The sequence below is a fragment of the Pseudofrankia sp. EUN1h genome (assembly GCF_001854645.1).
GTDB classification, from domain to species: Bacteria; Actinomycetota; Actinomycetes; order Frankiales; family Frankiaceae; genus Pseudofrankia; species Pseudofrankia saprophytica.
On the sequence record NZ_MBLN01000056.1, the window covers coordinates 1 to 57,540 of the forward strand.

Annotated in this window: 52 protein-coding genes, 2 tRNA genes and 1 other RNA gene; 31 read left to right on the forward strand and 24 right to left on the reverse strand. The window is 71.7% G+C overall.

All coding sequences use genetic code 11. The features are described from left to right. The coding region (locus tag BCD49_RS44155; RefSeq protein ID WP_206744931.1) for a hypothetical protein at positions 1-674 on the forward strand (674 nt) is incomplete at its 5' end. Between the two features lie 65 nt (positions 675-739). Here the strand turns inward: BCD49_RS44155 and BCD49_RS19545 are convergent. Further along, positions 740-1,438 carry a GNAT family N-acetyltransferase gene (locus BCD49_RS19545; protein ID WP_335341698.1) on the reverse strand — a complete coding sequence of 233 codons (699 nt, stop codon included), beginning with the start codon at positions 1,436-1,438 and terminating at the stop codon, positions 740-742. A gap of 217 nt (positions 1,439-1,655) precedes the next feature. Here BCD49_RS19545 and BCD49_RS19550 point away from each other — a divergent pair, with 217 nt between their 5' ends. After that, positions 1,656-2,276 (forward strand): NADPH-dependent F420 reductase, encoded by a 621-nt coding sequence (locus tag BCD49_RS19550; protein ID WP_007518360.1) that lies wholly within the window; start codon positions 1,656-1,658, stop codon positions 2,274-2,276. Here BCD49_RS19550 and BCD49_RS19555 read toward each other — a convergent pair. Continuing rightward, the gene (locus BCD49_RS19555; protein ID WP_035924321.1) at positions 2,263-2,913 is read right to left on the reverse strand and encodes a TetR/AcrR family transcriptional regulator; all 651 of its coding nucleotides are present in this window, start codon (positions 2,911-2,913) and stop codon (positions 2,263-2,265) included. The two genes, BCD49_RS19550 and BCD49_RS19555, sit on opposite strands and share 14 nt — an antisense overlap. Before the next feature lie 125 nt (positions 2,914-3,038). Between BCD49_RS19555 and BCD49_RS19560 the strand changes: the two genes are divergently transcribed. The 4 genes from BCD49_RS19560 (at position 3,039) to BCD49_RS19575 (ending at position 8,109) form a co-directional block, all read left to right on the forward strand. Beyond that, positions 3,039-3,773, forward strand: coding sequence for an SDR family NAD(P)-dependent oxidoreductase (locus tag BCD49_RS19560; protein ID WP_007518356.1), 735 nt, complete (start codon positions 3,039-3,041; stop codon positions 3,771-3,773). 431 nt (positions 3,774-4,204) lie between these two features. Beyond that, positions 4,205-4,837 carry a PadR family transcriptional regulator gene (locus BCD49_RS19565; RefSeq protein WP_007518346.1) on the forward strand — a complete coding sequence of 211 codons (633 nt, stop codon included), beginning with the start codon at positions 4,205-4,207 and terminating at the stop codon, positions 4,835-4,837. A gap of 3 nt (positions 4,838-4,840) precedes the next feature. Then, entirely contained in the window at positions 4,841-5,752 is a 912-nt protein-coding gene (locus tag BCD49_RS19570) for an ABC transporter ATP-binding protein (protein WP_007518344.1), read from the forward strand. Next, positions 5,752-8,109 carry an ABC transporter permease gene (locus BCD49_RS19575; RefSeq protein ID WP_071041760.1) on the forward strand — a complete coding sequence of 786 codons (2,358 nt, stop codon included), beginning with the start codon at positions 5,752-5,754 and terminating at the stop codon, positions 8,107-8,109. Before BCD49_RS19570 ends, BCD49_RS19575 begins: the two co-directional genes overlap by 1 nt. A gap of 105 nt (positions 8,110-8,214) precedes the next feature. On the opposite strand, the gene BCD49_RS19580 is transcribed toward BCD49_RS19575, so the two are convergent. The 3 genes from BCD49_RS19580 to BCD49_RS19590 form a co-directional block, all read right to left on the reverse strand. Continuing rightward, positions 8,215-8,739, reverse strand: coding sequence for a CD225/dispanin family protein (locus BCD49_RS19580; RefSeq protein WP_007518341.1), 525 nt, complete (start codon positions 8,737-8,739; stop codon positions 8,215-8,217). Positions 8,740-8,875: 136 nt separating this feature from the next. Continuing rightward, entirely contained in the window at positions 8,876-9,301 is a 426-nt protein-coding gene (locus BCD49_RS19585; protein ID WP_007518340.1) for a CD225/dispanin family protein, read from the reverse strand. Positions 9,302-9,496: 195 nt separating this feature from the next. After that, complete coding sequence (locus tag BCD49_RS19590) at positions 9,497-10,015, reverse strand: CD225/dispanin family protein (protein WP_007518338.1); 519 nt, start codon at positions 10,013-10,015, stop codon at positions 9,497-9,499. Positions 10,016-11,017: 1,002 nt separating this feature from the next. On the opposite strand from BCD49_RS19590, the gene BCD49_RS19595 reads away from it, so the two are divergent. The 3 genes from BCD49_RS19595 (at position 11,018) to BCD49_RS19605 (ending at position 13,771) form a co-directional block, all read left to right on the forward strand. After that, a complete protein-coding gene (locus tag BCD49_RS19595) occupies positions 11,018-12,400 on the forward strand; it encodes a glycoside hydrolase family 26 protein (RefSeq protein ID WP_232793920.1) in 1,383 nt (460 codons plus the stop codon). Positions 12,401-12,549: 149 nt separating this feature from the next. Then, complete coding sequence (locus BCD49_RS19600; protein ID WP_007519185.1) at positions 12,550-13,230, forward strand: TIGR03085 family metal-binding protein; 681 nt, start codon at positions 12,550-12,552, stop codon at positions 13,228-13,230. Between the two features lie 55 nt (positions 13,231-13,285). Then, positions 13,286-13,771: an NUDIX hydrolase gene (locus tag BCD49_RS19605; RefSeq protein ID WP_007519187.1), complete on the forward strand. Its 486-nt coding sequence runs from the start codon at positions 13,286-13,288 to the stop codon at positions 13,769-13,771. Here BCD49_RS19605 and BCD49_RS19610 read toward each other — a convergent pair. Further along, the gene (locus BCD49_RS19610; RefSeq protein ID WP_007519189.1) at positions 13,693-14,628 is read right to left on the reverse strand and encodes a hemerythrin domain-containing protein; all 936 of its coding nucleotides are present in this window, start codon (positions 14,626-14,628) and stop codon (positions 13,693-13,695) included. The genes BCD49_RS19605 and BCD49_RS19610 overlap by 79 nt on opposite strands. Positions 14,629-14,936: 308 nt before the next feature. Here BCD49_RS19610 and BCD49_RS44160 point away from each other — a divergent pair, with 308 nt between their 5' ends. The 3 genes from BCD49_RS44160 to BCD49_RS19625 all read left to right on the forward strand — a co-directional run bounded on the left by BCD49_RS44160 (position 14,937) and on the right by BCD49_RS19625 (position 18,525). Then, positions 14,937-15,542, forward strand: a complete 606-nt coding sequence (locus BCD49_RS44160) for a hypothetical protein (RefSeq protein WP_063630135.1) — start codon at positions 14,937-14,939, stop codon at positions 15,540-15,542. A gap of 180 nt (positions 15,543-15,722) precedes the next feature. Beyond that, positions 15,723-16,778 carry a hypothetical protein gene (locus BCD49_RS46150; RefSeq protein WP_335341699.1) on the forward strand — a complete coding sequence of 352 codons (1,056 nt, stop codon included), beginning with the start codon at positions 15,723-15,725 and terminating at the stop codon, positions 16,776-16,778. Positions 16,779-17,448: 670 nt separating this feature from the next. After that, entirely contained in the window at positions 17,449-18,525 is a 1,077-nt protein-coding gene (locus tag BCD49_RS19625; protein WP_007519195.1) for a C40 family peptidase, read from the forward strand. Between the two features lie 738 nt (positions 18,526-19,263). Here BCD49_RS19625 and BCD49_RS19630 read toward each other — a convergent pair. From BCD49_RS19630 to BCD49_RS19640, 3 genes are all read right to left on the reverse strand, one after another. Beyond that, positions 19,264-19,902, reverse strand: a complete 639-nt coding sequence (locus tag BCD49_RS19630; RefSeq protein ID WP_007519197.1) for a PHB depolymerase family esterase — start codon at positions 19,900-19,902, stop codon at positions 19,264-19,266. A 176-nt stretch (positions 19,903-20,078) separates the two neighbouring features. Then, positions 20,079-20,804, reverse strand: coding sequence for a type 1 glutamine amidotransferase (locus tag BCD49_RS19635; protein WP_027140256.1), 726 nt, complete (start codon positions 20,802-20,804; stop codon positions 20,079-20,081). Positions 20,805-21,175: 371 nt separating this feature from the next. Next, on the reverse strand, positions 21,176-22,480 hold the full coding sequence (locus tag BCD49_RS19640; RefSeq protein WP_027140257.1) for a Mur ligase family protein: 1,305 nt from the start codon (positions 22,478-22,480) through the stop codon (positions 21,176-21,178). 381 nt (positions 22,481-22,861) lie between these two features. On the opposite strand from BCD49_RS19640, the gene BCD49_RS19645 reads away from it, so the two are divergent. The 4 genes from BCD49_RS19645 to BCD49_RS19660 all read left to right on the forward strand — a co-directional run bounded on the left by BCD49_RS19645 (position 22,862) and on the right by BCD49_RS19660 (position 25,382). Then, the gene (locus tag BCD49_RS19645; RefSeq protein ID WP_007519203.1) at positions 22,862-23,350 is read left to right on the forward strand and encodes a tRNA adenosine deaminase-associated protein; all 489 of its coding nucleotides are present in this window, start codon (positions 22,862-22,864) and stop codon (positions 23,348-23,350) included. Continuing rightward, positions 23,347-23,847: a tRNA adenosine(34) deaminase TadA gene (gene tadA / locus BCD49_RS19650; RefSeq protein WP_027140258.1), complete on the forward strand. Its 501-nt coding sequence runs from the start codon at positions 23,347-23,349 to the stop codon at positions 23,845-23,847. Before BCD49_RS19645 ends, tadA begins: the two co-directional genes overlap by 4 nt. An 82-nt stretch (positions 23,848-23,929) precedes the next feature. Further along, positions 23,930-24,016 (forward strand) — tRNA-Ser (locus BCD49_RS19655). A gap of 724 nt (positions 24,017-24,740) precedes the next feature. After that, complete coding sequence (locus tag BCD49_RS19660; protein ID WP_071041761.1) at positions 24,741-25,382, forward strand: NAD(P)-dependent oxidoreductase; 642 nt, start codon at positions 24,741-24,743, stop codon at positions 25,380-25,382. Between the two features lie 309 nt (positions 25,383-25,691). Here BCD49_RS19660 and BCD49_RS19665 read toward each other — a convergent pair whose 3' ends face one another. The 3 genes from BCD49_RS19665 to ffs form a co-directional block, all read right to left on the reverse strand. Beyond that, entirely contained in the window at positions 25,692-27,077 is a 1,386-nt protein-coding gene (locus BCD49_RS19665; protein WP_007519209.1) for a pyridoxal phosphate-dependent decarboxylase family protein, read from the reverse strand. Between the two features lie 766 nt (positions 27,078-27,843). Further along, a complete protein-coding gene (locus BCD49_RS19670) occupies positions 27,844-30,171 on the reverse strand; it encodes a DNA polymerase III subunit gamma and tau (RefSeq protein ID WP_071041762.1) in 2,328 nt (775 codons plus the stop codon). Between the two features lie 632 nt (positions 30,172-30,803). Further along, positions 30,804-30,900: signal recognition particle sRNA small type (gene ffs / locus BCD49_RS19680), an RNA gene on the reverse strand. Positions 30,901-31,027: 127 nt separating this feature from the next. Here ffs and BCD49_RS19685 point away from each other — a divergent pair. Continuing rightward, positions 31,028-31,112, forward strand: a tRNA-Ser gene (locus tag BCD49_RS19685). A gap of 147 nt (positions 31,113-31,259) precedes the next feature. On the opposite strand, the gene BCD49_RS19690 is transcribed toward BCD49_RS19685, so the two are convergent. Next, on the reverse strand, positions 31,260-31,742 hold the full coding sequence (locus BCD49_RS19690; RefSeq protein WP_158072953.1) for a hypothetical protein: 483 nt from the start codon (positions 31,740-31,742) through the stop codon (positions 31,260-31,262). On the opposite strand from BCD49_RS19690, the gene BCD49_RS19695 reads away from it, so the two are divergent. Together BCD49_RS19695 and recR are read left to right on the forward strand one after the other, a co-directional pair. Then, positions 31,741-32,154, forward strand: coding sequence for a YbaB/EbfC family nucleoid-associated protein (locus tag BCD49_RS19695; protein WP_007513174.1), 414 nt, complete (start codon positions 31,741-31,743; stop codon positions 32,152-32,154). The genes BCD49_RS19690 and BCD49_RS19695 overlap by 2 nt on opposite strands. Positions 32,155-32,235: 81 nt before the next feature. Next, a complete protein-coding gene (recR, locus tag BCD49_RS19700; protein ID WP_007513172.1) occupies positions 32,236-32,835 on the forward strand; it encodes a recombination mediator RecR in 600 nt (199 codons plus the stop codon). A gap of 34 nt (positions 32,836-32,869) precedes the next feature. Here recR and BCD49_RS19705 read toward each other — a convergent pair whose 3' ends face one another. Further along, a complete protein-coding gene (locus BCD49_RS19705) occupies positions 32,870-33,535 on the reverse strand; it encodes a hypothetical protein (protein WP_007513170.1) in 666 nt (221 codons plus the stop codon). A 323-nt stretch (positions 33,536-33,858) separates the two neighbouring features. Between BCD49_RS19705 and BCD49_RS19710 the strand changes: the two genes are divergently transcribed. Next, on the forward strand, positions 33,859-34,320 hold the full coding sequence (locus tag BCD49_RS19710; protein WP_007513168.1) for a hypothetical protein: 462 nt from the start codon (positions 33,859-33,861) through the stop codon (positions 34,318-34,320). A gap of 36 nt (positions 34,321-34,356) precedes the next feature. Here BCD49_RS19710 and BCD49_RS19715 read toward each other — a convergent pair whose 3' ends face one another. Together BCD49_RS19715 and BCD49_RS19720 are read right to left on the reverse strand one after the other, a co-directional pair. Continuing rightward, a complete protein-coding gene (locus BCD49_RS19715) occupies positions 34,357-35,379 on the reverse strand; it encodes a zinc-binding alcohol dehydrogenase family protein (protein ID WP_027140262.1) in 1,023 nt (340 codons plus the stop codon). Between the two features lie 374 nt (positions 35,380-35,753). Beyond that, entirely contained in the window at positions 35,754-36,338 is a 585-nt protein-coding gene (locus BCD49_RS19720) for a TerD family protein (RefSeq protein ID WP_007513165.1), read from the reverse strand. A 382-nt stretch (positions 36,339-36,720) separates the two neighbouring features. Here BCD49_RS19720 and BCD49_RS19725 point away from each other — a divergent pair, with 382 nt between their 5' ends. The 6 genes from BCD49_RS19725 to BCD49_RS19750 all read left to right on the forward strand — a co-directional run bounded on the left by BCD49_RS19725 (position 36,721) and on the right by BCD49_RS19750 (position 43,285). Further along, a complete protein-coding gene (locus BCD49_RS19725; RefSeq protein WP_007513163.1) occupies positions 36,721-37,872 on the forward strand; it encodes an ABC transporter ATP-binding protein in 1,152 nt (383 codons plus the stop codon). Continuing rightward, entirely contained in the window at positions 37,869-38,615 is a 747-nt protein-coding gene (locus BCD49_RS19730; protein ID WP_007513162.1) for an ABC transporter permease, read from the forward strand. The genes BCD49_RS19725 and BCD49_RS19730 overlap by 4 nt, the downstream gene beginning before the upstream one ends. Before the next feature lie 30 nt (positions 38,616-38,645). Further along, positions 38,646-40,040: a sensor histidine kinase gene (locus BCD49_RS19735; protein ID WP_007513160.1), complete on the forward strand. Its 1,395-nt coding sequence runs from the start codon at positions 38,646-38,648 to the stop codon at positions 40,038-40,040. Beyond that, positions 40,037-40,642: a response regulator transcription factor gene (locus BCD49_RS19740; RefSeq protein ID WP_007513158.1), complete on the forward strand. Its 606-nt coding sequence runs from the start codon at positions 40,037-40,039 to the stop codon at positions 40,640-40,642. The genes BCD49_RS19735 and BCD49_RS19740 overlap by 4 nt, the downstream gene beginning before the upstream one ends. A 128-nt stretch (positions 40,643-40,770) precedes the next feature. Then, on the forward strand, positions 40,771-42,039 hold the full coding sequence (locus tag BCD49_RS19745) for an aspartate kinase (protein WP_007513156.1): 1,269 nt from the start codon (positions 40,771-40,773) through the stop codon (positions 42,037-42,039). A gap of 172 nt (positions 42,040-42,211) precedes the next feature. Next, positions 42,212-43,285, forward strand: a complete 1,074-nt coding sequence (locus BCD49_RS19750; RefSeq protein ID WP_007513154.1) for an aspartate-semialdehyde dehydrogenase — start codon at positions 42,212-42,214, stop codon at positions 43,283-43,285. 280 nt (positions 43,286-43,565) lie between these two features. Here BCD49_RS19750 and BCD49_RS19755 read toward each other — a convergent pair whose 3' ends face one another. The 4 genes from BCD49_RS19755 to BCD49_RS19770 all read right to left on the reverse strand — a co-directional run bounded on the left by BCD49_RS19755 (position 43,566) and on the right by BCD49_RS19770 (position 48,207). Beyond that, positions 43,566-43,769: a cold-shock protein gene (locus BCD49_RS19755; RefSeq protein WP_071041763.1), complete on the reverse strand. Its 204-nt coding sequence runs from the start codon at positions 43,767-43,769 to the stop codon at positions 43,566-43,568. Positions 43,770-44,217: 448 nt separating this feature from the next. Further along, on the reverse strand, positions 44,218-45,459 hold the full coding sequence (locus BCD49_RS19760; RefSeq protein WP_007513150.1) for a trans-sulfuration enzyme family protein: 1,242 nt from the start codon (positions 45,457-45,459) through the stop codon (positions 44,218-44,220). Between the two features lie 84 nt (positions 45,460-45,543). Beyond that, the gene (locus tag BCD49_RS19765) at positions 45,544-47,211 is read right to left on the reverse strand and encodes a CYTH and CHAD domain-containing protein (protein ID WP_007513148.1); all 1,668 of its coding nucleotides are present in this window, start codon (positions 47,209-47,211) and stop codon (positions 45,544-45,546) included. A 108-nt stretch (positions 47,212-47,319) separates the two neighbouring features. After that, on the reverse strand, positions 47,320-48,207 hold the full coding sequence (locus BCD49_RS19770; RefSeq protein ID WP_083401568.1) for a CPBP family intramembrane glutamic endopeptidase: 888 nt from the start codon (positions 48,205-48,207) through the stop codon (positions 47,320-47,322). A 217-nt stretch (positions 48,208-48,424) separates the two neighbouring features. Here BCD49_RS19770 and BCD49_RS19775 point away from each other — a divergent pair, with 217 nt between their 5' ends. From BCD49_RS19775 to BCD49_RS19785, 3 genes are all read left to right on the forward strand, one after another. Next, on the forward strand, positions 48,425-48,940 hold the full coding sequence (locus tag BCD49_RS19775) for a BlaI/MecI/CopY family transcriptional regulator (RefSeq protein WP_007513145.1): 516 nt from the start codon (positions 48,425-48,427) through the stop codon (positions 48,938-48,940). Continuing rightward, a complete protein-coding gene (locus tag BCD49_RS19780) occupies positions 48,937-50,211 on the forward strand; it encodes a M56 family metallopeptidase (protein WP_071041764.1) in 1,275 nt (424 codons plus the stop codon). The genes BCD49_RS19775 and BCD49_RS19780 overlap by 4 nt, the downstream gene beginning before the upstream one ends. A 324-nt stretch (positions 50,212-50,535) precedes the next feature. Further along, complete coding sequence (locus tag BCD49_RS19785; protein WP_027140263.1) at positions 50,536-51,327, forward strand: type 1 glutamine amidotransferase; 792 nt, start codon at positions 50,536-50,538, stop codon at positions 51,325-51,327. Here the strand turns inward: BCD49_RS19785 and BCD49_RS19790 are convergent. Then, a complete protein-coding gene (locus tag BCD49_RS19790) occupies positions 51,314-52,825 on the reverse strand; it encodes an MFS transporter (protein WP_007513139.1) in 1,512 nt (503 codons plus the stop codon). The genes BCD49_RS19785 and BCD49_RS19790 overlap by 14 nt on opposite strands. Before the next feature lie 236 nt (positions 52,826-53,061). On the opposite strand from BCD49_RS19790, the gene BCD49_RS19795 reads away from it, so the two are divergent. Further along, a complete protein-coding gene (locus BCD49_RS19795) occupies positions 53,062-54,138 on the forward strand; it encodes a hypothetical protein (RefSeq protein ID WP_007513137.1) in 1,077 nt (358 codons plus the stop codon). Between the two features lie 89 nt (positions 54,139-54,227). Here the strand turns inward: BCD49_RS19795 and BCD49_RS19800 are convergent, their stop codons facing one another. Next, entirely contained in the window at positions 54,228-54,779 is a 552-nt protein-coding gene (locus BCD49_RS19800; RefSeq protein ID WP_007513135.1) for a methylated-DNA--[protein]-cysteine S-methyltransferase, read from the reverse strand. A gap of 90 nt (positions 54,780-54,869) precedes the next feature. Beyond that, positions 54,870-55,478: a DUF2599 domain-containing protein gene (locus tag BCD49_RS19805; RefSeq protein ID WP_232793923.1), complete on the reverse strand. Its 609-nt coding sequence runs from the start codon at positions 55,476-55,478 to the stop codon at positions 54,870-54,872. Positions 55,479-55,885: 407 nt separating this feature from the next. On the opposite strand from BCD49_RS19805, the gene BCD49_RS44165 reads away from it, so the two are divergent. Continuing rightward, on the forward strand, positions 55,886-56,038 hold the full coding sequence (locus BCD49_RS44165; RefSeq protein WP_007513131.1) for a hypothetical protein: 153 nt from the start codon (positions 55,886-55,888) through the stop codon (positions 56,036-56,038). 198 nt (positions 56,039-56,236) lie between these two features. Here the strand turns inward: BCD49_RS44165 and BCD49_RS19810 are convergent, their stop codons facing one another. Beyond that, positions 56,237-56,812, reverse strand: coding sequence for an HhH-GPD-type base excision DNA repair protein (locus BCD49_RS19810; protein ID WP_027140266.1), 576 nt, complete (start codon positions 56,810-56,812; stop codon positions 56,237-56,239). Between the last annotated feature and the right edge of the window lie 728 nt (positions 56,813-57,540).

Sequence of the window (57,540 nt, forward strand, 5' to 3'; positions counted from 1 at the left end):
GACACAGCCAAAGCCCGCGCGACGATGGCGAAGCCACGCGCGGGCGGAGGCAACTCAGCCGACACAGCCAAAGCCCGCGCGACGATGGCGAAGCCTCGCGCGGGCGGAGGCAGCTCAGCGGATACAGCGGGGGCTTTCGTCGTGACGCTGCCGAGCTCAACCGTTTCGGCTCCGCCGACGGCGTGTGGCTGCGCGACCACCTGCCGGCCGGCCCCGTCCGCCGGTTTCGCCGCCAGTCGTGGGACTCGGCCGCCGGCGGGCCGACCATCGGCGCCGTCCCGGCGCCTGGTGCCGCGGACTCGGGCGAGGTGCGCCTGGGCGGCAAGTTCAACGCGGGCCAGAAGCTCTATGCCGCCGGCGTCGCCGGCTCGATCGTCGTCTTCCTCGGCACCGGCCTGCTGATGTGGTTCGGCGCCGACCTTCACGTGCCGGACCGCTACCGCACCGGCGCGACGTTCGTCCACGACGTATTCGCCTACGGAATCTTCTTCGCGATCTGCGGCCACCTCTGGATGGCCTCGCGCGACCCGTTCTCCCGAGCCGGGATGCGCACCGGCTACGTCCCCACCTGGTGGGCAAGCGCCGAGCATCCCCACTGGGACACGGGAACGGACCGGGAGACGGAAACGGACGCCGCCGCCGCGGGCCGGCCGACCGACCAGCCGTCCGGGTAACCGCCAGCCGTCCGGGGAGTCGAGAACTCGGCCGGGAGGCACGCCCGGTGGCCTCCCGGTGCGGCTCAGTCTGTGCGGCGGGGGTGGTAGGTCTTGTAGGGCAGAAAGCGGTGCATGACGTAGAGGTCCACCTCGCCACTGCGGGGGTGGCGGAAGGCGGACGGGAGCGTGCCGATGACGCGGAACGCGAGCACCCGCCAGATCGCGACCATCCTGGTGTTGCCCGCGACCACCGCGGTGGACTGCATCGCCCGGTAGCCAAGCTCGGTGGCGTGCTCGATCGCGGCCTGGGCGATCTCCCGTTCCAGCCCTTCGGCGGCGTGCGCCGGGTCGACGATGAAGATCAGTTGCGCCACGTGGTCGCCGAGGCCCGCCTGCGCGGGAGCGATCTGCGCGGAGGCGACGATCCGCCCGTCCCCCCCGTCGTCCTCCATCACGAGCACGACGGCCGGAGGCGGCAGCATCCACAGTTTTTGGGCATCCGCCTCCGACGTGTCCGGGCGCCACACGAGTAGATCGCCGGTAGACACCTGTCCGTGCCAGATCGGCCAGATCCCGGCCCAGTCATCGGCAGATGCCGGCCGTGTCCACACCCTCCTGATCCTGCCCGTCCGTAACCGCCCCTGAAAGCGATAACCGCGGGTCACCCCACCTGACGGGCAAAAGCGAGCCCGCCCGTTACTGCAGAGTCGCTCTTCGTGGCCATCACGTCGCCGAACCGGAGAAGCAGAGGTAGATCCAAGTTGGTACCGATCGGTGTGCATAGCTTGCGTTCCGGCCGACCGTTGGTTAGGTTAAGCACACAGGCCTGTGTACCTAATAGGGCGTCTGCGCGCAAGCGCCCTGAAGCAGCGGGTCTGAGGCGATGAGCGGGGTGCGGCAGTGCCTGACAAGCGGCACGCCCAAGCCTGTCGGAGCCGACGCGTTGAGCCTGATTCGGGACGAACGTGCCAAGCGAAACATCGCGGTGGAGGGCACATCATGAGCGACGTAAGCATCATCGGCTCGGGGAACATGGCCAGCGCCATCGGCGCCCTGGCCCTCAAGGGCGGCAACGCCGTCGAGATCGTAGGTCGCGATGCGGCCAAGGCCGCGGCCCTGGCCCGGGCGCTCGGCGACGGCGCCACGGCCGGAACGTGGGGCGCCGCCCCGGGCGGCGACATCGTCATCCTCGCCGTTCTGTTCGACAGCGCCGTGCCGGTCGTCAGCCAGTACGGGGACGCGCTGGGCGGCAAGATCATCGTCGACATCACCAACCCCTTCAACCCCGGCGCCACCGGGCTGGCCATCCCTGACGACACCTCCATCGCACAGATGGTCGCCAAGGCCGCCCCCGCAAGCGCCCGCGTCGTAAAGGCGTTCAACACCATCTTCCGCGACGTCCTGGCCGCGGGCGGCCCGCTGGACGTGTTCATGGCCGGCGATGACGCGCAGGCCAAGGCAAGCGTGTCAGCGTTCATCACGAGCCTCGGACTGCGCCCGCGGGACACCGGCGACCTGACCATGGCGCACTGGCTGGAGGGAGCGGGCCTGCTGTCGGTGGGCCTGGGCCGCTATGGCGTGGGGAGCTTCAACTTCTCCCTCGGCGTCAACGTCGGCTGAGCTCGCCGCCGCATCCGGCACGCGGCCCCGTCCCGGCTGACAGGTGCCGGTCTGCGCCGGGAGGCACCGCCGCCGTGGGGATGGCGTTGTCGATGAGGACCGCTGCCATGGCGGCGGCGGTGGAGAAGGTTGAGGTGTTGAGGACTCGGCTGCGGGCCGAGGCGCCATCCAGGAGCAGCGCCAGTTGCTCGCCGAGCTGTTCGGGGTTGGTGGCGCCGGCCTCGCGGGCGGTTTCGGTGAGCCGCGCGGCAAGGGCCTTCTTGTAGTCGCGGGCGTATACGCGTGCCGGGTGGCCCGGGTCGTGGATTTCGACGGCCGCTGCGATGAACGGGCACAGCGGCGGGTGGATGTCGAAGGCGGCGAGGAGTCGTTCGCGGGGTGTGAGGTCGGCGCGGTCGAAAACCTCGGGCAGGATATCGGGATCGAATCGGCGCAGGTGTTCGGCGATCAACTCGTCCTTGCCGGGGAAGTGCTGGTAAAGCGTGCGCTTGGACACCTCTGCCACCGCGCAGAGCTGGTCCATGCCGGTGCAGTTGATGCCTTGATCGCGGAACAGTTGTTGTGAAGCGCTGAGGATGCGTTCTCGTGCGCCCCTGCCGCGACGCAGCCCTCGCGGCCCCTTCTCCAGCTCCGTCATAGGCCTAGCGTACCCCAGATGGTACTGACCGGTGTGCATAGCTTGCATTCTCCCTCGATCGCAGATATGTTAAGCACTCTGATCGGTGTACATAGCATCGGAACCATCCATCGAATGGAGTGATCGTGGGAAAGCTCGATGGCAAAGTCGCGGTGATCACAGGTGCGACGAGTGGTATGGCGCTGGCCGGTGCCAAGCTGTTCGTGGACGAAGGAGCTCACGTCTTCATCTCGGGCCGACGGAAGGACGCGCTGGACGAAGCCGTCGAGCTGATCGGCCGGAACGTGACCGGCGTGCAGGCCGATTCGGCCGACCTCGACGATCTGCACCGTTTGTTCGAGACGGTCAAGGAGGAAAAGGGCGTAGTTGACGTGTTGTGGGCAAGCGCCGGGATGGGCGAGCAGCGCAGGCTCGGCGAGATCACCGTGGAGCACTTCGATGCCGCCTTCTCGCTGAACGCGCGCGGCACGCTGTTCACGGTCCAGAAGGCGCTGCCGCTGTTCAAGGACGGAGGCTCGATCTTCATGACCGGGTCAAACGCTTCGCTCAGGGGCTACCCCAATTGGAGTGTGTACGCAGCGAGCAAAGCCTTGCTGCCCGCCTACGCACGGGTGTGGATGTCCGAGCTGAGGGACAAGAAGATCCGGGTGAATGTTCTGACCCCCGGCCAGGTCGCCACGCCGGCTCTCGAGGAGGTGATGGACGAGGAGACAAAGGCGCAGTTCGAATCCCTGATCCCGCGGGGAAAGATGGGCCGCCCTGAGGAGATCGCGTCGGTCGCGTTGTTCCTCGCCTCGGACGATTCGAGCTATGTCAATGGCATGGAGCTGGTTGTCGACGGCGGCACCACAGTGATCTGAGTGCGTCGCCGGTGCGTCGCCGCGCCGCGCCGCGCCCGACCGCCGTGGCGGAGTCCGGCCTGCGCGCGGCGCGGCGACGCACCGGCGCGACATCCTCGAACGCCGTCGACCAGCGGTCCATCAGCGAGCCGCGCTCGCGGCCGCCGCTGGGACTGGCGTATTCCGCCTCGAAGCCCGTGCCTTGCAGCCGTGCCAGCACCCGCCCGACCGCCGCCACCGCCCCTCCCGAAGCCGCCAGCCAGGCCAGATCTGCTGAGACACGACAGTCACCCCGCTCGGGGACGGCGAGTGACCGTCGCCGTGGGGTTGGGTGTTGACGGCAGTACCTAACGGCTGTACATAACCGTTATGCAGAACCGTTATGTAGGCGCGACCGCGGCGGCGAGCACGCACGCGGCGACGCCGTTCCACGCGGTGCCGTGAGGTACCTGATGCTCGCCCTCCTGGACCGTGGGCCGGCCCATGGCTACGAGCTCAAGCGCGCGCACGACGAGCTGTTCGGCGACGTGGCGCCACCGATCAACGTCGGGCAGATCTACGTCACCCTGACCCGGCTGGAGCGGGACGGCAGCGTCGCGCACCACGTCGAGAAGGGCAGTGACGGCCCGGACCGCAAGGTCTACGAACTCACCGAGATCGGCCGCAAGGCGCTGCGCGGCTGGCTGGACGAACCGAGCGACCTGCCCGTCGGCAAGAGCGACGTCGTCCAACGGCTCATCGCCGGCCTGATCTACGACGCCAACACGGCCGGTGCCTCGGGCTCCGGCTCCGGAACCGGCGCGACCGGGAGCAACGGCAACAGCGTCGCCCGCACCCTCGCGGCCCACCGGACCCGGTGCCTGCGGGCGCTGCGGGCGCTCGCCGAGGCCACGCCGGCACGGGACGCCGACGGCGGCGCGGCCGACCACGAGCCACATTCCACCTCGCCGGGCGCCAGCCTGGCCGACCCCGCTGTCGCCGGCATCGGCGACCTGCTCCGCGAGGCATCGGTGCTGCACCTGCAGGCCGAGCTGCGCTGGCTCGACATCGTCGAGGCTCGCCTCGTCCGCCCCGGGAGGACCTGACCGATGGTCATCATGGACACGACCACCAGCCCCACCGATCCGCCCGCAGCCATTCTCACGATCACCGAGCTGGCCAGGTCGTACGGGCGCGGCGAGCGTGCCAGGGCGGCGCTGCGCGGCATCTCACTGACGGTCGCCGCCGGCGAGTGGGTCGCCATTGTCGGCCCGAGCGGCTGCGGCAAGTCGACATTGCTGCATCTGATCGGCGGCCTGGACACGCCGGACGCCGGCTCGGTCCGCATCGGCGGCGAGGAGATCAGCACGATGCCGCCGGCGAGGCGCGCGCTGCTGCGCCGCCGCCGGGTCGGCTTCGTCTTCCAGTCGTACAACCTGGTCCCACACCTGAACGTCGGCGCGAACGTCGAGCTCGGGCTGCGGGTCGCGGGCCTGGGCCGGCGGGCGGCCAGGGCGCGGGCCACCGAGGTACTCGAGGCGGTCGGCCTCGCGGACCTCGCGCACGTGCTTCCCTCGACGCTGTCCGGCGGGCAGCAGCAGCGGGTCGCGATCGCCCGCGCGGTCGCCGGCCGGCCGGACCTGGTGCTCGCCGACGAGCCGACCGGCGCGCTCGACACCGCCGCCTCCCGCCACATCGTCGAGCTCCTGCGCGACGAGCACCGGCGCGGCCAGACGCTGGTCATGGTCACGCACGACTACGCGGTCGCCGCCGCCGCCGACCGGGTGGTGTTCCTGCGCGACGGACAGATCGTCGACGAGCGCCGGCCCGCGGGTGGCCGGGCTGGCGGGGGCCGGGCTGGCGGGGGCGCGCCGATGAGCCCGGGCGCCACCGCGGCCACCGACGACGATGCCTCGGGCACGGTCGGGGCGACGCTCGACGAGGACGCCGCCGCGTCGTCGCCGAGCGGTGGCGGCCAGCGCAACGACCTCGCGGACCTGCTCGGGCTGGGGAGCTGGTAATGCGTACTGTCCTCATGCTCGCGTTCGCCGGGCTGCGCGGCAGGGGCCGGGTCGGCCTCGCGGTCACCGTCGGAATGCTCGCGCTGTCCGCCATCGGGTTGTCCACCGGCCTCGCCGTCTCCAGCGCCGGTGACGATGCCGTCGACCGGCTCGCAGCGCGCACCAACGTCGCCGACGTCGTTGTCTGGGCGAAGTCGCCGACCATCAGTACCAATGCCGGCAGCACCAGTGCCGACTCTGGCAATCGTGACCTGGGTGCCGCACTCGCCACCGAGTCCGGCGTGCGTGCGGTCACCGGGCCGCTGCGCGACCTCGGCACCACCCTCGTCGTCCCGCGATCCGACGGTGCGGGCAAGGAGTACATCGGCCAGGTCACCGCGCTGGACGATCCGGACGTCGCGGTCAACCACCCGCTGCTGGTCGCCGGCCGCTGGCTGCGTGGCCCGGACGAGGTAGTGCTGGAGCGCAGCGCGGCCGAGGATCTCAACCTGCGCCCTGGTGACAGGGTCGCGCTGCGCGGACCGAGCGGTGACCTCCCCTTCACCGTCGCCGGCACGGCGAACGAGCTCACCGACTGTGGCTTCCCGCAGTGCGACCAGGTCAGGATGTTCGTCGCGGACGCGGGCCTGTCCCGGATCGGCCAGCCTGCCGCGGGCACGCCAGCCGAGACGGACGGCGTCACCTACTGGCTCGACGTCTCCGACGGGGTCTCGTCCGAGGCCGTCGCCAGCGCGGTCGTGCGGTCCTTCGGCGACCAGATCCGCGGCACGAACACCTGGCCGGACACACGTGGCGACCTGCTCAGCGTCGGGCAGATCTTCGGCAAGCTCGTAAGCGCGTTCGGCGCCTTCCTGCTGGTCGCGATCGCGGTGATCGTCGCCKGGTCGATGACCAGCAGGATGGTGGCCCGCCGCCGCGAGATGGCGCTGCTCGGCGCGGTCGGGGTACGCCCGGCGCAGCTGACGGCGGCGCTGCTGGCCGAGCATCTGGCCCTCGGTGTGGTCGCGGCCCTGCTCGGCTGGCTCGTCGCCGGCGTGCTCGCGCCGAGCCTGGATCTCGGCGCGACCGTGACCGGCCGGCAGGGACCGCACTGGGAGATCGCGGGCCTGCTGCTCACCGGCGCGATCCTGCTGGGGCTGCTCACGATCGCGACCGTGGTGGGCGCGGTGCGGGCCGGGCGGGCCTCGATCGTCGACACGCTGCGCGACGCACCGGCCTCGGCGCGCCGCGGCGGCCCGCTCGCCCGGCTCACGGCGCTGGTGCCCGGCCGGCTCGCCTTCCTCGGCGTCGGCAGGCTCGCCGCGCGGCCGGGCCGGGCCACGCTCACGGGACTGACGATGCTGGTCGCGGTGACCGGCGCGGTCGTCGCCGGCGGGTTCATGGTCACGGTGACGGAGGCCCTCGAACGGCCGTCGTTCACCGGCGATCCCTGGCAGGTGTTCGTCGACCGCGGTGATGTCGCGCCGGCGACGGTCGAGGCGGCGTTGCGCCAGACGCCGGGGATCGGCGGCTGGTGGTCGGAGGCGGAGCGGCGAGGCAGCTATGACGGCCAGACGTTCCGGGTCCGCGCGCTCGGCGGCGAAACTCTGCCCGGCTACTCGGTCGGTGCCGGCCGGCTGCCGTCCGCGCCGGGCGAGGTAGCCCTCGGCTACGGCCTGCTGGACCAGCTGGGACTGCGGGTCGGCCAGACGGCAACCGTCGAGATCGCCGGCGTCGCCCGCGACGTCCGCATCGTCGGCTGGTACCGCACTGGGGAGGACTCCGGGCGGCTGTTCGCTATGCGGCTGGCGGACCTGAACGCGATCGACCCGGCGACGGCGCCCGACCAGTACCGGATGACCGTCACACCGGGCACCTCGCCGGACGCGGTGCAGTCGGCGCTCGAGGCCCGGCTCGGTAGCGGGGTGGAGCTGAAGACGTACAGCTCGAACGTCGGCGGCCGCACGGTGATCGAGACGGTGACGACGCTGATCGCCGGGGTGCTCGTACTCGTCGCGCTCGCCAACATGCTGCACGCGCTGCTCGCGTCGAACCGGGAGAGCGCCCGGGACATCGGCGTCGCCGGCGCACTGGGCTGCACCCCGCGCCAGCTGGTCGGGCAGAGCGCGCTGGCGGCGGCGGTGCTGGCCGGCCTCGCGGTGGTCATCGGGCTACCGCTGGGGCTGCTGGCCTTCCGTATCCAGAGCGACGCCGTCGCGCGGGACATCGGCCTCGGTCCCGGGCTCGGGATGACGCCCTCGGCGACGTTCCTCGTCGCTCTCGTGGCCGGCACGCTTGCGCTCGCGGCGGCGACCGGTGCCGCCGCGGCGGCCGGCCTCGCCCACCGGCCACTCGGCGATCTGCTCCGCTGGGAGTGACGTGATCCATTCCGGTGCCGCCCGCCACCTTCCCTTGCAGGGGGTGACGGGCGGCAGCGCTTCCGGGTCTCGTCAGGCCTCAGAGTCTCAGAGGTCTCAGAGGTCTCAGAGGGTAAGGATCCCGGCGGCGAAGAAGATGATGCTGAGGACGATGTTGATGGCCAGCATCACGCCCGAGACGATGCACAGGGTCTTGGCGGTACGCGACGCGCTGAGCGCCCCCTGGATGTCTCCGCGCTGCGTCAGGTTGTTGACCCGGGACCCGAAGACAATGGCCACGATCCCGATGATGAAGCCGACCAGGAACCAGCTGCAGGTCAGGAACGAGACGACCGTGATCACGATCGACTGCCACAGGTAGTTCGGGACCGGCGCGCCGGGCGGCGGCGGACCGAACCCGCCGGGCGCGGGGGGGTAGCCGACGTCGTAGCCCGGCTGGCCATAACCCTGCTGACCGTAGGCGGGCTGGCCATAACCCTGCTGGCCATAGTCCGGCTGGCCGTAGCCCTGCTGACCGTAGCCCTGCTGGCCGTAGTCCGGTGGCGGTGGCGGCGTCCCGTAGCCGTAGCCGTAGCCCGGCTGGTTATAGGGCTCCTGACCAGGGGCGCCGTACGGAGGTGGTGTCGTCACGGTCGCGGCCGCGCCTTTCGGTGCTATGTCCCCGCCCCGGTCCCGGCGACCGGGGCGGGGTTGGTCGTGTCAGTGGAACGAGGCAGGTAAAGCATCTCACTGGCCGGGCCGCCGACGGGCGCCTTGCCGGATACCGCTAGCTGTTATTACTGCTGAGCGCGGCGCCGAGGAGGGCGAACCAGAAGATGATGATCAGGACATAGCTCACCACAGCCGCCACGGCGGACACGATGCACCAGGTTCTCGCCTTCTTGGAGGCCTCCAGCGCGCCCTGGATGTCGCCCATGGCCTGACGGGTGGAGACCCTGCTCGCGAAGACGATCGCGATGATGCCGGCCGGCAGGCAGCACAGCAACGTCACGACCACCGACTGCCACAGGTAGTTCGGGATCGGCGTGCCGTAGCCGCCGGGCGGGGGCGTGCCGTAGCCGCCCGTCGCGGGCGGGTAGCCGTAGCCCCCGGCCGGCTGGCCATAGCCGGGCGGGGGCGTTCCATAGCCGTAGCCCGGCTGCTGGCCGTAGGGATCCTGACCTGGGGTGCCGTATGGCGGTGGTGTCGTCACGGTCGCGGCCGCGCCTTTCGGTAATACCTGCTCGCCCCGACCGCGACGGCCGGAGCGGTATCGGTGGCGTTCAGGAAGATCTAGGTGCTGGTCGGGTCAGGACCAGGGCCGTCCGACGAGCTGACGAACAGCTGAGGATCACAGAAAGGCGGGGGGCGGTGGGTGCGGTCAGGGCGGTGCGGCCGGCCACCGGCCTCAGGCGTTGTAGGAGGCCCCTGTTGTGGAGAAGTCTGCCGCGCCGCTGGCGACCAGAGCGATCACCAGCGCATTCACCACCAGCCCGACGACCAGCGACACGATGGTCCAGGTTTTTGCCTTTTTGGAGGCGTCCAACGCTCCCTGGATGTCGCCCATGGCCTGGCGGCTCTGCACCCGGGAGGCGTTCACGATCGCCGGGATACCCGTCGGCCAGAAACAGAGAATCGTCACGACGATCGACTGCCACAGGTAGTTCGGGATCGGCGTTCCGTATGGCGGCTGGCCGCCCCCGTAACCGCTGTTGTTTCCCTGGTATTGCGGCAGGCCGCCGCCGTGTCCCGCCGGCGGCTGCTGGCCATACCCGTAGCCCGGCTCCTGCGGCGCGCCGTAGCCGCCGGGCGGGGGACCGCCATAACCACCGGAGGGCGGGCCACCGAAACCGCCGGGCGGCGGGCCACCGTAGCCGCCGGGCTGACCCCACCCGCCGGGGTTGTTTTCGGGCGGATACTGGGACACGCGGTTCTCCTGGCTGTGGTCTCGGGGGGCTGGTCTGAGGGGCTGACGGAAGTTTTTCGATACCCGGGAAAGAATTGATCGGAAGGCAATGATCTCGTCCCGGTGGGCCGGACCGCCGCGGGCGGCTTCCAGGCCGTCGGCCAGCGCCAGGCCGGGTCAGGAACCTGCCTGGGTAGCTCGATACCCGCTGGCCGCGGCGCCTGGCACCCGGTGTCCGGAGCGCGACAGGGCTTTCCGCGCGTCGCGCCCAGAGCGCGAGGCGGGGACCACCGCCGGCTGGGACATCGACGACTCCTCGTGCTTGCGGCCACGGCCACCCGCCCCACCGACCAGCTGCCGAAGGCTCTCCGCTCGGTCACGCGCGACCGGCTGGCGGGGATCTGTCGGAGAGTTCGGATGGAAGCAAGCTGGACGATGGTGGTGTACAGGTAGGCCGCGGCGACCAGCGCCGCGCGGGACATTGTGACACAACCCCGCCCGGACACGGCCCGGCGCGGACGGGCCATACACCCAAGGCCAGCACATATTCGCGCCATGCCCGGCCGACGCGCGGCCACAGCCGCCGCGCGTCGCCGCGCGCGCCGCGCCGGTCGGCCCCGCGGGCGCCCGCGACGGCGCCGCGACCCGCCGCCGTCGATCACGTTCGTCCCCGCCGGCCACGAGGCCACGACCGCCTAACTCATTCACGTAAACGATCCGGACGACCACCGAGACGGCGCGAAATTTGAACAGAGAGACACAGCTATCACAACTTCATGTCTTCACCTGGACGACAGACCGAAAGACCACGCACCCGCTCCGTCGAGCGCCGGCGTCAGCGGGCTATGGTGCTGAGGCAGCTCCACAAGCACTGACGTAACTGTCAGGTACGGAAGGCCGGGCGTCTAGGGAGGGGCCGGCATTTCGTGGCTGGAGTGCGCGGTTCGGCTGTCAGAAGGCGAGGGCTGACGGCCCACCACTAGTTGCGCCGTCAGGTAAGCCGTCAGGCGGAAGGACGCCCCCGTGAGACACCGAGCCAACAGCTCGGCGACATCCATGGATACCGGCCCGCTGCCATCCGAGCAGGCCAGCGATCGCCGCGCCAACAGCCGACGACCCTCCCCCACCACCTCCACCGACACCGGCCGCGGCCGGACACCCGGCGCGCACAGCACCGGGGCGCACACCATTCCGGGCCGCGCCGCCCGCAGCCGTCGCCGCACGCTCTGGACCGCCGGGATCGGCGCGCTGGCCGTCGCCGCGGCCGGTGTCGGCTTCGTCGTCATGCCGCACAACGGCGGCGACGACACGGCCGTCATCGAGGCGTCCGCTCTCGACGGCGGCCTCGGCCGCGCCCTCGGGCTCGCCACCCCGTCCGCCTCCGCCTCTGCCTCCGCCACACCGAGCACGAGCCCATCGGCCGTTCCCACCGGCCCGGCCTCCGCGACGCCCTCGGCGCCTGCCGGCACGGGCGCGCCGGCCACGGCACCCGGGGCGAAACCCGGGAAACCCGCCGTGCCCGCCGGCGGTGGCGGCGGCGGGCGGGTCCCCGGCGGGATGTCGGGCGTCGTCGTCGGCTCACGAGACAAGATGACCGCCTGGGAGCAGTTCCGCGGCTCCAAGGTGACCGTGGTCATGGGCTACACCGTGCGGAGCAACTGGAACGACATCACCAACCCGTGGATCGGCGGCGAGTACGCCGGCTGGGACGGCCAGCTGGTCATCTCCCAGCCGCTCTTCCCCGACGGCGGTGACTTCGGCTCGTGCGCGAACGGCTCCTACTCGTCGCAGTGGGCGCAGTTCGGCAGCTACCTGAACAACATCGGGCGGCCGAAGACGGCCGTCCGGCTCGCCTGGGAGTTCAACGGCGACTGGTTCCCCTGGTCCGTCGGCAACACCGACGTGGGCACCTGGAAGCGCTGCTTCCAGCAGGTGGTCGGCGCGATCCGCTCGACGGACCCGCAGGCCCGGATCGAATGGAACATGAACGCGCACAGCGGCAGCCCGTTCGACGCCTACCCGGGCGACGGCTACGTCGACATCGTCGGCATCGACAACTACGACATGTGGCCGCCGAGCCTGAACGAGTCGTCCTGGAGCTCGTCCTGCAACTCGAGTGCCGGGCTGTGCGACGTGATCCGGTTCGCCCGGCAGCACGGCAAGCAGTTCGCGGTCTCCGAGTGGGGCCTCGTCTCCACCTCGGACACCGGGGCGGGCGCGGCCGGCCAGGCCGGCGGGGACAACCCGTTCTATATCAAGAAGATGTACGACACGTTCAAGGCCAACGCCGACGTCCTCGCCTACGAGACGTACTTCAACAACTCCGAGGCGGGCAACGTCCACTCGTCCCTGCTCAACCCGAACGAGAACCCGAACGCAGCCGCCACCTACGCCTCGCTCTGGTGAGGCGTAGGTGGGCCGGGGCGCTGAATGGAGCGCCCCGGCCCACCGGCCCACCGGCCCACCGGCCGTCTGGGCGGGGCGCGCGGCGCCACCGGCGTGGGACAGTCTGCCGGTGGCATCGTTAGCCGGCGGCGGGGAAGGCGGGTAGGCGCATGGGACGGGCGCGGGACGAGCGGGCGCTGCTCGCCGACGTGATCGAGGCCGCCGGGCCGGAGCACCCGACCCTGTGCGAGGGCTGGGACAGCTATGACCTGCTCGCCCACGTGGTGACCAGGGAGCGGGTACCCAAGGCGGGCCCCGGCCTGGTCATCTCGCGGCTCCACGGAATGACCGAGCGCGCGGAGAAGGCGACGAGGGCGGCGCACTCGTTCTCCGAGCTGCTCGCGATCTTCCGGTCCGGGCCGCCGCGCTGGCAACCAACCCGGCTCGGGCCGATCGACGATGCCACGAACCTCGTCGAGTTCTTCATCCACAGCGAGGACGTGCGCCGCGCGCCGCAGCACGCTTCCGAGGGTGCCGCCGGAGTGCTGGCGCCGCGAGAGCTCACCCCGGAGCTGAGGGAGACGCTGTGGGCCTCGGCTCGCCGGATCGCCCGGGTCGCGTACCGGCGGGTGCCAGGCGGCGTCGTCCTCGAACGCACCGATGTGTCGGGGGCGCGGAGCCCGGCGGCGTCGCGGGTCGTCGCCCGCAAGGGCGAGCCGGCGGTGGTGCTGTCGGGCCCGGCCGCCGAGCTGCTGCTGTATGGCTATGGCCGGCGCACGGGCGCCCAGGTCAAGATCAGTGGCGACGCGGACCTCGTGGCGGCGCTCACCACGGCACGGCTGGGGCTGTGACCGCGGTCGCGGTGGAAAAGGCCAGGCAAGCCGGYCAGACAGGCAGACTGGGCATGTGCTGGAACCAATTCCGCGGGTCGCCGCCCGGGTCGTGCTGGTCGACCCGTCCGACGCGTTTCTCCTGATCCAGTCGCACGACCCGACCCTCGAGGACTCGCCGGTCTGGTGGCACGTGCCCGGTGGCGGCCTCGACCTGGGGGAGAGCGCGGAGCAGTGCGCCATCCGGGAGATAGCGGAGGAGGTCGGCATCCGCCTGGCGGAGGTCGGGCCGACGGTCGGGACCAGAACCACGCGCTTCACGTTCGCAGGCAAGCCGTACATCCAGCAGGAGTCGTTCTTCGTCGTACGGATCCCCGCGCGGGTCGACGTCGACCCGGCCTCGTGGACCGACCTGGAGAAGCGTTCCACGCTCGGCTGGGCCTGGTGGACGGTCCACGAGGTGACCGCGAGCGCGGAGACGATCTATCCGCGTGGCCTGGCCGCCGTGGTCACCGGCTGGCTCACGTCGGGCCCGGGCGCCGAGCCCGTCGTCGTGGCCTGAGGCGGGCGGCCGAGCAGCCAGGTGCCCCACGGGCCGACCTCACCCGGCTCACGGACCTTCGCCCAGGGGATCACCCGTCCGTCCATCGTGTCGAGCAGGTAGTCGAACCTGGCCATCATCCGGTAGCGCGGCCGGCCGCCGAGCGGACCGCGGAAACGCAGCAGGTGCGGGTGCGGCCGGCTCGGCGCCCGCGGCAGTGTCCGCTCGTACTCGGCCGCTATCAGCCGCCGCTGCTCCGGCGTGCTCGCCTGGTCGAACTCCCGTAGCAGCTCTTCCTCCGCACGGCTGTGGTCCGAGATCGCCGCCGCCAGCTCGCGCCGCAGTTCGGTGACCTCGGCACCGGGTGGGTTCGTGTCGCCCTGCGCGTACTGCTGAATCCCCCGCATGATCATCATCATCTCCCGCGCGCCGGCGAGCAGCCGCGTGATGCGCTCCTCGGCACCCGGCAGCAACCGGGACACCTCCGGGTAGACGACGTAACCCATCGTGGCGAGGTGTGCGCACATCGCGGCGACGGCGGCGTCACCAGCGCGATGGATCTGGCGAGGGTCGGCCCCGGGCGCCGACTCGCCCGCCCAGGCCGCGAGCCGGACGGCGTCGCGGTGCACCGGGCCGACCAGCCGGGCGAGGCCGTCGTCCGTCAGCTCACCGCCGGCCCGCTTCGCTGGACCCGTGTCCGCCGTACCAGCGTCCGTGCCGTCGGTGAAGGCCCGCGGCTCGCCAGGCGTGGGGCCGTGCTCGGCGGGTGTCCCGTCCGCTCGCCGCGACCTCGGCCCCGCCTTCGGCCGGGGCACGGACCGGCCCAGCGCACGCAGYCGCGACAGGACCGAGGAACCGTGACGTCCAAGAGCGAGCATCTGCCACCTCCTACCGCGCCCTGGCTCGCCGCCTTGCCGGGGAGCCGGTTCTCCGCTCGCTCCCGCCCGCGCGGCCGACTGGGCGCACCGGCTCGACACCCGGGACTCCTGCCCCAAAACGGCGGCGCTATGGCAGTCAGCCAGTAGATCTACGACCGATCGCGTGGCGTGGCTGTTCGCGCGAGGCTTGCGTGCACCGAGGCAAGCAGTGGCACCCAGTGTCGCAATGAGTGGCTCTAATGCACATCTGCCGTCAAGGTTGGGCATCCGCCTTCTACCCTGCGATACCTTTCCGCTACCCTGCCGATATGGCTGGCACCGCTGCCCCGGAGCTCCCAGGCTTCCGCGGGGAGGTCCATGAGGAAGTCGCGGATCGGTGGCACCGATCCGCGGGGTTCGCGCCGCTCGACGACGCGATCGTCGTGACTCCCGGCACCGACCGCGCGAACACCGCATACGCCGCGGCTGCCGCGGACGCGGACCTGGCCGCGGGAACGACGTTCGTCGACGCCGGTGCGGACGACGCGGCCGGCGCCCGGGGTCAGCTGGGCCAGCTGCGGCATCGGTTCCTGCGTGGACAGCTGCCGCCGCTCGGCTACCTCATCGTTCGACACCGCCTGGTCGTGCCGGGTGGCTCCGAGGCACCCTGGGTGCTGGTCACCTCCTGGCCCCTTCCGACCTGGCTACGGGGACGGTGCCTCAACGACGCCTCCCACCCGGCGCTCGCGCACATCCGGATGGGACGGACGGTTACCGTCGGTGTGCACGACGTGATCGACTGGGCCGTGGTGGACGCCAACAGCGAGATCGCCGAAGGCGGCTGGAGCCGGAGCCTGCGCCATGCGGCGGACCTACCCGACCTGCCCGGTCATCCGGATCCGCGAATCTCCACCTTCGCCGCGTTCCGGGGCTAAAGGCCCGCGAACCCTTGGCTTGTCTCTGCGACAGCTGAGGGCGAGCACAGACAGCGAATAGCCCCGGAGTAGCCCTGACCGTGCTTAAGCGGACAAAACTCTACAGCTCCGGGCTTCATAACGGTCACTGCCGGCGTATATGGGCCCCTCACCGAGAGGGCTCGGCTACCGTTACCTACCGTGTCGGATGTGAGCGGCGGGCGCAGCCTTACCGGCTCGCCCAACCCGACCGGGCCGCAGAGCCTCACCGGCGCCGGCGGTCAGTGGCCCGAGTCGAACGGTGTGTACGTGCACGCCACCGTGYCCGAGCTGGCGCTGCCCGGCATGCCCGCGCCCAGCGATCTCCCAGCCGCCGACCACCGCGACCACGGCGAGGCCGTTCCCGTCGATCGCAAGGTCCTCGACGAGGCGGGCACGCCGGCCGCGGACCTGGCCGGGCCATGGGAGCCGTCCCCGGCGGCCCACGCCGAATCCGAGGACACGCTCTGGCCCGGCTGGCCGGTCCGATCCGAGGCCGTCGCCGAGCCCGCCCCCCCGCCCGGGCCCGAGTGGGTGGCCGGGCCCGAGGAGCTGGCCACGGCGGAGGCCCCCCATGCCACCGAGGGCGCGCTGGGTTCCTACTGGACCGGCGAGCCCGATCCGGGAGATCCGGACGACGTCCCCTGGTCCGTCTCCGCCTATGAGGAACAGACGTACGAGGGCTACACCTACGCCCAGGAGGAGCAGCCAGGCCCACCCGGCGCGGTCGGGCCGGAGCCTCTCCTGGAGGCCGAGTTCTCGCCCGTCCCGCTGCCCGCCGCCGGTCCAGACGATTCCATGGAGCTGGACGACTCCCTGGAGCCCGTGCCGCCGGACGGCCACTGGGAAGGCCGAGGGATCGCGGCGATCGCTCGCGGCGACCTCATCGCGGAGCTCGCCGGCCGGCTCGAGCAGCTCGACCAGCTGCTCAACCGCCTGGAGGAGGCCAAGCGCCAGGCCGCCGACGCGAGCGAGCACCTGCTGCTCACCCGTCGGTGGCAGGAGGAGACGGTGCGCACCATTCAGGAGGAGCGCGCCCGGATGCGGCAACGCCAGCACGCGCTCGACGAACTCGCCGAACGGGCCCGTGCCGCGGTCGAGGCCATGCAGGCCACCTACCGAACCCTCCCCCGAGAGGTCATCGAGCTGGCGATCGAGCTTCAGGTGCTCGACCGCGCCGGCTTCATCACCAGGCGCGCTCGCCGGCCGCGGACTTAACGACCGTCGGTGGCAGAATCAGCGCGCTGGCGCAGGATGACAGGCCTTGCATTGATCCATCTAGGACTTTAGTCCTAATGGTTAGGACATAGTGCCTAGATGGGGCTCGCCAAACCCGTGCGCCCGCCGAGCCCACGGATAGGCCCACTCGTCATAGGGCCCCCGGTGTCATGACACCCCCTGACTAGATACCCCTCGTGCGCCGACCGTAGTCTCTTGATCCCAAAGCCGAATCTGCACGTAGTGTTCTAACTACGTGGGGTACCTGTCAGATCGGCCMGAGCTTGGCCCGTCGCGGCAGTTCCGGCTGATCGGTCGCTCTCCGCAACATCGGTCACTACGTCAGCCTCCTGGCCTCGGAACCGACGGCTTGCACAACCCCGGGCGTATCGGGGGTACCCACGCTTATCGTCACCATCCAAGTGGACTAGTCTTGTTCACGACGTCAGGCTCAACACCGGACCGAACGCCGAATCCTGCCCGCGGTCCCGGTGTCCCCTCCGAGTCGTCACCTCGGGCAGGAGCGGGGGACCCACCTCCGCAACACCGGCCAGCGCCCCCCAGGCGCCGGCCTTGGGGTGAAGCCCATCGCGTGCCCCTCGCGCGAGGGCCGGGCAGCCCAGCCCGAACCCGACAGCTCACCTCGCAGGCGTACGGGAAGGACCAGAACTTGTCCGCGCCCTCCGTACAGTGGGATACCGACACCCTGCCTGAAACCAGCAGGGGTCGTCATCGCGGTCTGACCGCGGTGGCAAAGGTCCGAGGTCGTACCGCGGTCGCCGCGGCTACCACCGGCGCGATCGCGGTGTCCGGCATTGCTCTCGCCGGCTGCGCCCCAGCAGCCGACAACTCGACGGACGCGTTCGGAGACGACGGTTCCGTCACCACCGGCCTCAGCCTGGCCAGCGCCTTCGGCGGCTCCGGATCGGCGGGCAGCGGCACCATCGTCCGCCCGGTAAGCCTCGCGTCCACCATCGGTGCCGACAGCGACACACCGGACACGGCGTCCGACCTGGCCGCGCCGACGCTGACCGCGAAGGCCGACGTCGACCTGTTCATCACGAACCCCGACGTCACCGTCTACGCGGACCAGCCGGTCGAAATCGGCTTCAAGCTGACCAACAAGGACACCAGCGAGCCGCTGGCCAATCAGCTGGTCAAGGTCCAGGTCAAGCTGCCGACCGGCTTCGCGACCTTCCTGCACCTGCAGACGAACAACGACGGGTACACCTCGTACACCGCGCGCGTGCTGACCACGACGCAGATCACCGCGGTGTTCGACGGAACCGACGCGCTGCAGTCCGCAGTCTCCGACAACGTCGGCACGCTGAGTGTCGCCGAGCGGCCAGCGCCCTCGGCGAGCCGAGGCGTCACGGTCAACGCCCCGTCAAACGGCGACGTGGGCGAGAAGGCCGTCTACCTCGCGTCGCTGCAGGCCGGCAAGCCCTACGTCTACGGCGCCAACGGGCCGGACTCGTTCGACTGCTCCAGCCTGGTGCAGTACGTGTACCGCCAGCTCGGCCGCAGCCTGCCGAGGACGGCGGAGGGCCAGTACGAGGCCACGCTCCATGTCGACCCGGCACACAAGGAAGTCGGCGACCTGATCTTCTTCGGCACGCCGGGCGACATCTACCACGTCGGCATCTACGCCGGCGACGGGCAGATGTGGGCGGCGCCGCACTCGGGCTCGGTCGTGCAGCTTCAGACGATCTGGAGCACGAGCTACCACGTCGGCCGCGTCCTGTAGCAATGCGCGGCGGGCGAGTAGGGCTCACTCCTTAGCGCTACGACATTCGGCCAGGTTCAGTCGCCCCGTTCGCGGGGCTGTTCCGCGAACCCACCCCCCTCCKGGTTCGCGGGCGTGTCTGACCACCCGGCCAGCTTCACCGTCTACGAAGCCGGTGGACCGTCGCGCCTGGAGTTGCCTTCTCAGGCCTCCATGCCTGTTGACGCCTGACCAGGCGACAGCATGGTGGTTTCACCCGCCGGCCCTGCTCTGTGGCGGTGAGGTATCGCCGGCGCGGCCCTCGTCCCCTGGCCGCGCCACCCAAAGACGTCCGCCGGTGGCGACGAGGGCTTCCCCCTCCCGCCCTCAGACTCCACCAGCGGACCTACCGCCGTCCGAACCCCCTCGGCGGCGGCGGCCCGGCCGGCCACCCCCACGGCCCCGGGCCGAGCAACCGCGGCGCCGCCCCACCGGATCTCCCCCCCATCCGGTGGGGCGGTGCCCGCGATCCACGAGACATCAACGCCGGCCTCCGCCGGCCGGGTTCGCCCCAGCCCGCGAGCCCGCCCCTGGACAGCCCGGCGCTTGATCCGACCGGGCACCCAGCCCCGCCCGCCCCGTCGGATCCCCCCCGCCCGACGGGGCGGGCGGCTGGCCGCTGCCGTCTCCGCTCAGCACCAGACCGAGCCGGGGCAGGTCGGGGTGAGCCGAGGTGAGGCGGGGAGGGGCGGGGCTGATCGCTAACGGGACTCGTTCGCGCTAACGGGACTTGTTCGACGAGAAGCTCCACAGATTGCCGGAGAGGTCGTCGTCCCACGAGGCTTGCCGCTCGCGGTCGATCGGCACCTGGTCCTGACAGTTCGGGCCGGGATCGGGGTCGAACTGGCCCACGACACCTACCGCCGCGAACCTGGCGGGGTCCGCGCAGGCGAGGGCCAGCGCGAGCCGGGCGCCCTCGCCGAGGCCCCAGATGTAGATCCGCTTCGGATCGATCGCCGTCCAGTCCTCGGACATGTACGTGATGATGTCCATCAGGTACCGGGCGTCGGAGCCGCTCGCGTCCACCTGCCACTCGCCGGCGACCGGCTCCGGGTAGACGAGCGCGAAGTTCTTCCGGTCAGCCAGTTTCGACGCGCCACTATCCGTTTCGAACACCTTCGTCTTGGTGTTGTTGTCCGGCAACACGAGCACGAGTGGAACTGCCTTCTTGGAGTTTCGCTTGGCATGGACGAGCAGTACACGGCCTTTGGACTCATACCGGGTCGGCATGTCCTTCTCCGTGGTCTTCGCCGAGCCGCTGCCGTGCGCGAAGAGATAGAGTGCAAAGATCGCAACGACAGCGATGACGACTGCCTTGCGGTGCTTGCCCCACCAGGCGGGGAGCGGATTCGCGGCCACGTCACCAACCGAACCACACCTGACACCACGATGGCGCCCGTTTCGGCCAGGCACCTCGCCTTGGAGGTGCCTTGATGGGCATGTCTCCGAACGGGCGGACCCGCGGCCGCGACTTCCTTGCCTTCCTTACGCTGGTGACCCCGGTACCCCGGCGCCCCTTACTTCGAGGCGGCCACTCAGGCGACCTGCAGCGCCCGCAGGCGGGCGGCCCGCAACGCCTCGACCTCCGGTGGGCCGGGGAGGCTCGGCAGCGGGCCGTGTACCCAGGTCAGTATCAGGTCGGCCAGCGCGGGATTCTGCGCCAGGACCGGGCCGTGCAGGTACGTGCCGATCACCCGGCCGTCGATCCTGCCATCCGTGCCTTCGGGGACACCGTTGCCGAGGCCGAGCAGCACCCGTCCGAAGGCGAACCCGCCGGCACCCGGCAGCGCCCTCGTTCGGCCGCCGTGATTCTCGTAACCAAGCACGGTCGGCAGACCGAGCGACGGGTCGGGTTCGACGGCGATGTCGCCCACGACGCGCGGTGGCAGCGGTGCGTCCGGAGGCTCGAACGAGCGCCGGGTCTCGACGCCGATCAGCCCCATCCCGTCATGGATCCGACCGCCGGCCGGGAAGCTCTCGCCGACGACCTGGTAGCCCGCGCAGACGGCCAGCACCACCGCGCCGCCGGCGACGGCCCGCCCGATCGCGTTGTTGCGCCGCAGGCCCTCGGCCGCGAGTGTCTGTGGCTCATCCTCGCCGCCGCCCAGCAGGTAGATGTCGCACTCGGCCGGCACCGGCTCGCCGGCCGGCACACTGACGACCTCGGCGGACAGGCCGCGCCAGCGCAGCCGCTGAGTGAGCACGATCGCGTTGCCACCGTCACCGTAGGTGCCGAGCAGCTCGGGATAGATGAGCGCGATCCGCGTGGTCGACTCCCGCGTCGCCGCCGCCTGGACCGGTTCGAGCCGCCGTTCCCGGTCCGTCGACCGGCGTTCGAACGGGTCCGGCAGCCGCGCGGGCAGCAGGCTGCCCTCGTCCGGCCGCGGCGGCTGGAAGAGCCGCCGTTCCGGGACTTGCGGCGGGACGTACCGCTGCGGCGGGTACTGGAGGGGCTGGGACTCGTCCGGGTAGGCCGGGCGCTCGTCCTGGTAGGCCGGGCGCTCCCCCGGCCGTCCGGGGTACTGCTCGTTCGACGGGTAGGCCCCCGGCGGCGGGTAGAGCGGCTGGGTGACGTCCGGCGCCCCGGAGTCGCGTGAGTCGCGCGGGCGGCGTGGCTCCGGCTCGAACAGGCTCACCAGGCACCTCCGCGCGCGGGCGCGGCCGGCGTCGCCCGCGGCCGGCGCGGCGCGGGCGTGGTCCGGACCAGCAGGTCCCGGAACGCGGTGTAGTTCGCGACGACGTCCAGCACCGGCTCCGTGGCGGCGTCGGCCGCGGCCTCGGCGTTCGGATGCACCGAGTGCGGGACGCCGGCGTAGGCCAGCCGCACGCTCATGTCCTCCTTGCGCTCCCCGGTGACGAGCACCGGCCGGCCGGCGAGCCGCTCGAACGGCACATCCCAGATCCACGACGGGTCGCGGCCGTCCGCCGTCTGCGAGTTGAAGTCGACGATCAGGCTGCGCGGGGGCATCGAGTTGATCAGTTCCATCATCTCGACCCAGCCCGCGGGATTCTTGGCCAGCAGCATGCGGGCACGCCGTGCCGACGACCCGAGCGCCACCTCCTGGTAGCGGCCCTGCACGTCGCCGAGATCGGTCATCGCGGCCAGCGCGTCCTCCACCTGGACGCCGAACTGCCGGGCCGCGGCCGCCGCCATGGCCGCGTTGCCGAGGTTGACCCGCCCCGGCAGGCCGATCGACGCCTTGATCGTGTGACCGAACCACATGATCTCGTCGAGGCCCGTCACCGCGACGAGCGGCTCGGGCCTGGCCAGCCCGCACTCCGACCACCAACCGGTCTCGTTGCGGTGCAGCAGCCTGGCGCACTCCGGGCAGACCATCGCGTCGGCGGTCCAGTTCTGCCCCACGGACACCCAGACCTGCTTCGCCCACGACATCGCGGCCCAGGTCACCAGCGGGTCGTCGACGTTCGCCACCACCGTGCAGTCCTCGAGCTCGGCGCCGAGCTCGCGCCAGATGGCCGCGATGCGCCGGGTCTCGTTCGAGCGGTCCAGCTGGTCGCGGCTGATGTTGAGCAGCAGCACCACCCGCGGCCGCACCTCTCGGGCGACCTTCGGCAGCCAGATCTCGTCGACCTCGAGCGCGGCGGCGGCGTCATAGGGCGGCCGGGACAGCGCGGCCAGCACACCGGGTGCCATGTTCGCGCCGCCGCTGTTCGACTTGACCGGGCCGAGGGTGCCAAGCGCCCTGGCCAGCAGCCGGGTGGTGGTCGTCTTGCCGTTCGTCGCGGACACGCAGGCGATCGGACGGCCCCTGCCGACCTCGGCGAGCGCGCGCGGCGAGACCTGGAGGGCGAGCTTGCCGCCGATCATCTCGCCGGAACCCTTACCGAGCCGGCGAGACGTCTGAGACGCCAGCCGCTCTACGGCAAGCGCCGCCCTGGTCCTTGCGGAGAGGCGGCGCGGCAACGGAGTCATCATCGCGATTCTTACAGTGTGGCGGGACATTGGGGCGGGGACACCTGGCATCCCCGTCTGTCAGAGGTCGGTGAGGGGGTCGAGCTGGCAGCACCCGGCAACCTGGTCACCAGTCTGCCTACATGATGGGGGCGGCCCCGGCCCGGGTCGAACCGGGGGCCTCGCGGGCGCCGTCCGCTCGCGGAATAGCCTCGCCAACAGCGCCCTTGACCACGGCTCTGGAGCGGCCACCGGCCACCGGCCATGCCGCTGGCACGGGAAAGGTGATCCTGTGCACCGGACGACCCGCACGGGGCGACAATCTCGGATCAAGGCGCATGGATCCCGGTGCCAAGCACTGACTTGACGATGTACGGACTGGCTTGACGATGTGAGGACACCACGGTGAGCACCAAGGCCGTCGCGATCGCCCGCGACGACGACCGGTGGCGGGCATACGATCTCGACCCCACCGAGCTCGAAGACCTCGACGCGCTGACCGACGCGATGCGTGATCTCGGCGACACCCTCGTCGTCGCCTTCATCGAGGAGGACGACGAGTACCTGGCGGTCATCCGCATCGACGGGGATTCGACCGACCCGCGGGTCTTCCTCTCCGACCGACGGGTACTGACGGCCTCCGGCCTGGCCGAGGCCCTACTGGCCGACGCGCTGCCGGTGCCCGCACCACGCGAGGACGAGGACGACGAGGACGAGGCCGTGCTGCGGCACGCCCACCCGATCGGCGACCTGGACCTGCTGGAGGACCTCGGGACGCCGGCGGACGCACTGGTCGCCCTGATCGCCGAGGAGGGCATGCTGCCTGCGGACGTCGCCGCGGCGATCAGCGAACGGGCCGGCGCGGGCGAGATCTTCGACGAGGTGCGCGGCTGACCGCCGCCTCCGGCCCGACCTCGGCCGAGCGCGACCTCGCCTCCATGCGGCTCGCGCTCGCCGAGGCGGCCCGCGCCCCCGGCGGCGGCGACGTGCCGGTCGGCGCCGTCGTGATCGGCGCGGACGGGAACGTGCTCGGCCGCGGCCACAACGTCCGCGAAGCCACCGGCGACCCCACCGGGCACGCGGAGGTCGTCGCGCTGCGCGCCGCCGCCGCGGTCGTCGGCGAGTGGCGCCTCACCGGAGCCACGCTGGTCGTGACACTCGAGCCCTGCACCATGTGCGCGGGCGCGCTGGTCCTTGCCCGCGTCGCCCGGCTCGTCTATGGCGCCACCGACGACAAGGCCGGCGCCGTCGGCTCCCTGTGGGACGTCGTCCGCGACCGGCGACTCAACCACCGCCCCGAGGTGATCGGCGGCGTCGCCGCCGACGAGTGCTCCGCCCTCCTCGCCACCTTCTTCGCCACCCGCCGTGCCGACCGCCAGCCCCGCGGCTGACCAGCGCCCCGGGCATCGAAACCGCAAGATCTCCGGTGGCCCTCTGCCCCACCTGTTCACATCGTCTAGTAAGCTCACCTGCGGTGGAGTCGCCTAGTGGCCGAGGGCGCACGCCTCGAAAGCGTGTGAGGGGGCAACCCCTCCGTGGGTTCAAATCCCACCTCCACCGCCGTCGGCCGCCCTGTTCGTCGGCTCTTTGAGCCGACTTCCCGTGCGTCGCAATGTCTGCTCCGGGGGGCGACCCCCGGACCCCCGATGTAGGGGCTTCGCCCCTACGACCCCCTTGGCTCGTCGCCTGGCGGCGACGTCGGGCCGGGGCAGCTCCTGTGGTTCTTTGCGCTGGGCGCATTCGTTGCATTTCCCTTTTCGCCCTTCGGGCGTTGCCGGCCATGCGTGCGGTTCTCGGTTGGGTTTTCTGTGGCCTTTCAACCTTTCGAGCGAAAGTCGCTTTCGATCCCGGCCGTGACCCCTTCATGGCGGTGGCCGGAGCGCAGGTGCCGGGCGGCGCCGATATCAGGTGGCGGTGGTTCGGGGCGCATGAGCGGCAGCGCGGCGCGGCTGTAATTAGGCCCGGGTACATCGGCGGAGGCGGGCTGGGCGTCCCGTTTCAGCGGCTTGGTGGCGGTCGGCTTTGGGAGTGTGCGGGGTGACGAGCCGCCGACGTGGAAAATGGGGTGGGGGCCGGTCGGGCGGGTATACCCATCGGTCGGGTTGCGGGGATGGCGGGGCGTGCAATAGTCGTGGCGAACGGAAAAATAATGCGCGGCCATGACTCCACGGAAGGCCACCACGCAACGAGAAAATGATTTCCAAACGGTCGGCGACCAGGCGTGGGAGAAGGACTTTCGGCGGCGTCGGCGCGCACAACCGATCCCAGCCAGGAGGTACCGGGAATGGCAAGGGTTGTGGTGTTCGGAGCGAGCGGCAAGATCGGGCAGTCGGTCGTGAACGAGGCGGCCCGGCGCGGCCACCAGGTCACCGCGGTGGCGCGTGACGAGGCGAAGCTCGCCAAGCTGCCCAGAAAGGCCCAGTCCGCTGCCGGTGACGCCACTTCGCGTGACTCGGTGTACAGCCTCGCGGACGGCGCCGACGCCGTCGTCGTCGCGATCGGTGGAAACGACAAGAAGGTCTGGGCGAACGCCGCCCGTACCATGATCGACGCGCTGAGCAAGCTGGGCGACAGCGCGCCGCGTCTCATCCACGTCGGCCACGGGGGCACCCTCGAGGACGGGCAGGGCGCCCGCGTCCTCGACGACCCCGAGTTCCCGAACGGCCTGCGCAAGGACGCGCAGGGCCAGGCGGAGGCGCTGGACGCGCTGCGTGCCGCCAAGGGCGTGCGCTGGACCGTCATCTGCCCGCCGCCCGTGAACCTCGCCCAGGGCAAGCGCCGGGACACCTACCGCACGGGCACCGACCAGCCGGTCCGCGATGGCCGCGGCAACATGGCGCTGTCGGCCGATGACCTCGCCGTCGCGATCTGCGACGAGATCGAGAAGGCCAAGYACATCAACCAGCGCTACACCGTCGGCTACTGACCGGCAGGCGGCGGCTGGCGGGCACGGAGTTTCGCGGAGTTTCTCCGTCGCCCGCCGGCCGCCGATCTCCGGGTGTTCCTGACTGATCCCGCACCAACCCGGCCGCTCCGTCCGTCATGACTGCCGGACCACGGCCGGGAGCAGTCCGCAAAGGTTTCGGGGTGGCGATCCGGACGCCGCCGCGGAATGGGTATGCGCACCGTCACGGCCGGCGTCAGCGTCGACGCGGGTATTCGGGCCGCGCCTGTTCTCATCGCACCGCCAGCCTCCGGGAACCGCCCGACGTCGCGCGGTTCCCGGGGGCTACTTTCATGACGGCGACGGGTCGGCGCGCATCGTGTCGAGAATCTCGGCGGTGTCCTTCGGAGTCGTCAGCGGCGAGACGATCGCGAAACGGGCGAGCGTTTCGCCCTGGTGCACCGTCGGCGTGACGAACGCGAAACCATCACGCAGCAGGCGCTCGGACCAGGCGTGATAGTCGTCCGCGGACCAGCCCAGCCGGCGAAACACCACCACCGACAGCTCGGGCTCGCCGACGAGCTCCAGGTAGGGCGCCGCCCGGATCTGTTCCGCGCAGGTCGTCGCGGTGGCGAGGGCGCGTTCGATCGCCTCGGCATAGGCACGGGTGCCGTGCACCGCGAGCGAGAACCAGAACGGCAGGCCGCGAGCCCGCCTGGTCAGCCCCACCGCGTAGTCGGTGGGGTTCCAGACGTCCGGCGCGTCGAGCACCTCCAGGTAGCCGGCCTGCTGGGTGTGGGCGGCCCTGGCGAGCGCCGGAGCGCGATAGATCAGCGCGCACGCGTCGAACGGCGCGAAGAGCCACTTGTGCGGGTCGACGATGAAGGAATCACACAGTTCCAGGCCGTCGAACCGATGTCTCGCGGACGGCGCGGCCAGAGCGGCCAGCCCGTATGCCCCATCGACATGCATCCACAGCCCGTACGCCCGGGCCACCTCGGCCAGCCCACGCAGGTCGTCGACGACGCCGAACTGAGTGGTACCGGCGGTGGCGACGACGGCGAACACGCCATCGCGCCGGTCGGATGGCAGACCGTCGAGCGCGTGCGCGAGCGCGGGGCCGGTCAGCCGCCCGTGCTCGTCGGAAGGCGCGTCGACGATGTCGACGTCCATCACCCGCGCCGCCTCGACCAGCGACGAGTGAGCCTCCCGCCCGCAGGCAAAGCTCCACCGCCGCGGTGAGATACCCGCCGCGGCGCACCGGGCGCGGGCCGCATGCCGGGCGGCGACCAGCGCGGAGAGGTTGCCGACCGTCCCACCAGGCACGAACACGCCGCCGGCCGCGGCCGGAAGGCCAGCGAGGTCGATAAGCCAACGCAGCGCCTGGTTCTCGGCGAAGACAGCACCCGCGCCTTCGAGCCAGCTACCCGCGTAGATCGACGAGGCCCCCACGACCAGGTCGAACAGGATGGCCGCCCGGGTCGGAGCGGCGGGAATGAACGAGAGGTAGCGCGGATGGTCCGTGGAGATGCAGGCGCGGGCCAACACCTCGTCGTAGAGGCGCAGCGCCTCGGCGCCACCGAGGCCGTCCGCGGTGACCGTCTCTCCCACGGCCGCGGCGAGCTCGGCCGGCGACCGTGGCGCGTCCAGCGGCGCCGGGTCGAACCGCATCCGTTCCTGCGCGTACGCGATGACGGCGCGGGCCAGATCGGCCGTCTGGTCGTCGTAGCGGTGCACAGTCCTCCCGCGCTCCGGAGCAGGCGCACCGGACGCCGCCCATGGCATGGCGCGCCATCGGCGCGACATGACACAAGCGGCACGGCACGACGACCGCGGGCGGCCGCAGCGCGGCCGCGCCGCCCGCCCGTTCCCTCAGGGCGGCCTCGGCAGCACCATCAGGACGGCGCAGGCCAACCCGAATGGCTGCTGGTATCGCGATCCGCCCGAAATCCGCCCGTGCGGGACAGGTCAGGCAGGATCGGTCAGACCTCCTGCTTGCCCTTGCGCTGACGCAGGAAGAAACCACCAGTGGCCAGAGCGACCAGCAGGACGACGATGCCAACACGCTTCATGACAACCTCCGAAATACCTGTTGAAGACTTCTGGACGCCGGTCCCTGGGACCGACGCCGCCGGATCAGGTTCCGACCGAATGTCACGGCGAAGTTTCCGCCCGGCATGGCCAGAGCATGCCACGCACCGCGCGGCAGGGAAGTACCGGCACCGCGCCGCGCCCGACTTACCCTAAAGATCCGGCGCGCCGTCAGCGGGCATCACAGCGGAGGCCCGCTTCGGTGGGCGGCCGAATCGACCGGATGTCTCCGCCATCACATCGGTCAGGCCCTCACTCGAGCCGCCCGTTGTCACCCTGTTCACCGCTTCTTGTTCGGTCGGTCCGAACGGTGGACCCATTCGACGTGCACCATGCCAATCTGTCCGTCCAACGCGAGTCCAGGTCAAGCAGGTCACCGACGGCACACGGCTGGACACAACACGCCGGCCGCTCAGTCGCCGCCGCGCTGCTCCATGACGGTCGCGCCGAGGCCGACCCTCAGCAGCTCCACGGCGGCGGCCTCGCCAGACAGGGTCGCGCCCGGATGCGTCGGGGCGTCCTCGTCGTCCAGCGACGGTTCGTCGTTCGCGCCGCCGGCCGCCTGGGTCTCGAAGGCCCCGGGCGCGCCGGGCGCCGCGGGCGTGACGTTCGTCGCGCTCGTCGCGCGGGAGGGCATGGTGGCCCCGCCTGCGACCGCGGGGCCGCCGACCGTCGTCACGGCCGCCGTGGCAGGTGCCGCCGCGAGGCCGGGGCCGGCATCCTGGCGGGCGAACGTGGGGCCTGGCGCGGTGCCGCCGAGCCCGGGCCCGAGCGGTCCGCGCTCCGCCGTGGCGATGGCGGAACCAGCGAACCCCCCCGCGCCGCCGGCGATGCCGGCCGGATGGGGCGGCTGCGCCCCACCCCCAAGGCTGGTGCCGTACCCACCTGACGGCTGCGGCTGCGCGGCGTACCCGGCCGGCGGGCGGACTCCCTGGCCCGACTGCTGGCCCGACCAGGCGGCCGTCGCCGGCGCGGGCGGCGTCGGGCGGCCCGGCCCGTCGGTCGTCGATGCGTAGCCAGTCGGCGGGCCAGCGGGTCGACTCGGCCCGCCCCGGGCGCCGCCGGCGCCGGGACGCCCACCGCCCGCGCCGGGCTCGCCGATGGTCACCCGCCACGCGCCGCCGAACGTCTCGGTGAGCGCCTCAGCCAGCACATCGGCGTGGTTTCCCTGGCTGAACACCTTGGCCATCGGGGGCGTCGAGAGCGCGAGAAACACCTCGTTCGACCGGACGTCGAGCACACTGACGTGCTCTACCAGGAGGCTCGCCGTCACCACTCTGCGACGCCGTGTCGCCGCGAGCACCTGGTCCCACCTGGCGCGCACGGCTGCCGCCTCAGCCCCRCCGCCACCATCAGTCCCGCCGCCCGCCCCGGCCGCGGCCGCGGGCGGGGCTGGGGCTGGGGGCTGTGCTGGTCGCGCTGGCTGAGGGACCGGCGGAGGCGGCGACTGCCGCCCGGCGAGGGCCGGCGCCGGGGACTCGGCCGCGGGGGCGGGGGCAGAAGCGGGGGCGGGGGCGGCCGTCCGGGGCGCCGCGGCCGCGGGAGCCGCCAAGGCCGGGGCGCCCGCGGCGGCCGGGACACCCGCGGCCAAGCCGCGCTCCAGCCGTTCCAGGCGGACGAGCATGGCGGCCTGGTCCGTCGCCGCGCCCGGCAGCAACGCCCTGGCCAGGACGAGCTCGAGGAGCAGCCGGGGACTCGCCGTCCCGCGCATCTCCGCCAGGCCGGCGTGCAGCACGTCGGCGGTCCGCGACAGCTCCGCCGGGCCGACCCTGCCAGCCTGGGCCTTCATCCGGTCGATCTGGTCGGACGAGAAGGCGTCGAGGAGGCCGCGCTCGACCGCGTCGGGCACCGCATTGATCAGAATGAGGTCGCGCAGCCGCTCCAGCAGGTCCGCGGTGAAGCGGCGCGGGTCGTGCCCCGACCCCACGACCTTGTCGACCACGGTGAACAGCGTCGCCCCGTCGCGGGCGGCGAGCGCGTCGACGGCCTCGTCGAGCAGCACCCCGTCGGTCATCCCGAGCAGCGCGACCGCCCGCTCGTAGCGCAGTCCCTCGGGACCGGCGCCCGCCAGCAGCTGATCGAGCACCGACAGCGAGTCGCGCACCGAGCCGGCGCCAGCGCGGACCACCAGCGGGAGCACCGACGGGTCGATCTCGGCGCCTTCCTGGGCGCATATCGAGGCCAGATGATCGCGCAGCACCCCAGGCGGCACCAGCCGGAAGGCGTAGTGATGCGTCCTGGACCGGATGGTGGCGATCACCTTGTCCGGCTCGGTCGTCGCGAAGATGAACTTCAGGTAGGGTGGCGGCTCCTCGACGACCTTGAGCAGCGCGTTGAACGCCGCGGCGGTCACCATGTGCGCCTCGTCCACCACGAAGACCTTGAACCGGGCCGAGGCCGGCGCGAAGAACGCGCGTTCCCGCAGGTCACGAGCGTCGTCCACGAGGCCGTGCGAGGCGGCGTCGATCTCGGTGACGTCCATCGACGAGCCGGTCCGGATGGACACGCACTGGTCGCACACGCCACACGGTTCAGGCGTCGGCCCCTGCTCGCAGTTGAGCGAGGCGGCGAGGATCCGCGCCGACGAGGTCTTCCCGCAGCCGCGCGGGCCGCTGAACAGATAGGCATGGTGCAGCCGGCCGGTCCGCAGCGCCTGCATCAGCGCCGACGTCACATGCTCCTGCCCGACGACCTGGCTGAACATCGCGGGCCGGTACCGGTTGTACAGCGCTGTGCTCACAGTGTCTCGAGCTCACTCCCGGGGTTCCTGCCGGATTGATGAAGCTTGCGTAGTCCGGGGTCCCTGCCGGATCGGCGAAGCCGATCCGGGAGGTCTGCTGGTAGGTCCGGCCGCACTCACTCCACCGCCTTCCTCGTCCCTCGGAAGGCGGCTCCGCGAGCTTGCTCCTGCGCTCGCCAACCCGCCCTCGCAGCCCGCGTCACTACCTGCCCCGATCCGGTGCCTGGACTGCCAGGGGAACGGGGCAGGCCCATTCTCCGCCTCCGCGCGCCCACCGATGCGGGGACCACTCCGCCCCCCAGGATCGCGCGAACCGCGACACCGGGAGTCCCCGGGTCACTCCAAAGCACAGCCCTCGCCAACCCGGGAAGCCATCCCAGGGACGGCGGCGGCGACGAAGACCACCCCGCCCTCGCCGGTCTCCGCCCGCGGAGCGGCGGAGCCGCGCCGCGGAGCCACCGCGTCACGCCTCAGAGTCGCGCGAAGCACGACACCGGGCGTCCGGGGGTCGCCCCCCAGGCAGACATCAGCAGAACCGCGCCTCAAAGTCGCGAAGCACGACATCGGGGGTCCGGGGGTCGCCCCCGGGGCAGACATCACGAGCCCGGGGAAGCCGTCCAAAGGACGGCGAACAAGAGGACCCCTCGCGCACCCGCCAGAGCCCGCTTATCCTTGCTGCCTTCCGGCCCTGGGGAGGTTCACGAGGATGACGCCACACGAGGGGTCTGCTCCGCAGTCTAGCCCCCTGGCGCCGATCTTGGCGCCTGGGGCACCCCGGGCTGAGACACCCCGGAGATCCTCGCTCGGGCCCCGCCCGCCGGCCCCGACACGCCCACGATCCGGTACTCTCGTCGACGGAGGACTCGCCTAGTGGCCTAGGGCGCACGCTTGGAAAGCGTGTTGGGCTTACACCCTCGCGGGTTCGAATCCCGCGTCCTCCGCTCGGCGGGCTGCTCGGTACGCAGCACCTTCGCTATCGCGGAGGACGCCATGCCTGCCGGGGGGCGACCCCCTGGAATCCTCGACGCCAGACTTCGCCCGCCTTCGCGGCTCTGTCGCAACTCTGCGCGAAACACCCCGCCCGCGGATCATCTGGTCTCAGTCTTGGTCTCGCTCAGCGGATTCGCTGGACGTCGGGCCTCCCATAGAAGCTGGTCGAGCCGGCCCGCCGCGTCCTTCAACACGGGATCGGTGAGGTGCTGGTAGCGGCGGCGCATGCCCGTCGACCGTCCCATGATCCTCATGGCAGCCCGGTCGGGCACGTCGCCGGCACCATCGGACTCAAGATCAGTCAGACGTTGCGCGTCACCGGCGGCGCGTAGCGTCTGACTGATCTTGAAAGGATCGTTCCGAAACGGGCGGACGTCCTCGGGAAGCCCCACGCGGTCGGAAGGTGGCGGCACGCCCTCACTGACCGTCGCCCATCGGATGGCCGACGCGCTGTCGTGACGGCCGGTGAGGTCGGCGAGCCCCACCGCCAGGGCTTCCCCGGCCTCCGCACCATCCGCATAGGCGGCGGCCCCTGGTGTGGGCACGGATACTCCTCGCGGCGGACGTAGGATCATGGTCATGTCGAATCCTGGGGAGCCGTTCGGCGGGCTCGGCGGCGACGCGGCCGGTGGCTTCGGGGCGCTCTTCGAGCAGGCGCAGAAGATGCAGGCCGCGATGGTCACCGCGCAGCGGGAGCTGGCGGAGGCCCGTGTCGAGGGCAGCGCGAGTGGCGGGCTGGTCACCGCGACCGTGAACGGCGGCGGCGAGCTGGTCGACCTGAAGATCAGCCCGCAGGCCGTGGACCCGGACGACACCGAGACCCTCGCCGACCTGGTGCTGGCCGCGGTGCGTGACGCCACGACGAACGCGCACAAGCTGGCCGAGCAGAAGATGGCGGCGGCCACCGGCGGCCTGGGCGACGTGCTCGGAGGCCTAGGCGGCCCCGGTGGCGGGCTGCCAGGGATGCCGGGCGGCTTTCCGCAGCTCGGCTGACGGCACAGCTCGGCTCACGACATCGTGGCCTGATGGGTTTCTGGACTGACGGCGCTGACGGCGCGGGACGGTAAGGCAAACGTGTATGAAGGCGTCGTCCAGGACCTGATCGACGAGCTCGGGATGCTTCCCGGGATCGGGCCGAAGAGCGCCCAGCGCATCGCGTTCCACGTTCTCGCCGCCGACCCGGCAGACGTCCGCCGGCTCGCCAAGGCGCTCCTCGAGGTCAAGGACAAGGTCCGGTTCTGCCGGATCTGCTTCAACGTGGCCCAGGCCGAGCTGTGCCGGATCTGCTCCGACCCGCGCCGCGACACGACGGTGATCTGTGTCGTCGAGGAGTCGAAGGACGTCGTCGCGGTCGAGCGCACCCGTGAGTTCCGCGGCCGGTACCACGTGCTGGGCGGGGCGATCAACCCGATCGGCGGCGTTGGCCCCGACGACCTGCACATCCGCGAGCTGATCGCGCGGCTGGCCGACGGCTCGGTGACCGAGCTGATCCTGGCAACCGACCCGAACACCGAGGGTGAGGTCACCGCGAGCTACCTCGCCCGCCAGATCGCCCCGATGGGCCTGACCGTTTCCCGGCTGGCGAGCGGGCTGCCGATGGGCGGCGACCTGGAATGGGCGGACGAGGTAACCCTGGGCCGCGCCTTCGAGGGCCGCCGCACCGTCTCCCCCTGACGGCCGCCGCTCCCCCTGACGGCCGCCAGCGAGGCTAGAAGCCGAGGACTGGCGCGTAGGTGGAGCTGGGAATCGCCGATAGCGTCAGCAGAACAACGCTGATGTCCAGCTCGTCCGCCTCCACGGAGAAGTGCCCGACCATGCCACGGGTCAGGTAGACCGGCTGGCCACCGCGGCTGACCCGCACCCCGAAGACACCCGCCGCTCGCAGCCACCAGACCCTGTCGGCCGCTCTGATGCGCACCTGCCGGTTGTCGCGGCGCAGGTCAGTCACGAGCCTGCGCAATGGCGGGTGGGCGGCCCGCGGTCGGCCAGGCTGATCGACCGTGCCGGCGATCTCCTGGCCGGAGGCGTGCACCACCAGGCGAGCCGACTCCGCTGTCAGCTCGATCAGCGAGCTTTCTCGGGAGATCTCCTGACCGGCGGGCCACATCGTCGCCGGCCAGATTCCCTCCCCGGCGAGGACTCGCGCACCCAGCGGGCCGCCGGTCGGGTGCCCCGGCGGCAGCAACGCGCCGACCACCTGGCCGGCTCCATCGAGCCGCCAGGCGACCGACACGACAGCACCGGGGGCCAGGCCKGGCAACACCGGAGCGCGGGGAGCCGCTCCGGTGAGGCTCGCGCGCACGGGCAGCATGCGGAGCATCCGAGTGGGAGTGACATTGTGGATGAGGATCCACGACTGGGTCAGGCCGATCACGCCCAGCGCCTCCTCCAGCCATCCGCCACCGCGGCCCTGGAACGGGCGATCAGTCCAGCCAGGCGGCCCGGGATGCCCGTGTCCAGCGTGAACCACGCTCCGTTTCCACCGGTGGACAGTCTGCCATCCGCCCCTTACGCATCGCAATACGAGTACATCTCGGGAGCTATCCCGACATTCGATAACCCGTCAGAGCCATGCCGAAACGTCGATCGGATGCCCACCCCCGGTCGTGGTGCGCCGGTGGCCGGATGGCAGCGTGGAACGTGGAACGTGGAACGCGAGCCGGACCCGACCGGTCCTGTCAGGAGCGGGTACACCAGATGATCATAAGTTCGCACGTCGGAGCGGGCGCTCTGGTCGGCATGGCCATCCGCCGGCCGGGGGCGGCGCTTGCCGCGGGCTTCGTGTCCCACCTCGTGATGGACGCGCTGCCGCATTGGGGCACGGGCCCGAACACCGAGTCGGAATGGCTGCCGATCGCGAAGAAGGACGGCGTCGCGGGGCTCGCCGCGATGGCGCTGTTGACCGCGTCGGCGCCGGCGGCCGTCCGGCTCGGCGTGCTTGCCGGGATGACGGGTGCCTGCCTGCCGGACACCGACAAGATCGGCCGCTTCTTCGTCGGCCGCAGCCCTTGGCCGGTTCGATTCGACCGTTTCCACGAGGCGATCCAGAACGAGGCCCGCCACCGCCTCCCCCGCGAGGTCGCCACCGCCGCCGCGCTCACGGCGATCGGCACGCTCACCCTGCGAACCTGGTCCACCCGCGCTCAACGGACCGACTGATGACGGCGACGGGGGCGAGGATCACGTGGGCGAGGATCAGAGGTCGGGGAAGAGGACCGCGGCGCCGGTGACGCGGTCGGCGGCGAGGTCCGCCAGGGCACGGTCGGCGACGGCGAGCGGGTAGGGCGTCACGGTCACCTCCAGCCGGTGACGGGCGGCGATCTCCAGGAACTCGGTGCCGTCGGCCCGGGTGTTCGCGGTGGTGCTGCGCATCGAGCGCTCTTGGAACAGGTGGCGCTGGTAGTTCAACGTCGGGACGTCCGAAAGGTGGATCCCGGCGGTCGACAGGGTGCCGCCGCGGTCGAGCGCCTCGAGCGCGACCGGCACCAGGTCGCCGACCGGCGCGAACAGCACCGCCGCGTCCAGCGGCTCGGGCGGGGCGTCGTAGGCGCCGGTGACGGAAGAGGCACCCAGCGCCACCGCCAGCCGTTGGGCGTCCGCCGAGCGCGTCATCACGTGCACAGTGGCGCCCTCGGCGAGCGCCACCTGGGCGGCAAGATGCGCGGAGGCGCCGAAGCCGTAGATGCCGAGCCGTCCGCCCGGCGGCAGCTCGGCGCGCCGCAACGCCCGGTAGCCGACGATCCCGGCGCACAGCAGGGGCGCGAGCTCACCGTCGTCATAGCCAGCCGGGAGCAGGTAGGCATAGTCAGCGTTCACGACGGCGTACTGCGCATAGCCGCCGTCGACGTCCCAGCCGGTGTAGGTGGACGCCGGGCAGAGGTTCTCCGCGCCACGGCGGCAGTAACCGCAGGTGCCGTCCGTGCCGGCCAGCCAGGCGATGCCCAGCCGCCCGTCCGGCCCCAGCCCCGGCCAGTGGGCCTCGACGTCGACGCCGGGCCCAACCGCGTCCAGCCGGCCGACGACCTCGTGACCCGGGATGGTGAACGGACGGCGAGGTGTCAGGTCACCCTCGGCCAGATGCAGGTCCGTCCGGCACACCCCACAGGCGAGCACGCGCAGCCGGACCTGACCATGGCCAGGCTCGGGCACCGGCAGTTCGACCTGACGCAGCGGCCCCGTGGCCGCCGGCCCCGGCTTCGCCACCTGCCAGCCCACCATCATGTTCGCGCCCGCGGCCATGCCCGAAGACTCCCACCGCCCCCGCTGCCTGTCCCGCCAAGCCTCGGTTCGCCGGTACAGCACCACGACACACCCGGCCGCCACCCAGGCCGACCGCGCGCCGAAACGCCACCGGCCACCAGCGGCGTGATCGCCGTTTGTGCTCTTCGATGGTCGTCAGCCGGCCCCGCGAACGACCGCGGGAGGACGGAAACGACGATCAACGCCTAGCGGCGACGCGGCCCGGGTCGGCCCAATGCCTCTGGACCGACCCGGAACGAGCGCAAAGGACGCCTGGCGCCTGGCGCCCGACGTGCGGCGTTCAAGCGCCGGGCGGCCGGGCGAGGCGACCTCCGAGGGCTACCCCGAGGGGCTCAGACGTTGACCCCGTAGTCGCGCGCGAGACCGGCGAGGTCGTTGTGGCCCTGGCCGACAGCGCGGAACTTCCAGTCGGCGCCGTTGCGGTACACCTCACCGAAGATGACGACCGTCTCGGTCGAGTAGTCCTCGGACAGGTCGTAGCGGACGAGCTCGGTGCCGTTCTGGTCCACGACGCGGATGTAGGCGTTGCGGACCTGGCCGAAGTTCTGGGCCCGGTTGACGGCGTCGTAGATGGACACCGGGACGACGATCTTGGCAGCGTCGGCCGGGACGAGACCGAGGTTGATGACGACCGACTCGTCGTCGCCCTCGCCCTCGCCGGTCCGGTTGTCGCCGGACAGCTCGATCGCGCCATCGGGCGACTTCAGGTTGTTGAAGAAGACGAAATGCCCGTCCGAGACGACCTTGTTGCTCTCGCTGACGGCGATGGCCGACGCGTCGAGGTCGAACTCGGTTCCGGTGGTGGTGCGGGCATCCCAGCCGAGGCCGACGGTGAGCGTCGTGAGCTGCGGGTTGCCGGCGTCAGCCGCCGTCTTCGTCAGGCTGACGTTGCCGCCCTTGGCGAGGCTGATGGCCATGTATGAGTCCTTCCTGGCCGATCTATTCCACAAGCATCGACGGCCATGACAGTGAGCAGCGCTGGTCGCGAACACCTTCGCACAATTCGTCCGACCGATCAGCCGGCCCGTCGCGCGCCGGACACCGCAACCGGCCGTCGGGGCCACCCCTGGGCGTGTTCGACGACGCAACAACACCGAAACAGCACGGACTCGGCAACGAACGCACCATCGCGGGACGAGCGGGGTGCCCGTCCCGCGAGGGCCCACCGAGCAGGCCCAGCGCACAGGCCCTAGCGCGCAGGCCCCAGCGCGCGGCCGATCAGCGAGATGACGGATGTCATGGCGGGGTCGTGACGGTCATGACTGACGCGAGGATCGCCCTGGGCAGCACCCTGCTGGCATGCCCAGATTCAACGCGTCGCGGCCGCCGCGAGACGAGCGCGCCACCCGCCGGGCCCGCGGCACCGGCCCCGCGGCGCCATCCCCCGCGACCACCACCAGGCCATCCGCGAGGTCATCCCCGACGCCGGCCGCGCCGGCCGCGCCCGCCGCGCCGAGGTCTCCCGGCGCAGCGCCGATCGTGCTCGACGGCGTCCACCGGGGCTATGGGGCGACGAAGGCGGTGGCCGGGGTGAGCCTGACCGTCCCCGCCGGCCAGGTCGTCGCGTTGCTCGGCCCGAACGGTGCCGGCAAGTCCACCGCCATCGACATCCTGCTGGGCCTGACCAGGCCCGACCGCGGCACGGTCAGCCTGTTCGGCCAGGAGCCGCGGCAGGCCTGCGCGAACGGGCTGGTCGGCGCGATGCTGCAGAACGGGGGCCTGCTCCCGTACGCGACGGTCGGCGCGGTGCTCGACGCGCTGCGCGGGCTCTACCCGCACCCGCTGCCCACCGCCGAGGTGCTGCGCCGCGCGGGCGCGGCCGACCTGGCCGGTACCCGCACCGAGCGGCTCTCCGGCGGCCAGCGTCAGCGGGTCCGCTTCGCGGCCGCGCTGCTGCCCGATCCCGCCCTGCTGGTGCTGGACGAGCCGACGGCGGCGATGGACGTGGCCGCGCGGCTCGCGTTCTGGGCGGCGACGCGGGAATGGGCCGCCGAGGGGCGCACCGTGCTGTTCGCGACCCATTACCTGGCCGAGGCCGACGACTTCGCCGACCGGATCGTGCTGCTGCGCGCGGGCGAGGTCGTCGTGGACGGTCCCACGACCGAGGTGAAGGCGCAGGTCGGCGGCCGGACGATCCGCGCGACGCTGCCCGGCGCCGAGACGGGCCGGCTCGCGACGTTCGGGCCGCTGCCCGGAGTCACCAGGGCCGAGGCTCGCGGCGAGACGATCGAGCTGGCGTGCGCCGACAGCGACCGGGCACTGCGGGCGCTGCTCGCCGCCGCCCCGGACGTCCGGGACATCGAGATCACCGGCGCCGGCCTGGAGGACGCCTTCGTCGCCCTCACCAGCGCCCCCACGGACCACGCCGCGCCGCCCCAGGCCGCGCCGCCCCAGGCGTCGGCACGTCAGGAATGGGCATCTCAGGAATGGGCCAAGGAGACCTCGCGATGAACCCGGCCCTGCTGACCGCCCGCTACACCCGGTTCGAGATAGGCCGGATCTGGCGCAACCCACGCTTCCTGATCTTCAGCGTGACGTTTCCCTTCATCATGTTCGCCGCCTTCACCTCGAGCGACGCCGGCGACCAGCTCGGCGACATCACCGTTGGCCCGTACGTCATGGTCAGCATGGCGACCTTCGGCGCGATGGTGTCCGTCGTCGGCACCGCCGGGCGGATCGCGCTGGAGCGCACGGGTGGCTGGAGCCGCCAGCTGCGGCTGACCGCGCTCACCGGTGGCCACTATCTGCTCACCAAGGTGCTCACCTCGTTCACGCTGGCGCTGCCCGCGCTGGTCGTGGTGTTCGTCGAGGCGGGCGCGCTCGGCCGCGCCAAGCTGGCAGTGCACACATACTTCGTCGTCGGCCTGTGGGTACTGATCGGCATGGTGCCGTTGGCCGCGTTCGGGATCTGGCTGGGCTACCTGCTGCGCGCCGACAACGCGGCGCAGCTGTCCGGCGCGGTCTCCTCGCTGCTCGCGCTTGCCGGCGGCGTGTGGGTACCGGTCGAGCAGTTCCCGGACTGGATGGCCGGGATCGCGAAGGCGCTGCCGGTGTACTGGACGGCCGACGCCGGCCGCGAGGTGATCGCCGGTAGTTGGCTCGGCTGGCGCGGTCTGGTCATCCTGGCGGTATGGACCGTTGTTTTCGGCCGGCTCGCGGCCCGGGCCTACTCCCGTGACCAGCTGCGAGCCTGACAGCGCAGGACGACGATCGAGGCGACGAGCGTGGTGACGGGTACCAGCATGGCGATGGGCCAGACGGCGGGTGAGCCGTCGCAGGACACGCTCGCGGTGGTCCGGCGGTTCTTCCTGGAGCCGATCCGGGGGGAGAACGCGCTCGGGCGTGAGGCCGGCGTCGGCCGGTGGCGGCGCACCGCGGCGATCTGGYTGGTCTACCTCGGATACTCGGTCGGCGACCTGTTCGCGAATGACCGGCCGCCGCGGATAGCGCTCGGGCTGATCCTGCTGGCCGCGTTCGCCTACCTCTACGTCGGCCCGCTTCCCCGGGCGATGTTCGGCGGGCCGCGGCGCTATCAGGCGACGGTGCTGGTCGGGATGCCCGGTATCACCGTTGTCTACCTGGTCGTGCTGGGCCGCAGCGGGCTGGTGATGCCGGTCTTCGACTCCGTCGCCTTCGCCATGCTGCTGCTCCCGGTGATCGGACTGCCGATCATCCTGGCGATGGCGGCGGCGGTCACCTGGCTGCCGCAGTACGTCCCGAGCTGGGACGTGCACGGCGAGCAGTGGTCGCTCTCCGGGCCGATCATGCTCGTGGTCTTCGCTCTCTACGTGATGCGGACCGGGACGCGGCACCAGATCGAGCTGTTCCAGGCCCGGCGGGAGATCGAGCGGCTGGCCAAGGAGCAGGAGCGGCTGCGGATCAGCCGGGACATGCACGATCTGCTGGGGCACGCGTTGACGACGATCACGGTCAAGGCCGAGCTCGCGTCCCGGATCGTCGGCCGCGACCCGGGCCGGGCGGCGGCCGAGATGGCGCAGGTGGCGGCGCTCGGCCGGGAGGGGCTCGCCGACGTGCGGGCGGCGCTGGCCGGCTACCGGCCGGTGAGCCTGGCCGGCGAGGTGGCCTCCGCGCGGGAGGTGCTGCGCGCCGCGGGCATCGACGCGGAGCTGCCTGCGGCCGTCGAGCAGGTTCCGGCCGAGCTGAGCGAGCTGTTCGGCTGGGTGTTGCGGGAGGGAGTGACCAACGTCGTGCGGCACAGCGGCGCGCGATCCGTCCAGGTGGCGCTGACGGACAGGTCCATCGAGGTCGTCGACGACGGTCGCGGCCCCCTGCCACGGGGCGCCACCGCCGGCCCGGCTGGCGTGGCCGACCCGGCCGGCCTGGCTGCTCCGGCGGCCCTCGTGCCGTCCGCTCGGACGGGGACGGGGACCCGCGCGGAGCGGGGCGCCCCCGGCCATGGGCTCGAGGGGCTCGCCGAGCGGGTCGCCGCGGCGGGCGGGCGGCTGGAGACCGGCCCCGCTCGGCCCACGTCGAACGACGCGGATGCAGACGCGGGCGCCGATGCCGACGTCGCGTCCGGCGCGCCGGCGGCGGGCGCGGCGGGTGACGCGACAGGGGAGGGCGGAGGCTTCCGGCTGCGCGCGGTGGTGCCGGCGTGATCCGCGTGCTGCTCGCCGACGACCAGCACCTGGTCCGCGGGGCGCTGGCCGCGTTGCTGTCGCTGGAGGACGACATCGAGATCGTCGGGCAGGTCGGCCGCGGCGACGAGGTCGTCGCGGCCGTCAGGGAGCTGCTGCCGGACGTCGTGCTGATGGACGTCGAGATGCCCGGAATCGACGGGCTGGCCGCCGCTGGCGCGGTGCGCGCCGCTCGGCCGGCCAGCCGGGTGCTCATCGTGACCACCTTCGGGAGGGCTGGCTACCTGCGCCGGGCGATGGAGGCCGGGGCGCTGGGCTTCGTCGTCAAGGACGCGCCGCCGGACGCGCTCGCGGAGGCGGTGCGCCGGGTCTCCCGGGGCGAGCGGGTCGTCGACCCGACGCTCGCCGCCGCGACGCTCGCCACCGGTCCTAGCCCGCTCACCGCCCGCGAGCGCGACGTCCTCGTCGCGGCGCGCGACGGGGCGACCGTGGCCGACATCGCCGGCCGGCTGTTCCTGTCCGAGGGCACCGTCCGCAACTACCTGTCCGCCGCGATCGCCAAGACCGGAGCCCGCAACCGCATGGAGGCACTCCGGGCCGCCGAGGAGTCCGGCTGGCTCTGACCAGCGCCGATGCGGCTGGCGGCCGTCGGCGCCGCGAGACCGGCGAGGCCACGCCGGGAGCCGGTGACGTGGCGACGGAGGGCGAAAAACGAGTCGGGAACGGTGGCCGCACTCTGTAGCCTGAGGGCATGGCGCTGGTGGTGGCGAAGTTCGGCGGCTCCTCCGTTGCGGACGCCGACAAGATCAAAAGGGTGGCCGAGCGGGTCGTCGAGCAGCGCCGCGAGGGTAACGATGTGTGCGTCGTCGTGAGCGCGATGGGTGACACGACCGACGAGCTGCTCGAGCTCGCCGAGCAGGTGTCCCCGCTGCCGCCGCCCCGTGAGCTGGACATGCTGCTGACCTCGGGCGAGCGCATCTCGATGGCGCTGCTGGCGATGGCGATCTCCAACCTGGGTGCCGAGGCGCGCTCGTTCACCGGCTCGCAGGCCGGAGTGATCACGACGGGCACGCACGGCAAGGCGCGGATCATCGACGTCACCCCCGGCCGGATCCGCACCGCGCTCGACGAGGGCGCGATCGCGATCGTCGCCGGTTTCCAGGGCGTCAGCCAGGACACCAAGGACATCACGACGCTCGGCCGCGGCGGCTCGGACACCACCGCGGTCGCGCTGGCCGCCGCGCTGCACGCCGACGTCTGCGAGATCTACACCGACGTGGACGGCGTCTTCACCGCCGACCCGCGGATCGTGCCGAACGCGCGGAAGATCGACACGCTCTCCTACGAGGAGATGCTCGAGCTCGCCGCCAGCGGCGCCAAGGTCCTCATGCTGCGCTGCGTCGAGTACGCCCGCCGCTACAGCGTTCCCGTCCATGTCCGCTCGTCGTTCGCGACGAAGCCGGGAACCTGGGTCATCGACATTCCGGAGGCTGAACTCGTGGAACAGGCCATCATCCGCGGCGTCGCGCACGACAACAGCGAGGCGAAGGTGACGGTCGTCGGCTGCCCGGACAAGCCCGGGGTCGCGGCGGCTGTGTTCCGCGCCGTCGCGAACTCGGACGTCAACCTCGACATGATCGTCCAGGTCGGCTCGGTCGCCGGCAGCGGCCGCACGGACATCTCGTTCACGCTGCCGAAGACGGACGGCCGCATCGCGCTGGCCGCGCTCGACAAGGTGCGCGAGGAGATCGGCTTCGAGAAGACCCTGTACGACGACCACATCGGCAAGCTGTCGCTGATCGGCGCGGGGATGAAGTCGCATCCCGGTGTGTCCGCCCGGTTCTTCGGCGCGCTCGCGGACTCGGGTGTGAACGTCGAGATCATCTCGACCTCCGAGATCCGGATCTCGGTCGTCGTCCGCGACACCGACCTGCCGGGCGCCGTCCGGGCGGTCCACGACGCCTTCGAGCTCGGCGACCCCGACAACCAGGCCATCGTCTACGCCGGCACCGGCCGCTAGCTTCCCACCGATCTGCCCATGCACGGGTGAACGCATACCGGACGCTCGGCGTTGATCACGGGTAGGCAGGCAGATCGCAGACCTCCCAGATCGCTTCGCGATCCGGCAGGGACCCCGGGGCCCCTCGCCTGACTTCAGCAAGAGCAAGCCCATATGGAGAGGAACTTCGGCCGTGGCCGACGAGATTGTGCGCCGTCCTACCCTTGCCATCGTTGGCGCGACCGGAGCCGTGGGCACCGTCATGCTGTCGCTGCTGGACGAGCGCCCGGACATCTGGGGTGAGATTCGCCTGATCGCCTCCGCCCGCTCGGCGGGGCGGACGCTGCGGGTACGCGGCGAGGACGTGGTCGTCCAGGCGCTCGCGCCCGAGGTCTTCGACGGTGTCGACATCGCGATGTTCGACGTGCCCGACGAGGTCTCCGCCCAGTGGGCACCGGTCGCCGCCGAGCGCGGAGCGATCGCCGTCGACAACTCCGGCGCGTTCCGGATGGACGCGGACGTGCCGCTGATCGTCCCGGAGGTCAACGCCGACGCGCTCGCGGACACGCCACGCGGGATCATCGCCAACCCGAACTGCACGACGCTGTCGATGATCGTCGCCGTCGGCGCGCTGCACCGCGAGTTCGGCCTCGAGTCGCTGTTCGCCACGTCCTACCAGGCGGCCAGCGGCGCCGGGCAGGCCGGCATCGACGCGCTCTATGACCAGCTGGCCGTCGTCGGCGGCCGCCGCGACCTCGGCCAGGCCGCCGGCGACGTGCGCAAGGCCCTCGGTGAGGACGCCCTCGGGCCGTTCCCGGCTCCGCTCGCGCTCAACGTGGTCCCCTGGGCCGGCTCACTCAAGGACGGCGGCTGGTCGTCCGAGGAGATGAAGATCCGCAACGAGTCGCGCAAGATCCTCGGACTGCCGAGCCTGCGCGTCTCGACGACCTGCGTGCGGGTTCCGGTCATCACCACCCACGCGGTGGCGGTGCACGCCCGGTTCACCCGCCCGGTCAGCGCCGCCGAGGCCCGCGCCGTGCTCACCAGCGCCCCCGGGGTGGCCGTCGTCGACGACCCAGCGAACGGCGAGTTCCCGACGCCGGCGGACGTCGTCGGCACCGACCCCACCTGGGTGGGCCGAATCCGCCAGTCGCCGGACGACCCGAACGAGGTAGCGCTTTTCGTGTGTGGCGACAACCTCCGCAAGGGCGCAGCCCTGAACACCTTGCAGATCGCCGAGACCCTCGTCGCCCGCGGCTTGAGCTAACTCCCGCCTGGCGCGGCGGCTTACCGGACAACGGTTGCGAATACAAATACCGGGGGCCCTTCTGCGCGCCCGGGCGGCGCAAGCGCCGAAGCCACCGCGAAATGCGATCAGCCCGCCTCCCCGGGGGAAGGCGGGCTGATCGTGGTCAAAGACTGAGCCCTAGGTCGAGCAAAGCCCGACGGTGGGGTCCGGGGTCACCCCCGAAGCGATATGCAGAGCGGGCCACCGGGAGGCTGCCGAAGGCGGCGACCGTGGTGGCCCGTGTCAAGGTCTGCGTGGCTCAGATGGCGTGGACAGCGTCGGCCTGYGGCCCCTTCTGACCCTGGGTCACCTGGAACTCGACCCGCTGGCCCTCCTCGAGGRACTTGTAGCCGTCCATGTCGATCGCGCTGTAGTGGACGAAGACGTCGGAGCCGCCGCCGTCCACAGAGATGAAGCCGAAGCCCTTTTCCGAGTTGAACCACTTGACCGTGCCCTGAGCCACGTGCCGTTCTCCCTGCTGGTGCAGTCAGGGCCCGCACCGCGCGGACCCCGGGCCAATTGCCGGCGACACATTCATCACCGGCTCAGTTCCGCGGCGTCTCGGTTGAGACACAACCGAACTGTAGCCAGCCTCGACGGTACACGTCGACGGGCGCGCGCGGGAGGCCTCCAGCCCAGGAAGTCCCACTTCATCCGTCGGTAACAAGCCGACGCCCACGCGCGCGCGGATGCCCATATCGCATCCGCCCCAATCGGTCGAGACCGCGCGCCGGCATGACGAAACGACACGCCGCGACACAAACCAGCCACCGACCGAAAGGTGATATAGGTCACCCATTATAGTCCAGTGTGCGCGCATGGCGCCATTGGTCTCCACAGCCGTGTGGCACTTCGTTCCGCCGGCACTTCGTCGGGACACCGGGCGAGGGGCCGAAAGCCAGCCCTGGCAGCTACTGGCCGGGCAGCGCCCGCGCGAGATCGGCGATCAGATCGGCGGGTTCCTCCAGCCCGATGGACAGGCGCAGTAGGCCAAGATCGACGCCGGCCGCCGCGATCTCGTCAGGGGTCTGGTGGGAGAACACCAGGGTCGCCGGGTGCGTGATCAGGCTCTCGACGCCCCCGAGGCTGACCGCGTTGACGAACAGGTCGACCCCGCGCAGCACGCCCTGGGCCGCCTCGAACCCGCCCCGCACGACGAAGCTGAGCATGCCGCCGAACCCGGTCATCTGCCGGCGGGCGAGCTCGTGCTGCGGATGGTCGACCAGCCCCGGGTAGTGCACCGCCTCGACGGCGGGGTGGCCGGCGAGGAACTCGGCGACGACCTGCGCGGACGAGTTCTGCCGCGCCAGCCGCAGCGGGAAGGTACGCAGGCCGCGGGCCAGCAGCCAGGCTTCGAAGGGATGGCAGACCGGGCCGAAGACCCGGGCGGTCTGCCAGGCCGCCTCCATCAGGTCGGCGCGGCCCGTCACCACGCCCGCGGTGACGTCGCTGTGCCCCCCGAGGTACTTCGTCGCCGACTGGACGACGAGGTCGGCGCCGAGCTCGATCGGGCGGGTGTTGAAGGGCGACGCGAACGTGTTGTCCGTGATCATCAATGCGCCGTGGTCGTGGGCCGCGCGGGCCGCCGCGGCGAGATCGGTGAGGACCAGGCTCGGGTTGCTCGGCGTCTCGGTGTAGACGACCCTGGTCCGGTCGGTGACCGCCGCCGCGAGCGCCGCCGGGTCCGACTGCTCGACCAGGCTCACCTCGACGCCGAAGCGCGGCAGCACGTCCGTCAGCAGGGTGAGCGACGCGGTGTAGTGCTGGGTCTGGGCCACGACGTGGTCGCCCTGGGAGACGTTCGACAGCAGTGCGGCGCTGACCGCCGCCATCCCGCTGCCGACGAGGAGCGCGGCCTCGGCGCCGTCGAGTTCGCGCAGCATCTCCTCGCAGGCCCGGGCGTTGGGCGAGCCGTAGCGGGTGTAGAACCGCGCCGGGCTGACGGCGCTCGCGACCTCGGCGGCCCGCTCGTCCGCTGGCAGCCGGTAGGTGCTGGTCTGGAAGATCGGCGGGTTGAGCGGCTCGCCGATCGGGTCGTCGTGCCAGTCCGGGTGGATCAGCCGGGTGATGTCCGCCCAGTTCCTGGCCGCGGCCGGTTCGGGGTTCCGCCGCCGGGGGTTGCGCTGTTCGGAATTCCGTTGTTCGCCGGTCATGGCCACAGCCTGCCCGGCCCGTCGGCCAGGCCGCGACCCGATTTCGGTGCCATCCTGCCCAGGGCGGCAGAACTCACCGGGAAGCTACCCCTTCAGCCAGCGGCGGTGGCGGCTGTCCGAGAGAGACGGCCAGGCGTCGAAGAAGTCCCGCTCGGCGAGGCGCGCCCGCAACTCCTCCAGGCCGAGCAGCAGGCCGTAGGTGAACGCCGTCGGCTCGCCGGCCTCCTGGGCCGAAATCCCCCAGGACCGCAGCAGCCCGGCGGCCACGGTGGCGTCCTGGTGGGTGCCGAGCAGCTCCTGCGCCTCCGAGGAGATCCGGGCGAGTGTCTTGGCGTCCGCGCCGAAGACCGGCGTGATCGCCTCACCGGCGTAACGCAGCCGCTTGGCCTGCTTGCGCGCGGAGTGGAGCAGCACATCGCGGTCATGGCCGGCCGGAGTGGCCGCCGCCTTCGCGATCTTGCGGACGAGCCTGTGGTCGGCTGCCCGGACCAGCTCGCGCAGCTCGGTCGCCGCCGGCCGCCGTGCTCGCCCCGCCAGCGGCGCGCGCACCAGGTCGGCGAGGTCGACCAGCAGCACGAGGTAACGCTCGCCGCGCAGCGCGGCGAGCGCCTCGTCCCTGCCCTGGGACATGCCGGCCTTGAGATGCCGGGCCAGGCTCTCCTCGACGGGGCCGCGGACGAGGTCGGGCGGCAGTGCCGCGAGCCGGCCGTCGAAGTACTCCAGCTGAACCTCGCTGTCGCGGGCGCCGGACAGGGCCGCCGCGAGGTCGCCGAGCTCGCGGTCGAGATGACCCACCAGGTCGGCCGGGAACAGCGGCGCGAACGTGCGCAGCGTGCTGCGCATCCGGCGGGTGGCCACTCGCATCTTGTGCACCGCGTCCGGCTCGTCCATCCGCACCCGCGGGTCGGCGGCGAGCAGCGCGTCCACCTGCTCGGACAGGTAGGCGCGCAGCACCTCGCCGGCGGCGAGGTGGGCTCGCCGCCGGCGGCGAGCCGGCAACGCCGTCGACGGGCTCGGGGCCGGCGCGGGCGGCGCGGTGTTGGCCAGGCTGAGCACATGGGCGAGCTTGGAGCCGTGCGGCGCGTCCGTCGCCCCGGCCGCGCGCAGGGCCGCCTCCACCTCGTCGAGCAGCCGCGCCCCGGCGGCGCCGCCGAGCGGCGCCTTCGCGCCGGCCGATTTGGCCCCCGAGGTGCCGGCAGTCGGGCCCGCCCCGTTGGGAATCTGGGCGAGCAGCTCGACCTCGATCTCGCGCCACTGGGTCAGGACGGCTCGCTCGCCCAGCGTCTGGGCATGGACGCGGTCGTCGACGACCTCCGCCAACGGCTCGCCGGCCGCGTCCAGCAGCCGGGTGGCACCGCGGGTGGTGACCAGTCGGGCGACCGGGTTGACCCGCGCGCCGCGCAGCTGCAGGAACACGATGTCGAGCAGGTCGGCCGGTGGCACGCAGTGCGCCATGCCTCGCTCGTCCGGCTCGCTGGCCGACAGCGGACGGTGGATCTCCTCGCGCGCGCCAGCGCCGGCCGGCAGCTTCAGGTGCCAGCCGTCGTCGGTACCCCCGGTCCGGCGGCGCAACGTCACCTTGGCCTGGGCGAGCCGCAGGTCCTCGGAGTCGTAGTAGATGGCTTCCTGGGTGAACGTCTCCGGCTCCGTCACCGCCGCGACGCCGACATCGCGGGCCGCCTCTTCCAGGGAGGGCAGCACGAAGTCCGCCCCGACGGCGAACTTGCGCTCGATCTCCAGCTGACCGCCCACGCCGTCCCCTTTCCGAGCGCCTGCCCACGGCCAACGACCGGCAGGACCGCCCAGTCGTCGAACCGCACGTAGGGCAACAACCTCAGTTTGCCGTTTGTTCCCCTATTGTTATCCAGGAGTTGGCAGCCAGGAGACGGATCCCGCCAACGCCACATACCCGACGAACGCCACCGAATCGATCAGCGTGTGTGCCACGATCAGCGGCACTACTCGACCGCGTCGCTGGAAGATCCGGCCGAACAGCACGCCCATCGCGACGTTGCCGAAGAAGCCGCCGAGGCCCTGGTAGAGATGGTATGAGCCGCGCAGCAGGGCACTGGCGGCGAGCGAGCGCCGGTCGCCCCAGCCGAGCTCGCGCAGCCGGACCAGCAGGTATCCAGCGACGATGACCTCCTCGGTCACCGCGTTCTGCAGCGCGGAGGCCAGCAGCACCGGGATCCGCCACCACACGTCCGGCAGCCCCGAGGGCGCGACGGTCAGGTTCGCCMCGCTGTGCCAGGCCAGAAGGTAGAAGCCCAGGCCCGTACCGCCGACGGCGGCGGCGAGGGCTGCGCCGAACGCCAGGTCGCGGCCCGGGCGGCGGCGGTCCAGCCCGATCGCCCGGGCGCCGCCGCCATGGCGGACCAACAGGTGGATGGCCAGGAACGCCGGGACGATGGCATTGAGCAGCCCGGCGAGCTGGAGCGCCAGGTCCAGCCACGGCCGGCCCGGCGCCGCGGACCCGTTGAGGAGCGCCACCTGGCCGCGGACCGGGCCGCTCGTCACCGACCCGATGTAGCGGATGAAGGCGAACAGCCCCGACATCCCGAGCGATACCCCGAGCAGCAGCCAGATCTCGACCACCAGCCCACGCCGACCGAGGGCCTCCTCACCGGCCGGGCCGGCCGGTGAGGCATCCGCGCGGTCGGTGCTGGTGTCGGCGTCGGTGCCGGTGACGATGGCCACGGCCCCGGGGGCATTCGTAACCGACGGAACCGACGGTGTGCCGGTAGCCACCGGTGCGCCCGCCCGAGGACGTATCCCTGGCCGCATTCCCGGACCGTAGCCCACCCGCCTGAGGCGGGGCTTAGCGCGCGGGCACGGGGCTCAGCTCACCCCACGCCCCGCCAACCGCCGGCGCCGGCGGCGCTGTCGGCCGGTTGCCACGAGATCCCGCCGGCCAGCCTCCCGGTTCGGCGGCACCCAATCTTCTACACGGCGTAAAATTGGGATCATGGCGCGCCTGGGAGACCTAGAACGCTCGGTCATGGATGTGTTGTGGGACTCCGAGGGCTGGCTGACGGCGCGAGAGGTCGCGGCCCGGCTGCAGCACGAGCGAGACCTCGCGTACACGACCGTCCTCACGGTCCTCGAGCGGCTCGAGAAGAAGGGCTTCGTGCGCCGCCAGCGGGCCGCCCGCGCGCACCGCTACCGGGCGTCCGACGCCCGCGAGGCGGTCGTCGCCGAGGCGATGCTCGAGGCGCTGGGCACGGCCGACGACCGTGGCTCGGCGCTGGTCCGCTTCGTCGGGGCGGTCTCGGCCGAGGAGGCGGAGATCCTGCGCCGGGCGCTCGCGCTACCGGCCGACGCGGAGGTGCCCACGCTGGTCGATGCCGGTGACGGCGCGTACTCCGACAGAGCGACGTTCCGTGATGGAGCCTCCGGCGCGGTCACCGACACTCGGACAGGCGAACTCGATTCGTCATCGTCGCCCGATAAGGCAGGCGGCGGTAACGTTGCGTCGACATGACGACGGCGGCCGCTCTCGCGCTGTTCGCCGCGGTGCTGGCATGGCCGGTGCCGCGGCTGCTCGCGGGTGCCCGCTGGACGCACGGCTGCCCCAGGGCGGCGATCGTGCTGTGGCAGGCCGTCGGGCTTGCCGGCGGTGTGTCGGCGCTGCTGGCGGCCGTCGCGTTCACGGTCGCGCCGTTGTCCGGGTCGACGCCGCGGGCGATCGCCAACCACGCGCGTAACATCGCGGCCGGTCGCCCGCTGTCCGGGCTCGACTGGCTGAGCATCGTCGGCCTGGTGACCGTCGCGGCGCTGGCCGGCCGGTTGTTCGGCGTGCTCGCCTCGTCCACCTACGCCACCCTGCGCCACCGGCACCGCCACCGGCACCTCGTCGATCTCACCGGCCGGGAGCATCCCCCGACGTCCTGCCGGGCGCGGTCGCACGGCCACCTCGGCGCTCCGGCCCAGGCCCGCGCCGGCCGTTCCCGCCGGATCCACGACTGGACCCCGCTCGCCGTGGTCCGCCCGCAGCCATCCCGACCCGAGCCGGCCCGCGCGGGCGCCGACGAGCAGGCTCAGTGCGAGCTGTGCGGCCATGTGGGGCTGCGCATTCTCGATCACCCGGTGGCGGTCGCCTACTGCGTCCCCGGTGTCCGGCAGGCCCGGGTGGTGGTGTCCCGCGGGCTGCTCACCACGCTTGAGCCGCGTGAGCTGAAGGCCGTGCTCGCGCACGAGGACGCGCATGTCACCGGCCGCCACGACCTGGTCATCCAGCCGTTCATCGCCTGGCAGCAGACCTTCCCGTTCCTTCGTCCGGCCTGGGAGGCGACGGCGGCGGTCTCGCTGCTCGTCGAGATGCTCGCCGACGACGCCGCCGCCCGCCGCACGAACGGGAAGGTGCTCGCCCGAGCGCTCGCCCAGCTGGGCGTGACCCGGGGCCTGGTTCCCGCCGGCACCCTCGGGATCCGCGGGGGGCACTCCGCCGACAGCGGCGCGGGGGTTCCCAGTCGTGGCGGCGCCGCGCGTCAGACGGCCGACGGCACCACCGTGGCCRCATCTTCGGCGTCTGCGGCCTCCGCGGCGACCGCCGCGCCGCCGGACCGGCAGTCCCCCGACGCCACGACGCTCGCGGGCGCCGGGAGCGCGCATCCGCCGTCACGGTCGCCGGTGATCGCGCGCATCGTCCGGCAGCTGGAACCACCGGCCGTCCCCTGGTGGCAGCCGGCCGCCGCCTACGCCGCGGCGGTCACCATCCTCGCGACGCCGATCCTGCTGCTGCTCACACTCTGACGCTCCGCCCCGCCCGCCTCGCCCCAGCCCAGCGCTGGCGCACGGGCGCGGCACGGCCAGTGGTTGTGGCCATTCCCCGCCCGCCCGACCCTGCCCGGTCTCGGCCGGCGATGACCGCTGCCCGCAGCGCGCGGCGGCAGCGCCCGACGGAGGACGTCATCGGCTGGTACCGGGGTCTTAATGAGTCGGAGCTGTCACGTTTCCTAGCCGTGGAGGCCGGGCGGGGGGACGATCCCGACACGGTGACTGCTCGGTGGCGGCACCGCGAGCACCTCACCGCGAGCACGGCGAAGCCTCGCCCCGACGGGAGGTGGACGGAGGAGCATGACGACGATGGCGGTCGGCCCAGGCTCGGTCGGACACGGCGTCGGCGACCACGAGGAGGGCGGCCACGGAGACGGCGGCGGCCACCCCAGGGCGATCATCGTCGTTCATGACGTCAGCGGCGCCGCGGCCACGGGCGAGCTCGGCACGATCGCCGACAGGATGACGCAGCACGGCATCCGGTTCGATGTGATCACCGCCGGCGACCAGCCGTTTCCCGCCCCGGCGACGCTMGACCTCATCGTCATCATGGGCTCCGACAAGTCGGCCTACGACGACACGATCCCATGGCTGGCCGCCGAGCTGACCTACCTGCGCGCGGCGGTTCAGGTCGGCACGCCCATCCTCGGCATCTGCTTCGGCGGGCAGCTCCTCGCCCGCGCGCTCGGCGGTACCGTACGCCGGGCCGAGCGGCACGAGCTGGGCTGGCTGGCGGTCACCACGGCCGACCAGAACGCGATCCCCACCGGCCCCTGGATGGAGTCGCACTGGGACACGTTCACCGTGCCGCCGGGCGCCCGACGGCTCGCCTGGACGCAGGACGCCGAGCAGGCGTTCCGGTTCGGCCAGCATCTCGGGGTGCAGTTCCACCCCGAGATCACCCCGACGGTGTTCGAGACCTGGGCCGCCATCTGGCAGGCAAAGGGCCGTGATCGGGAGCTCGCCGCGATGGGCGTCGACATCGCCGGGCTACGCGCGGAGATCGCGCGCCGGTCCGACGCCTCGCGTACCGCCTCCTACACCCTCTTCGACGACTTCTGGGCCCGCGCCCGAGCCTTCAGCCGCTCCTGACCAGCGGCGCCGTCGGTTCCTCGCGGCCCGGCTGGGTGGCGAACAACGCCGCCGTGCGGGCGGCGGTGCCGCGGGCCCGGCGACCGGTGGTCAGGACACCGAGCACCCCGATCGCGACCCCGCAGCCAACCATGATCCACCAGGCCGTCGCACTGGTCGGGTCGATCGCGGCCCGACCGTCCTGACCGGCGACGTGGCTGGCCGCGACGGAACCGAAGATCGCGACACCCAGCGCCATGCCGATCTGCCGGCTGGTCGAGGCGACCGCCGCGGCGACCCCCGCCTGGGCGACAGGCATCCCGGAGACGGCCGTGTTGGTGATCGGCGCGTTCACCATGCCGAAGCCCAGCCCGAACAGCACGTACGCGCAGACGAGCACCGTGAGGCTGGTGTGCGGGCCCATGAACGACAGCACGACGCCGCTGGCGGGCAGCGCCGTCCCGGCGATGATCAGCGGGGGTCGTGGGCCGAAGTTGCCGACGAGACGGCCCGAGATCGGCGCGCACACCGCGGTCACCCCCGCCATCGGCAGGGTCAGCAGGCCCGCGTGCAGCGCCGAGTAGCCGCGCACGTTCTGCAGGTAGAGCGTGTTGAGGAACAGGAAGCCACCCATCGCCGCGAACGCGCAGACGGCGATGGCGGTGGCGCCGGAGAACGGCGCGCTGCGGAAGAACCGCATGTCGAGCAGCGCCTCGTCGCGGTGCGTCTCGCAGACGATCAGCCCGACGAGCGCGCCGGCGGCGATAACGAACAGGGCGATCGTCTGCGCCGACGTCCAGCCAGCGGACGGCGCCTCGATGATCGCGTAAGTGAGCGTGCCGAGGGTCACGGCGACGAGCAGCTGGCCCAGCGGGTCGAACCGGCGGGCCCTGGGGGCCTTCGACTCGGGCACGTACCGCCCGGTGAGCACCATCGCGACCAGGCCGATCGGCACATTGATCCAGAAGATCGCCCGCCAGCCGACCCCATCGACCAGCAGCCCGCCGAGCACCGGGCCCAACGCCATGGACAGGCCGATCACGCCGCCCCAGACGCCGATGGCACGAGCACGCTCCCGGCGGTCGGTGAAGGTGTTCGTGATGATCGCCATCGCCACCGGGTTGAGCATGGAGCCGCCGACGGCCTGGACCATCCGGAACACGATCAGCCAGCCGAGGCCCGGCGCGAGGCTGCACAGCAGCGACCCCGCGGAGAACAGCGCGAGCCCCGTCCGAAAGATCCGCCTGCGGCCGAGCCGGTCGCCCATCGAGCCGGAGAACAACAGCAGGCTCGCGATCACGAGCCCGTAGGCGTCGATCGTCCACTGCAGGCCGGAGTCAGGGGCATGCAGATCCTGCTTCAGCGACGGCAGACCGACGTTGAGGATCGTGGTGTCCATCCCGACGATGAACAGGCTGGAACAGCAGATCGCCAGCACCAGATAGCGCCTGTTCCGGCTCAGCGGCTCACCCGCCGCCACTCCACCAGCCCCCGCCGCCGGCGTCGGTGCCGTCGTCATCGGTTCTCCGATCTTTGAGCTGGTCACCACAGATCATCGAAATCGTTGCGAAAGTCTAATATTTAGCAGACTACAACTAACTCTCCGGCGAGCCGCCTCGCTCGCCTGTGACGTATCCGCCGCCGCGGCGCGGCCGGCACCGAACAGCGGTCTAACGACCGACAGGAACGGACAAACGGGGCACCGTCGGTGCTTACCTGGGGGTAGCTACCGAGGGAGAAGGGGTCACGGGACTGATGACCGGGCCAGAGCTCGCAAACCCGCCCCTGCCACGTGAGCTCCCACCAGACGAGCCGACGCCAGCGCCGCCGGCGGCGACAGCGGCGACAGCGGCGACAGCGGCAGCCACGCTGGCGCCAGCACCGGTGGCCTGGCCGGTTCAGGTGCTCGTCGTCTGGCCGGCGCGCGTGGTCGCCTTCGCGGTCTTCCTCCCGCTGCGGATGCTCTACGAGCTGGTCGCGTTGGTACTGCGCTGGGTGGTGCGGGCCACCTGGGAATGGCTGCTGTACCCGGCGCTGCGTCTCCTGTTCGGGACATTGCGGATCTTCTTCAAGGCGCTGTGGGTCGTGCTGTCCGCGCTGTGGGACTGGGTGCTGCGCCCTGCCGGACGAGCGCTGGCCTGGCTCTGGACGCGGGTCGGCCGGCCGCTGCTCCGGCTGGTCTGGCTGGGGCTGAGCTGGCTGACCGCAAAGGTCGCAAGCGCGTTGCGGGTGTTCTTCCGGGTGCTGCTCGAGGTGTCGTTGTGGGCGATCGAGGCGGTCGTGCGCCGCCTGATCCGTCCTGTGCGCTGGCTCGTCCGGGTGGTGCTCGCCCCGGCGGCGCGCGCGGCGGCGTGGGTGCTGATCCACGCCGGGCGCGCGATCCGGGTGGGCCTGTACGCGCTCGGCCGGCTACTGGCGTGGTCGGCCCGGCACCTCGTCGCGCGGCCCGGCCGCTGGTTTGGCCGAGCGGTGCTGGCGCCGGGCTGGCGGGTGACGGTGGCGGCACTGGCCTGGGCCGCGCGCGCGACCACAGTCGTCCTGCGTCTGCTCGTGGCCGTGCCGCTGATCTGGTGCTGGCGGACAGTGGTGGTCCCGGTCGGCCGGGCGAGCGGAAAGGCGCTGCGCATCCTGATCGCCGTCCCCGTCGCCTGGGGCTGGCGGACACTCGTCGTGCCCACCGCCCGGGCGGTTCGCGTCGCGTCACGGGTGCTGGTCGTCCGGCCGTCGCGCTGGGTCCGCCACGCCGTCTGGCAGCCGATCCGCGAGACCACCTCCAGCGTCGCCCGGGCGCTCACCGGCCGGCCCGCCCGACCCCGGCGGGCCAAGCCCTGAACGCGGCCCGAGCCAGGAGACGAGCCGCGGCGACGCAGGGGCGCTGACCCAGGTCCGGGAACGGGAACGGAAACGTCGCGGGAACAGGCCTAATCGAACAGCGTCGGTGGTGGGGCGGGCAGGGCGCCTTCGATCTGGAGCATGCGGCGCTTGGTCACCGCCCCACCAGGAGCCGAGAAACCGCCGAGTGCGCCGCCGGCGGCCACGACCCGGTGACAGGGCACCACGACCGGGACCGGGTTGCGACCCAGCGCCTGACCGACCGCCCGGACGGCGCCCGGCATCCCCAGCCGCGCGGCGACCTCGCCGTAAGTAAGCGTCGAGCCAGGCGGGATCGCGCGGGTCACCTCATAGACGCGGCGGTAGAAGTCCGGCACCCCGTTCAGGTCCACCCGGACCTCGCCGAGATCCACCGGCTCGCCCGCGAGCAACGCGACCATCCCGTCGATCGCCACCCGCACCGCCTCGGGCGCCGGGCCTTCCACCGCCTCCGGATAGGCCGCCACCAGGTCCGCGCGGGTGGCGGACGGTTCGCCCTGGTCGGACGGCAACGCGATGCCGACGATCCCGTCGTCACCCCAGACGACGCCGCAGGAACCCACCGCGGTGTCGAAGAGCGTCATCCCATGGCTGGCGGACATGTCTTCCATCCTGCTCCCGGCCACCGACACTCCATCCCCACCCACATCCCCATCCGCCGGGTGGACAGGAGCGGGAGCCGAGTCTCGGCGCTACTCGTGCTCGCCGGTCACGGTCTGCTGGGGCTGGACGCCGTCGGGCCGGAAGGTCCGAGAGGCGCCGGACGGGTCGGTCCCGAGGCTGTTGCCACACTTGGTGGAGAACCAGCGCGACTGGCCCGCCTTCGGCCGCCAGCTCTCGACGTCGAACGTCTCGCCGGTCGCATACCCCTGACCGCCCGACGCGGGGACCAAGGCCAGGTACTCGTGGCAGCGCAGCTGGTCCTGGAGGCTGTCGCCGACCGGGCCGTCGAGACCGGTGAACCCGGCGGACGGCGTCAGGCAGCGGCGGATCGCCTGCCACATCACCGCTGTCGCCTCGTTGCGGTCGCTCGCGTGCCGCGCGTCGCTGGTCGGGCGCAGCGAGACCCGGAAGTCCCCGTTCGACCACCGCTGCACGGTGATCTCCTCGACGTACTGACTGGCACCGCAGAACGGCGGCCCGGCGGCGGCGACACCAGCGGGGCTGGCCGTCGCGCTCGGGACGGCGGCGGCGCCGGCGGCGCTCGGAGAGGAGGGGGCGCCTGACCCGTCGGCGGAACGCACGGCCGCGTCGGAACGGGCGGTGCTCTCAGCCTGGCAGGCCACCGTCACCGCACTCATAAGCACCACACCAGCCGCCACCACACCAGCCGCCACAGCTCTACCCACCGCCCGCCTCATCACCGTTCGAGCCTAGGCCGAGCGTGCCTGTCCGGCCTGGCAGCGTCGCCCGCCGGACCCACGCGCCCCAGCCGATGCCTGCAACCACGCCGACCGCAAGCGGCAGCCGCGGATCACCACCGGCCCTTGGCCACTCGGCCACCGGGCTACTCGACGGGTCCGACCGTCCAGCGGGCCCGACCACCGCGCAACCGGGACCACCGTGCCACCACGCCACCGGGCGACCGGGCGACCGGGCCGCCGCCGGGCCGAGCTCCGTACCTCGCGGTCGTTATGACTCGTCGACCTAAACGCGATTTGTCGACCTTGAAGGGATTCAGCAGGCGATCGACGGGTAGCAACGGATCATGCTTGCTCTCGTTGCCGCCCTCTGTTTCCTGCTTGCCGCCTTCGGAGTCGACTCGGACGACATCAACCTCGTCTGGCTCGGCCTGGCCTTCCTCGCCGGTCATTTCGCCTTCCCCATCAGCTCCCCGCGGTTCAACCGCACCCGACGGTAGGAACAGGAAGAGCCGCCCGGCACCGACAGGCTCCTGTGGATCTTCGCGGTCGGGCGCGAAGTCCAGTTTCCATACCCGGGCCGATGGTCCTCGCTGGGTCGGATAGCCAAAAGCGGCGATGATCGCCAACAGCCGTTCCGCGCCGTGTTGTGGCGCGGCGTGGTGCCAAAGAGGCGCGGTACCAGGGATCAGCTCAACTCAGCCCGCGGTGGCCTTGGCGGCAGCCTTCACGGCTTTTTTGAAATCGCGCACCTGGATACGGGTTTCAGCGTTGGTGATGTCAGCGACGGAGCGCAGACTGCCCTCCTCTCCGAAGGGCGCGCATGCCGCGCGCCATCCAGGCGGAGTAACGCCAAGCTGCTTACCGAGCAACGCGACGAAGATCTTCGTCTTCTGCTCACCGAAGCCAGGAAGCGCGCCGATCTGTCGAAGCAGATGTTTGCCGTCGGCCGCCGACGTCCAGACCGCCGCCGCGTTACCGTCGTACCTCTCGACGATCAGCTGACACAGCGCCTGTACCCGCTTGGCCATCGAGCCGGGAAACCGGTGTAGGGCGGGCTGCTGGGAGAAGACCGCCACCAGCTCGTCCGGGTCGAGGCCCGCGAGCTCGGCGACGTCGAGCGAACGCCCGAGCCGCTTCGTCAGCTCGTACGGCGCCGCGAACGCCCGCTCCAGCGGGATCTGCTGGTCGAGAACCATTCCGATCAGTAGCGCCAACGGGTCGTTCGTCAGCAGCTCGTCGGCCTCGTCGATCTGGCTCAGGTGCAGTCCCACGACGTCACCGTAGCGGATGCACCGACGGGCAGCGTCACATCGCTGGCAGCCGTCTTCCATAGTTGGACGGGTGGCGGGCCCGGCCCCCGCCGCCGAGCTGGCACCGCGTCACCCCGGATCCCGGAGCTGGTCTTGCACGCAACTCCTGCACCGGCATTCTCCCCACTCGGCATCCTCCATGTCGTGAGGAGGGTAAGTTCCCTCGTCCAACACCTTGACCATGATCGCGTCTGCCCGCAGGTTGAGTTCGATCATTGCATGCTCTTCGGGGGTGTGCTTGTACGGCTCCATACATTMATAGTGACTTCGGGGTCGCCGAAAAAGTCCAAAATCTGGAAAGATCCAGGTCGTCGCGGGTCCTGCCGGCACCGCGGGTGCCGCCGCTTAATGGCAGGCGACGAAAGCGCGGTCACAGTCACAACGGACAGCACAGGGCGTCGAGGAGAACTCCCCTGCATGGAATCCCATCGGTGCTGGGGGCCGTACACCGCCCGAGACCGAGGCGGACTCCACCCGCCCGTGAGGAAGCGTCCCGGCGGGGCGGACCATCCCACTCCATCCTTCCGAAACCTGCTGGTCCAGCACCATCCCGATCAAGAGCGCCAACGGGTCGTTGGTCAGCAGGTCGTCAGCCTCGTCGATCTGGCTCAGGTGAAGTCCCACGACCTCACCGTATTCGACCGCGTCGCCGGGCCGTAGCCGCGGCACTCCAAGGCATTCGTGTAGCG

Coding starts and splice junctions, on each gene's coding strand:
- BCD49_RS19545 (WP_335341698.1), bottom strand. CDS start 1,438: ATGCACACCGATCGGTACCAACTTGGATCTACCTCTGCTTCTCCGGTT.
- BCD49_RS19550 (WP_007518360.1), top strand. CDS start 1,656: ATGAGCGACGTAAGCATCATCGGCTCGGGGAACATGGCCAGCGCCATC.
- BCD49_RS19555 (WP_035924321.1), bottom strand. CDS start 2,913: ATGACGGAGCTGGAGAAGGGGCCGCGAGGGCTGCGTCGCGGCAGGGGC.
- BCD49_RS19565 (WP_007518346.1), top strand. CDS start 4,205: ATGCTCGCCCTCCTGGACCGTGGGCCGGCCCATGGCTACGAGCTCAAG.
- BCD49_RS19570 (WP_007518344.1), top strand. CDS start 4,841: ATGGTCATCATGGACACGACCACCAGCCCCACCGATCCGCCCGCAGCC.
- BCD49_RS19600 (WP_007519185.1), top strand. CDS start 12,550: ATGGGACGGGCGCGGGACGAGCGGGCGCTGCTCGCCGACGTGATCGAG.
- BCD49_RS44160 (WP_063630135.1), top strand. CDS start 14,937: ATGGCTGGCACCGCTGCCCCGGAGCTCCCAGGCTTCCGCGGGGAGGTC.
- BCD49_RS19640 (WP_027140257.1), bottom strand. CDS start 22,480: ATGATGACTCCGTTGCCGCGCCGCCTCTCCGCAAGGACCAGGGCGGCG.
- BCD49_RS19695 (WP_007513174.1), top strand. CDS start 31,741: ATGTCGAATCCTGGGGAGCCGTTCGGCGGGCTCGGCGGCGACGCGGCC.
- BCD49_RS19690 (WP_158072953.1), bottom strand. CDS start 31,742: ATGACCATGATCCTACGTCCGCCGCGAGGAGTATCCGTGCCCACACCA.
- BCD49_RS19710 (WP_007513168.1), top strand. CDS start 33,859: ATGATCATAAGTTCGCACGTCGGAGCGGGCGCTCTGGTCGGCATGGCC.
- BCD49_RS19715 (WP_027140262.1), bottom strand. CDS start 35,379: ATGGTGGGCTGGCAGGTGGCGAAGCCGGGGCCGGCGGCCACGGGGCCG.
- BCD49_RS19720 (WP_007513165.1), bottom strand. CDS start 36,338: ATGGCCATCAGCCTCGCCAAGGGCGGCAACGTCAGCCTGACGAAGACG.
- BCD49_RS19725 (WP_007513163.1), top strand. CDS start 36,721: ATGCCCAGATTCAACGCGTCGCGGCCGCCGCGAGACGAGCGCGCCACC.
- BCD49_RS19730 (WP_007513162.1), top strand. CDS start 37,869: ATGAACCCGGCCCTGCTGACCGCCCGCTACACCCGGTTCGAGATAGGC.
- BCD49_RS19745 (WP_007513156.1), top strand. CDS start 40,771: ATGGCGCTGGTGGTGGCGAAGTTCGGCGGCTCCTCCGTTGCGGACGCC.
- BCD49_RS19760 (WP_007513150.1), bottom strand. CDS start 45,459: ATGACCGGCGAACAACGGAATTCCGAACAGCGCAACCCCCGGCGGCGG.
- BCD49_RS19775 (WP_007513145.1), top strand. CDS start 48,425: ATGGCGCGCCTGGGAGACCTAGAACGCTCGGTCATGGATGTGTTGTGG.
- BCD49_RS19790 (WP_007513139.1), bottom strand. CDS start 52,825: ATGACGACGGCACCGACGCCGGCGGCGGGGGCTGGTGGAGTGGCGGCG.
- BCD49_RS19795 (WP_007513137.1), top strand. CDS start 53,062: ATGACCGGGCCAGAGCTCGCAAACCCGCCCCTGCCACGTGAGCTCCCA.
- BCD49_RS19800 (WP_007513135.1), bottom strand. CDS start 54,779: ATGTCCGCCAGCCATGGGATGACGCTCTTCGACACCGCGGTGGGTTCC.
- BCD49_RS19805 (WP_232793923.1), bottom strand. CDS start 55,478: ATGAGTGCGGTGACGGTGGCCTGCCAGGCTGAGAGCACCGCCCGTTCC.
- BCD49_RS44165 (WP_007513131.1), top strand. CDS start 55,886: ATGCTTGCTCTCGTTGCCGCCCTCTGTTTCCTGCTTGCCGCCTTCGGA.